The 43,503-nt window shown below is 59.1% G+C and carries 39 protein-coding genes and 1 pseudogene; 27 read left to right on the top strand and 13 right to left on the bottom strand.

The window, feature by feature from the left end; genetic code table 11:
* From GSM73_RS26660 to GSM73_RS01765, 5 genes are all read left to right on the top strand, one after another.
* On the top strand, positions 1–341 hold a 341-nt coding region (locus GSM73_RS26660), incomplete at its 5' end, for a LysR substrate-binding domain-containing protein (RefSeq protein ID WP_256676641.1).
* A 335-nt stretch (positions 342–676) separates the two neighbouring features.
* Positions 677–1,168 (top strand): 5-(carboxyamino)imidazole ribonucleotide mutase, encoded by a 492-nt coding sequence (gene purE, locus GSM73_RS01780; RefSeq protein WP_003196369.1) that lies wholly within the window; start codon positions 677–679, stop codon positions 1,166–1,168.
* 12 nt (positions 1,169–1,180) lie between these two features.
* Complete coding sequence (locus GSM73_RS01775) at positions 1,181–2,266, top strand: 5-(carboxyamino)imidazole ribonucleotide synthase (protein ID WP_047226717.1); 1,086 nt, start codon at positions 1,181–1,183, stop codon at positions 2,264–2,266.
* A gap of 103 nt (positions 2,267–2,369) precedes the next feature.
* Positions 2,370–2,615, top strand: a complete 246-nt coding sequence (locus GSM73_RS01770) for a GlsB/YeaQ/YmgE family stress response membrane protein (protein WP_039593587.1) — start codon at positions 2,370–2,372, stop codon at positions 2,613–2,615.
* 87 nt (positions 2,616–2,702) lie between these two features.
* The gene (locus GSM73_RS01765; protein WP_076383207.1) at positions 2,703–3,239 is read left to right on the top strand and encodes a DUF3299 domain-containing protein; all 537 of its coding nucleotides are present in this window, start codon (positions 2,703–2,705) and stop codon (positions 3,237–3,239) included.
* A gap of 134 nt (positions 3,240–3,373) precedes the next feature.
* On the opposite strand, the gene GSM73_RS01760 is transcribed toward GSM73_RS01765, so the two are convergent.
* Together GSM73_RS01760 and GSM73_RS01755 are read right to left on the bottom strand one after the other, a co-directional pair.
* On the bottom strand, positions 3,374–4,273 hold the full coding sequence (locus GSM73_RS01760; RefSeq protein ID WP_047226719.1) for a D-hexose-6-phosphate mutarotase: 900 nt from the start codon (positions 4,271–4,273) through the stop codon (positions 3,374–3,376).
* Positions 4,274–4,330: 57 nt separating this feature from the next.
* Positions 4,331–4,735, bottom strand: a complete 405-nt coding sequence (locus GSM73_RS01755; protein WP_003177184.1) for an acyl-CoA thioesterase — start codon at positions 4,733–4,735, stop codon at positions 4,331–4,333.
* 362 nt (positions 4,736–5,097) lie between these two features.
* Here GSM73_RS01755 and GSM73_RS01750 point away from each other — a divergent pair, with 362 nt between their 5' ends.
* From GSM73_RS01750 to GSM73_RS01715, 8 genes are all read left to right on the top strand, one after another.
* On the top strand, positions 5,098–6,396 hold the full coding sequence (locus tag GSM73_RS01750) for an MFS transporter (RefSeq protein ID WP_047226720.1): 1,299 nt from the start codon (positions 5,098–5,100) through the stop codon (positions 6,394–6,396).
* 230 nt (positions 6,397–6,626) lie between these two features.
* On the top strand, positions 6,627–7,625 hold the full coding sequence (locus GSM73_RS01745; protein ID WP_076383209.1) for a phosphate ABC transporter substrate-binding protein PstS family protein: 999 nt from the start codon (positions 6,627–6,629) through the stop codon (positions 7,623–7,625).
* Positions 7,626–8,091: 466 nt separating this feature from the next.
* Complete coding sequence (locus GSM73_RS01740; protein ID WP_172833810.1) at positions 8,092–10,125, top strand: ABC transporter permease subunit; 2,034 nt, start codon at positions 8,092–8,094, stop codon at positions 10,123–10,125.
* A gap of 15 nt (positions 10,126–10,140) precedes the next feature.
* On the top strand, positions 10,141–11,811 hold the full coding sequence (gene pstA / locus GSM73_RS01735) for a phosphate ABC transporter permease PstA (protein ID WP_047226723.1): 1,671 nt from the start codon (positions 10,141–10,143) through the stop codon (positions 11,809–11,811).
* Positions 11,812–11,950: 139 nt separating this feature from the next.
* Entirely contained in the window at positions 11,951–12,784 is an 834-nt protein-coding gene (pstB, locus tag GSM73_RS01730; protein ID WP_047226724.1) for a phosphate ABC transporter ATP-binding protein PstB, read from the top strand.
* Positions 12,785–12,905: 121 nt separating this feature from the next.
* Complete coding sequence (gene phoU, locus GSM73_RS01725; RefSeq protein WP_047226725.1) at positions 12,906–13,667, top strand: phosphate signaling complex protein PhoU; 762 nt, start codon at positions 12,906–12,908, stop codon at positions 13,665–13,667.
* Positions 13,668–13,836: 169 nt separating this feature from the next.
* Positions 13,837–14,799 carry a response regulator gene (locus GSM73_RS01720; protein WP_047226726.1) on the top strand — a complete coding sequence of 321 codons (963 nt, stop codon included), beginning with the start codon at positions 13,837–13,839 and terminating at the stop codon, positions 14,797–14,799.
* A 237-nt stretch (positions 14,800–15,036) separates the two neighbouring features.
* On the top strand, positions 15,037–15,933 hold the full coding sequence (locus GSM73_RS01715; RefSeq protein WP_047226727.1) for a M23 family metallopeptidase: 897 nt from the start codon (positions 15,037–15,039) through the stop codon (positions 15,931–15,933).
* A 181-nt stretch (positions 15,934–16,114) separates the two neighbouring features.
* On the opposite strand, the gene GSM73_RS01710 is transcribed toward GSM73_RS01715, so the two are convergent.
* From GSM73_RS01710 to phoB, 3 genes are all read right to left on the bottom strand, one after another.
* Positions 16,115–17,455 carry a hemolysin family protein gene (locus tag GSM73_RS01710; RefSeq protein ID WP_076383211.1) on the bottom strand — a complete coding sequence of 447 codons (1,341 nt, stop codon included), beginning with the start codon at positions 17,453–17,455 and terminating at the stop codon, positions 16,115–16,117.
* A gap of 123 nt (positions 17,456–17,578) precedes the next feature.
* Entirely contained in the window at positions 17,579–18,865 is a 1,287-nt protein-coding gene (gene phoR, locus GSM73_RS01705; protein WP_230682609.1) for a phosphate regulon sensor histidine kinase PhoR, read from the bottom strand.
* Between the two features lie 81 nt (positions 18,866–18,946).
* Complete coding sequence (gene phoB, locus GSM73_RS01700) at positions 18,947–19,636, bottom strand: phosphate regulon transcriptional regulator PhoB (protein ID WP_003177195.1); 690 nt, start codon at positions 19,634–19,636, stop codon at positions 18,947–18,949.
* Positions 19,637–19,788: 152 nt separating this feature from the next.
* On the opposite strand from phoB, the gene GSM73_RS01695 reads away from it, so the two are divergent.
* Complete coding sequence (locus GSM73_RS01695; RefSeq protein WP_047226730.1) at positions 19,789–20,175, top strand: hypothetical protein; 387 nt, start codon at positions 19,789–19,791, stop codon at positions 20,173–20,175.
* A gap of 92 nt (positions 20,176–20,267) precedes the next feature.
* Here GSM73_RS01695 and ubiA read toward each other — a convergent pair whose 3' ends face one another.
* Both ubiA and GSM73_RS01685 read right to left on the bottom strand, forming a co-directional pair.
* Entirely contained in the window at positions 20,268–21,158 is an 891-nt protein-coding gene (ubiA, locus tag GSM73_RS01690; protein WP_160891400.1) for a 4-hydroxybenzoate octaprenyltransferase, read from the bottom strand.
* Positions 21,158–21,721 carry a chorismate lyase gene (locus GSM73_RS01685; protein ID WP_047226791.1) on the bottom strand — a complete coding sequence of 188 codons (564 nt, stop codon included), beginning with the start codon at positions 21,719–21,721 and terminating at the stop codon, positions 21,158–21,160. Before GSM73_RS01685 ends, ubiA begins: the two co-directional genes overlap by 1 nt.
* A 197-nt stretch (positions 21,722–21,918) precedes the next feature.
* On the opposite strand from GSM73_RS01685, the gene GSM73_RS01680 reads away from it, so the two are divergent.
* The 3 genes from GSM73_RS01680 (at position 21,919) to GSM73_RS01670 (ending at position 23,735) form a co-directional block, all read left to right on the top strand.
* On the top strand, positions 21,919–22,083 hold the full coding sequence (locus GSM73_RS01680; protein WP_047226732.1) for a rubredoxin: 165 nt from the start codon (positions 21,919–21,921) through the stop codon (positions 22,081–22,083).
* A gap of 35 nt (positions 22,084–22,118) precedes the next feature.
* The gene (locus GSM73_RS01675; RefSeq protein WP_047226792.1) at positions 22,119–23,267 is read left to right on the top strand and encodes an NAD(P)/FAD-dependent oxidoreductase; all 1,149 of its coding nucleotides are present in this window, start codon (positions 22,119–22,121) and stop codon (positions 23,265–23,267) included.
* Positions 23,268–23,459: 192 nt separating this feature from the next.
* Positions 23,460–23,735 carry an HU family DNA-binding protein gene (locus tag GSM73_RS01670; protein WP_047226733.1) on the top strand — a complete coding sequence of 92 codons (276 nt, stop codon included), beginning with the start codon at positions 23,460–23,462 and terminating at the stop codon, positions 23,733–23,735.
* Positions 23,736–23,929: 194 nt separating this feature from the next.
* On the opposite strand, the gene GSM73_RS01665 is transcribed toward GSM73_RS01670, so the two are convergent.
* The 6 genes from GSM73_RS01665 to GSM73_RS01640 all read right to left on the bottom strand — a co-directional run bounded on the left by GSM73_RS01665 (position 23,930) and on the right by GSM73_RS01640 (position 31,583).
* The gene (locus GSM73_RS01665) at positions 23,930–24,838 is read right to left on the bottom strand and encodes a hypothetical protein (RefSeq protein ID WP_160891398.1); all 909 of its coding nucleotides are present in this window, start codon (positions 24,836–24,838) and stop codon (positions 23,930–23,932) included.
* The gene (locus GSM73_RS01660; RefSeq protein WP_047226735.1) at positions 24,835–25,533 is read right to left on the bottom strand and encodes a hypothetical protein; all 699 of its coding nucleotides are present in this window, start codon (positions 25,531–25,533) and stop codon (positions 24,835–24,837) included. Before GSM73_RS01660 ends, GSM73_RS01665 begins: the two co-directional genes overlap by 4 nt.
* A gap of 169 nt (positions 25,534–25,702) precedes the next feature.
* Positions 25,703–27,883, bottom strand: a complete 2,181-nt coding sequence (locus tag GSM73_RS01655; protein ID WP_047226736.1) for a lipase — start codon at positions 27,881–27,883, stop codon at positions 25,703–25,705.
* Between the two features lie 12 nt (positions 27,884–27,895).
* Entirely contained in the window at positions 27,896–28,669 is a 774-nt protein-coding gene (locus GSM73_RS01650; RefSeq protein ID WP_047226737.1) for a hypothetical protein, read from the bottom strand.
* Positions 28,666–29,517, bottom strand: coding sequence for a DUF4123 domain-containing protein (locus GSM73_RS01645; RefSeq protein WP_047226738.1), 852 nt, complete (start codon positions 29,515–29,517; stop codon positions 28,666–28,668). The genes GSM73_RS01650 and GSM73_RS01645 overlap by 4 nt, the downstream gene beginning before the upstream one ends.
* Positions 29,514–31,583, bottom strand: a complete 2,070-nt coding sequence (locus GSM73_RS01640) for a type VI secretion system tip protein VgrG (RefSeq protein WP_160891396.1) — start codon at positions 31,581–31,583, stop codon at positions 29,514–29,516. The genes GSM73_RS01645 and GSM73_RS01640 overlap by 4 nt, the downstream gene beginning before the upstream one ends.
* Before the next feature lie 447 nt (positions 31,584–32,030).
* Between GSM73_RS01640 and tssA the strand changes: the two genes are divergently transcribed.
* From tssA to tagH, 10 genes and pseudogenes are all read left to right on the top strand, one after another.
* Positions 32,031–33,587, top strand: coding sequence for a type VI secretion system protein TssA (gene tssA / locus GSM73_RS01635; protein ID WP_160891394.1), 1,557 nt, complete (start codon positions 32,031–32,033; stop codon positions 33,585–33,587).
* Between the two features lie 31 nt (positions 33,588–33,618).
* Positions 33,619–34,107: a type VI secretion system contractile sheath small subunit gene (tssB, locus tag GSM73_RS01630; protein WP_047226741.1), complete on the top strand. Its 489-nt coding sequence runs from the start codon at positions 33,619–33,621 to the stop codon at positions 34,105–34,107.
* A 43-nt stretch (positions 34,108–34,150) separates the two neighbouring features.
* Entirely contained in the window at positions 34,151–35,626 is a 1,476-nt protein-coding gene (gene tssC / locus GSM73_RS01625; RefSeq protein WP_047226742.1) for a type VI secretion system contractile sheath large subunit, read from the top strand.
* Positions 35,627–35,639: 13 nt separating this feature from the next.
* Complete coding sequence (gene tssE / locus GSM73_RS01620; RefSeq protein ID WP_047226743.1) at positions 35,640–36,053, top strand: type VI secretion system baseplate subunit TssE; 414 nt, start codon at positions 35,640–35,642, stop codon at positions 36,051–36,053.
* Between the two features lie 6 nt (positions 36,054–36,059).
* The gene (gene tssF, locus GSM73_RS01615) at positions 36,060–37,847 is read left to right on the top strand and encodes a type VI secretion system baseplate subunit TssF (protein WP_160891392.1); all 1,788 of its coding nucleotides are present in this window, start codon (positions 36,060–36,062) and stop codon (positions 37,845–37,847) included.
* Positions 37,811–38,833 (top strand): type VI secretion system baseplate subunit TssG, encoded by a 1,023-nt coding sequence (tssG, locus tag GSM73_RS01610; protein ID WP_047226745.1) that lies wholly within the window; start codon positions 37,811–37,813, stop codon positions 38,831–38,833. Before tssF ends, tssG begins: the two co-directional genes overlap by 37 nt.
* Entirely contained in the window at positions 38,830–41,415 is a 2,586-nt protein-coding gene (tssH, locus tag GSM73_RS01605) for a type VI secretion system ATPase TssH (RefSeq protein WP_160891391.1), read from the top strand. Before tssG ends, tssH begins: the two co-directional genes overlap by 4 nt.
* A gap of 8 nt (positions 41,416–41,423) precedes the next feature.
* Positions 41,424–42,932, top strand: a complete 1,509-nt coding sequence (locus tag GSM73_RS01600; RefSeq protein WP_160891390.1) for a sigma-54-dependent Fis family transcriptional regulator — start codon at positions 41,424–41,426, stop codon at positions 42,930–42,932.
* A gap of 64 nt (positions 42,933–42,996) precedes the next feature.
* Positions 42,997–43,137, top strand: a complete 141-nt coding sequence (locus GSM73_RS01595) for a hypothetical protein (protein ID WP_047226747.1) — start codon at positions 42,997–42,999, stop codon at positions 43,135–43,137.
* Positions 43,138–43,154: 17 nt separating this feature from the next.
* Positions 43,155–43,503 (top strand): annotated as a pseudogene (gene tagH / locus GSM73_RS26655) (type VI secretion system-associated FHA domain protein TagH); the annotation flags it as partial.

The following is a 43,503-nucleotide window of genomic DNA, read 5'->3' as shown; positions in this document are numbered from 1 at the left end:
CCAGCGTGCCCTTGCTGGCCTACAGCGCCGGTGCATTTCTCGGACGCTCGGTGAACCAGTTGCTGCGCCAGCGGGCCCTGCGTTTCACCACGGTTTACGAAACGGCCATGGCCGACAGCCTCAAAAGCATGGCGCTGGAGGGCCTGGGTATCGCCTGGGTGCCACAACTGAGCGTGCGTGCCGAACTGGCCCGAGGCGAACTGGTGGTCTGCGGCGGCGCGCAATGGCACGTGCCCCTGGAAATCCGCCTGTATCGCTGCGCGCTGGTGCGCAAGGCCAACGTGCGCTTGTTGTGGCGCAAGCTCGAGGGCGGCGCGGCGCAAGGCGTGACTGGCACCTGATACCACGAAGATCCTCTGTCGGAGCGAGCCTGCTCGCGATAGCGGTGTGTCAGGCAACGATGATGTTAAATGTCAGTCCGCTATCGCGAGCAAGCCCGTTCCCACAGGGGAATTGTGGTGCTTTTTCGCTGACCTGAGAGTCAATAAAACCGCCGTTTAACCACAAATGACAGATGGTCGCGACAGGGGCTGTTTATCTATTTCATTGAGGTATACTGCGCGGCCTTCGGCCGGTCCAGATCGGCCATAATTCGTACAACAAGCCACGCCGGTTTCCTGCGTGGCTTGTTGTTTTTTGACGCGCCTGCGGGCGCCCAGAGAGAAGAGGCACGACGATGAGTGCACTGGTTGGCGTGATCATGGGCTCCAAGTCCGATTGGTCCACCCTTAGCCACACCGCCGATATGCTGGAAAAGCTCGGCATCCCTTACGAGGTGAAAGTGGTCTCCGCCCACCGCACCCCGGACCTGCTGTTCCAGTACGCCGAAGAGGCTGAGGCGCGTGGCATCGAGGTGATCATCGCTGGTGCCGGTGGCGCGGCCCACCTGCCAGGCATGTGTGCGGCCAAGACTCACCTGCCGGTGCTGGGCGTGCCGGTGCAGTCGTCGATGCTCTCGGGCGTCGATTCGCTGCTGTCGATCGTGCAGATGCCGGCCGGCATTCCGGTCGCGACCCTGGCCATCGGCAAGGCCGGTGCGATCAACGCGGCCCTGCTGTCGGCGAGCATCCTGGGCGCCAAGCACCCACAATTTCATACCGTGCTGAAAAAATTCCGTGCTGAGCAGACAGACAGCGTCCTGGACAATCCAGACCCACGCATTGCCTGAGGTGGTTGACGAATGAAGATCGGTGTAATCGGTGGCGGCCAGTTGGGTCGCATGTTGGCCCTGGCGGGAACGCCGCTGGGAATGAACTTCGCTTTCCTCGATCCGGCGCCGGACGCCTGCGCCAGCGCGCTGGGTGAACACCTGCGGGCCGACTACGGTGATCAGGACCATTTGCGCCAACTGGCCGATGAAGTCGATCTGGTGACCTTCGAGTTCGAGAGCGTCCCGGCCGAAACCGTTGCCTTCCTGTCCCAGTTCGTCCCGGTCTACCCGAGTGCCGAAGCCTTGCGCATCGCCCGCGACCGCTGGTTCGAAAAGAACATGTTCAAGGACCTGGGCATCCCTACACCCGCGTTCGCCGACATCCAGTCCCAGGCCGACCTGGAAGCCGCCGTTGCTTCCATCGGCCTGCCGGCCGTCCTCAAGACTCGCACCCTGGGCTACGACGGCAAGGGCCAGAAAGTCCTGCGCAATCCTGAGGATGTGGCCGGCACGTTCGCCGAGCTGGGCAGCGTGGCCTGCCTGCTGGAAGGTTTTGTACCGTTCACCGGGGAAGTCTCGTTGATCGCCGTGCGGGCTCGCGACGGGGAAATCCGTTTCTATCCGCTGGTGCACAACACCCACAAGGACGGCATTCTCAAGCTGTCCGTTGCCAGCACCGATCATCCGCTGCAGGCCCTGGCCGAGGACTACTCCAGCCGTGTGCTCAAGCAACTGGACTATGTCGGCGTGATGGCGTTCGAGTTCTTTGAAGTGGACGGCGGCCTCAAGGCCAATGAAATCGCCCCGCGCGTGCACAACTCCGGGCACTGGACCACCGAAGGCGCCGAGTGCAGCCAGTTTGAAAACCACCTGCGGGCGGTGGCCGGGCTGCCGCTGGGCTCGACCGCCAAAGTCGGCGAAAGCGCGATGCTCAATTTCATCGGCAAGGTGCCGGACAGCGAGAAAGTCCTGGCGATTGCCGATTGCCACCTGCATCACTATGGCAAGGCGTTCAAGGCCGGGCGCAAGGTCGGTCACGCCAACCTGCGCTGCGCTGACCGGGCCACGCTGGCCCAGCAGATCATCAAGGTCGAGACACTGATCGCCGAACAATAGTCTTCAGTGTCGGTGGAACCATTGGTCGGCTAACTTCTCTGATGGCTAGGTGCCAAAGCCCGAACGGGCTTTGGTCTAGCGACTTACCTCAGAGGGAAATGCCATGGGAATCATTGGAACCATCTTTATCGGCTTGATCGTGGGCCTGCTGGCGCGCTTCCTGAAGCCGGGCGATGACAGCATGGGCTGGATCATGACCATCCTGCTCGGTATCGGCGGTTCGTTGGCAGCCACTTACGGCGGCCAGGCCCTGGGCATCTACCAGGCTGGCGAAGGCGCCGGTTTCATCGGTGCCCTGGTGGGCGCGGTGGTGTTGCTGGTGATCTACGGTCTGATCAAAAGAAACTGATTCTGTGACAAAGCCCCCTCTGCGTTGGCGCGCAGGGAGGGCTAGAATGCCCGGCGTCGTACTTCCTACTTATTGCCGAGCTCATTCATGCGCCGTTTAGTCTTGACCCTCCTTCTGCTGGGCAGCGGCCTGGCCCACGCCGCCGAACTGCCGGAAACCGACTGGCTCGAACTGATGCCCAAGTCGGATCAGAAAGCCCTCGAGGCCATGCCCGAGATTGACCACAACACCCCCGAAGCCAGCGGCACCTTCACCGAAAAAGGTGGCTTGAAACAAAGCAAGGGCTTACCGGCGGTCATGTATTCGAGCAAGACCGTGGCGTCGATGAACGACCGGCATATCCGCCTGGGCGGCTACCCGGTGCCGCTGGAGTCCGACGCCAAGGGCCGCAGCACGCTGTTCTTCCTGGTGCCTTACCCTGGCGCCTGCATCCACGTCCCGCCACCTCCGCCCAATCAACTGGTGCTGGTGCGCTATCCCAAGGGTTTGAAGCTGGACGACATCTACACACCGCTCTGGGTGACCGGCACGCTGAAGATCGAAAAGGTCGACAACGACCTGGCCAGCGCAGCGTACGCGCTGGAAGCGGAAAAGGTGAGGGTGGTGCAGGAGGCGGATCTGTAACGGCCGGCTGGCCTGATACAAATCCCAATGTGGGAGCGAGCCTGCTCGCGAAGCGGTGGGTCAGCCATCAACGATATTGACGGTCAGTCCGCTATCGCGAGCAGGCTCGCTCCCACAAAGTTTTGTGGTGCGGCTTAGAGCGGCTTGCTACCGATGCTCACCCCGAGGGTATGACTGGCCTGCGGCAACAGCGTTACCACATCGTCCATCACATTCGCCGTCTCGATACACAGCATGCGCTGCCAGCCATCGTCGGCCATGTCGCTGAAGGCCTTGGCGCGTTCGGTCCAGGGGTTCCAGATCACCGCCGAGCGTGAACCGCTGCTGGTCAGTTCGATGCGTCGTTCCCAGTGCGGGTCAACGATGCTCAGCTTCGCTGGGGTATCGAGATAGATGCGATCAGTCTCGCCGGCAAAGTGCAGATCGCCGGCCTGGGTCACGGTATTCCAGTCGTCCAGTGTTTCGATATAACGCAAGCCATCCACGCCTTCGACATGCACGTTGCGCACGTCACTGACAGCGAAGTAACTGTGCAGCGCCTGGCTCAGGCTGACGGTTTCGCTGCCGCGGTTATGGCTGGTGAGGTGGATGTGCAACTGCTCGTCCATCACGATAGTCAGCGTCAGGTCCACCTGATGGGGCCAGCCCGAGAGGCCGTTTTCGGGGTAGGGCAGCACGAATTCCACTTTCAGGCTCTCGCCCTGGGCTTCGATGCCCTTGAGCTCCCAATCCATGGCCCGCACCAGGCCGTGAGCGGTGGCCGGATCGTTGCTCACGCGCATGGCCTGCACGCTGTCGGGGTTGCGCGTCAGGTTGCCGAACCACGGCCAGCACACCGGCACCCCGGCACGGATGCTCTTGCCCGCCTTGAACGTTGCCTGGTCGTTGAGCCAGATCAGCGGCGGCTGGCCGTCGACCTGATAGCTGAGGATGTGCGCGCCTTGCTGGGCCACCAGCAACTCGGCCTGACCGTGGCGGATGCGCCAGCCGTTCAGTTCATCCAGTTTGACGGCTTCGACATGGGGCGTAGGCATACTGCAAGTCTCGCTCAGGAACATGAACTGCAATGGACCGCAAAACGGCCCCCGTGTTTAACGGGCGCGCGGCGGAACCGAGCGGGTACGGCCACTGCCATCGATGGCGACGAACACAAACACCGCCTCGGTGACCTTGCGCCATTCGCTGGACAGCGGATCGTCACTCCAGACCTCGACCATCATCTGGATCGAACTGCGGCCGATCTCCAGCGCCTGGGTATAAAAAGACAGCTGGGCACCCACGGCCACCGGCACCAGAAATGCCATGCGGTCGATCGCCACGGTGGCCACGCGTCCACCGGCCACTTTGCTGGCCATGGCCGTGCCGGCCAAGTCCATCTGGGAAACCAGCCAGCCGCCGAAAATATCGCCAAAGCCGTTGGTTTCGCGGGGAAGCGCGGTGATTTGCAGGGCCAGGTCGCCTTGCGGGATTGGATCTTCCTGTTCGAGCTCTATCATGCCGGGGGTGCCTCTGACCCGTAACTCTGTCTTATGTATCAGGTGAATAGCCGTCTTTGAAAAAAACGATTCAGCCCGAACATGCGTTCGTCACGTTTTTCGTAAAGGCGTGCCAAAGGGAAACTCTGCGAAACCGGCTGGCAGGTTACTACGCCACCAACGACGTTTTCGCACAGCAACCCCTTACAGAGTGTTGCAAGGTTGCGAGTATATCGAGCGATAGACGTCGAGACGACCACCCGGTTCCGATTTTGACTGTCAATTACGCACCTCTATGTGCTTTTTTGAACAATTTGCTATCGTGCCGAGCCTGCCCACCGTTGTCCGGGGTTGCAGAACTGACTATAAGAGAAGCCCTTGCCATGACCACTGCGCCTTCGAGCACGGCGACACCCGTTCAATCGGCTCGTCCGTTGACCCGTAACGATTACAAGACCCTGTCGCTTTCTGCCTTGGGCGGTGCGCTGGAGTTCTACGATTTCATCATTTTCGTGTTCTTCGCCACCGTGGTTGGCAAATTGTTCTTCCCCGCCGAAATGCCTGAGTGGCTGCGCTTGATGCAGACGTTCGGCATTTTTGCCGCCGGTTATCTGGCCCGGCCGCTGGGCGGGATCATCATGGCTCACTTCGGTGACCTGCTGGGACGCAAGAAAATGTTCACCTTGAGCATTTTCATGATGGCCGTGCCGACCCTCATCATGGGATTGCTGCCGACCTATGCCCAGATCGGCATGTGGGCGCCGATTCTGCTGTTGCTGATGCGCGTGATCCAGGGCGCGGCCATTGGTGGTGAGGTGCCGGGAGCCTGGGTGTTCGTTTCCGAGCACGTTCCGGCGCGCCACATCGGCTACGCCTGCGGCACGCTGACGTGTGGCCTGACCGTGGGGATTTTGCTGGGTTCGTTGGTGGCCACGGCCATCAACAGCATCTATACGCCGGTGGAGGTCGCGGATTACGCCTGGCGGATTCCGTTCCTGATGGGGGGTGTGTTCGGCCTGTTCTCGGTGTACCTGCGCCGTTGGCTGCACGAAACCCCGATATTCGCCGAGCTGCAACTGCGCAAGGCCCTGGCTGCGGAAGTACCGTTGCGAGCGGTGCTGCGTGATCATCGTGGCGCCATTGCCCTTTCGATGTTGCTGACCTGGCTGCTGTCGGCCGGCATCATCGTGATCATCCTGATGACCCCGACCGTGCTGCAAACGGTGTATCACTTCAGCCCGACCACCGCGTTGCAGGCCAACAGCCTGGCGATCGTATTCCTGAGCTTTGGCTGCATCGGCTCGGGCGTGCTGGCCGACCGCTTCGGTGCCGGGCGAGTGTTCGTGTTCGGCAGCGCGTTGCTGTTGATCACCTCCTGGACCTTCTACCACAGCCTGTTCAACCACCCCGACTGGCTCTTTCCGCTCTATGCCCTGAGCGGGCTGCTGGTGGGCACCATCGGCGCGGTGCCCTATGTCATGGTCAAGGCGTTTCCGGCCGTGGTGCGCTTCAGCGGCCTGTCGTTCTCCTACAACCTGGCCTATGCAATCTTCGGCGGCCTGACTCCGATGATCGTCACTTTGCTGCTCAAGGAAAGCCCGATGGGGCCGGCCTATTACGTGGCGGTTATCTGCGGTATCGGGATTGCGGTGGGGGCGTATCTCTGGAAGGAAGGTCGTTAAGCAGTTATTGACTGTATTGACTTCATCGCGAGCAGGCTCGCTCCCACACCGGATCTGCGTTCACCGCACATCCCCTGTGGGAGCGAGCCTGCTCGCGATTGGGCCTGCGCGATCGTCTTTTAAATCTCAATAATGGCCTTTCATCCAATTGTCATATTTCAGCCATAGAGTGTTCACACGGCTTACCGATACTTGGCCGACTTAACACACCTATCTGCTAGGAGTAAGGCATGAAACTGAAGCGTTTGATGACGGCAATGACCTTTGTCGCCGCTGGCGTTGCGACCGCCCACGCGGTTGCCGCTGTCGACCCAGCCATCCCGAGCTACACCAAGACCACCGGTGTGTCGGGCAACCTGTCCAGCGTCGGCTCCGATACTCTGGCCAACCTGATGACCCTGTGGGCCGAGAACTACAAGAAAGAATACCCGAACGTAAATATCCAGATTCAGGCCGCCGGTTCTTCCACTGCGCCACCTGCTCTGACTGAAGGCACCTCCAACCTGGGCCCGATGAGCCGCAAGATGAAGGACAACGAGCTGCAGGCCTTCGAAACCAAATACGGTTACAAGCCTACTGCTGTTCCAGTGGCCGTGGACGCCCTGGCGGTGTTCGTACACAAGGACAACCCGATCAAAGGCCTGACCATGGCTCAGGTCGATGCAATTTTCTCGTCGACTCGCCTGTGCGGCGCCAAGGCTGACGTCAAGACCTGGGGTGACCTGGGCGTGACCGGTGACCTGGCCAACAAGCCAATCCAGCTGTTCGGTCGTAACTCGGTATCCGGCACCTACGGCTACTTCAAAGAAGAAGCCCTGTGCAAAGGCGACTACAAGTCCAACGTCAATGAACAGCCTGGTTCGGCGTCGGTTGTACAGTCCATCAGCAGCTCGCTCAACGGCGTTGGCTACTCGGGCATCGGCTACAAAACCGCCAGCGTGAAAACCGTTGCTCTTGCCAAGAAAGAAGGCGGCGAGTTCATCGAAGACACCGAAGAAAACACCCTGAACGGCAAGTACCCACTGTCGCGTTTCCTCTACGTTTACATCAACAAGGCTCCGAACAAGCCTCTGGCCCCGCTGGAAGCTGAGTTCCTGAAGCTGGTTCTGTCCAAGCAAGGTCAGGAAGTTGTGGTCAAGGACGGCTACATCCCGCTGCCAGCCAAGGTTGCCGCCAAGGCCCTGGCTGACCTGGGTCTGTCCGAAGGCGGCAACGTCGCCAAGAAGTAACACCTGAGCCCGGGCCACACCCGGGCTTTTGTGGGGGCGAGCTAGCTCGCGATAGCGGTAGGTCAGTCAACATTGAGGTTTGAATGTGATGACCCCATCCCGAGCAAGCCCCCCACACCCCAATTTCTGTCCGCTGCCGGTATTCACGGGCGGCGGATTTGTTGCGTCACTGCATTGTCATCTTTCTGTCATACAGGATCGCTAGGGTGTGCGCATGAATGATCTGGCCAATTCCACAATGACTACGACTTCCCCTCCCAAGCGCATTGACTTCAATACGCCTGAACTGCAACGCAAGCGCCGTATCCGCGCGCTCAAGGATCGCCTGACCCGCTGGTACGTTCTGGTCGGCGGGCTCGCCGTGCTGGCGGCCATTACCTTGATTTTCTTCTTCCTGGCGTATGTGGTCCTCCCGCTGTTCCAGGGCGCGGACCTGACCTCCAAGGACTCGATTACTCCTGCCTGGATGCAGGACGCCGGCAAACCGCTGATGATCGCCATCGAAGAGCAGAACCAGGTGGCGATGCGGATCTCCGACAAGGGTCAGGCGCTGTTCTTCGATATCGATACCGGAGCAGAGCTGCGTCGTGTCGACCTGCCGGTGCCGGCGGGTGCCAGCGTGACCTCCATCGGCGAAGACCAACCCGGCAGCCCGCTGGTGGTGATCGGTCTGTCCAACGGCCAGGCACTGGTGGTGCGTCATACCTATAAAGTCAGCTATCCGGACGGCAAGAAAACCATTTCGCCGGCCATCGAGTACCCGTACGGCGAAACGCCGATTGTGCTCAACGAGCAGGGCGCGCCGCTGGAGCACGTATCGCTCAACGCCACTGATTCGACCCTGTTGCTCGCCGGTTCCACGGGCGCGCAACTGCAGGTGCTGTCGATCACCAGCGAAGAAAACATGATGACCGGTGAAGTCACCAGCGAGCAGACGCGTATCGATCTGCCGCAGATGACCGAGCCGGTCAAAAACATCTTCGTCGACCCGCGTCAGCAATGGCTGTATGTGGTCAACGGGCGTGCCCAGGCCGATGTGTTCAGCCTGCGGGAAAAGAGCCTCAACGGTCGCTACAAGCTGCTTGAGAACGGCGACGCCCAGGTCACCGCCAGCACCCAATTGGTAGGCGGGATTTCCCTGATCATTGGTGACTCCACAGGTGGCCTGGCTCAGTGGTTCATGGCCCGCGATGCGGACGGTGAGCAACGCCTGAAACAGATTCGTACGTTCCAGATGGGCACTGCGCCGATCGTTGAGATCACCGCCGAGGAACGGCGTAAAGGTTTCGTGGCCTTGGACGCTTCCGGCAAACTCGGCGTGTTCCACAGTACCGCTCACCGCACCTTGCTGGTGGACCAGGTGGTCGACGGCCAGGGCCTGTTCGGCATGTCGCCCCGGGCCAACCGTCTGATCGTGGAGCAAGGCGGCAAGTTGCAACCGTTGCTGCTGGATAACCCACACCCGGAAGTCTCGTGGAGCGCGTTGTGGGGCAAGGTCTGGTACGAAAACTACGACGAGCCTAAATACGTCTGGCAATCGACCGCGGCCAACACCGATTTCGAACCCAAGATGAGCCTTTCGCCGCTGACCTTCGGCACCCTGAAAGCGGCGTTCTACGCGATGCTGCTGGCTGCGCCGCTGGCGATTGCTGCCGCGATCTACACCGCGTACTTCATGGCCCCGGGCATGCGCCGCAAGGTCAAGCCGGTGATCGAACTGATGGAAGCGATGCCGACGGTGATCCTCGGTTTCTTCGCCGGCCTGTTCCTGGCGCCCTACGTCGAAGGGCACCTGCCAGGTATCTTCAGCCTGCTGATGTTGTTGCCCGTTGGCATCCTGGTGGCCGGTTTCGTCTTCAGCCGCTTGCCTGAGTCCGTGCGCCTGAAGGTGCCAGAGGGCTGGGAAAGCGCGATGCTGATCCCGGTGATCCTGTTCGTGGGCTGGCTCTCGCTGTACATGAGCCCGTACATGGAAGCCTGGTTCTTCGGTGGCGACATGCGCATGTGGATCTCCCATGATCTGGGCATCACCTACGACCAGCGCAACGCCCTGGTAGTCGGCCTGGCGATGGGTTTCGCGGTCATCCCGAACATCTACTCCATCGCTGAAGACGCCGTGTTCAGTGTGCCGCGTGGCCTGACCCTGGGCTCGCTGGCCCTCGGTGCCACGCCGTGGCAGACCATGACCCGCGTGGTGATTCTCACCGCCAGCCCCGGCATCTTCTCGGCGCTGATGATCGGCATGGGCCGTGCGGTCGGTGAAACCATGATCGTGCTGATGGCCACCGGTAACACGCCGGTCATGGAAATGAACCTGTTCGAAGGTCTGCGCACCCTGGCGGCCAACGTGGCGGTGGAAATGCCTGAGTCGGAAGTCGGCGGCAGCCATTACCGCGTGCTGTTCCTGTCGGCGCTGGTGCTGCTGCTGTTCACCTTCATCATGAACACCCTCGCCGAGCTGATCCGTCAGCGTCTGCGCAAGAAATATTCGTCGCTTTAAGAAAGGTAGAAGTCTGTGAAACAGAACTCCCTGAAAGGATGGTTCAAGAGCGGCGCCCCCGGCGTCTGGATCAGCGGTGGTGCGGTGTCCATCGCGGTCATCATGACCATTGGCCTGCTGGCAGTGATTGCCGTGCGCGGTCTGGGCCATTTCTGGCCGGCGGACCTGATCCACGCCAGCTACAACGTGCCGGGCATGCCCGCGCATCTGGTTGTAGGCGAAGTGGTGCAGAAGGAATCAGTGCCCCGCGAGCGTCTGAAAAGCGCTGGCCTGCCGGTGCCGGACGAAGGCCCCGAGTTCATGACCCGCGAGTTGATCAAGGTCGGCAACCGGGACCTCAACGGCACGGATTTCACCTGGATCGTCGGTGACTGGCTGACCAACCAGACCACGCCGCCGGAGCTGATGGCCATCGAGCGTCGTGAGTGGGGTAATTTCTACGGCTACCTGGTCAACGTCAAAGAGAACGGCAAGGTCATCGCCGAAGGCGAAGCGGCCTGGCCGGAACTGCAAGCTCGCGTGGCCCGGGTCAACAAACTCGCGGCTGAGCTCAAGACCCTGGAAAAATCCGACATCGGCGCAATCAACGCAGGGCTTGAGCGCATTCGTCTCAAAGGCCGCAAGCTGGAGCTGGAAGGCAAGCTGGACGCTGCTGCACAAGCGGACCTGGACGCTGACCGCGCCGAGCTCGATGCCCGCTACAAAGACATCGAAGCGCGTCTGGGCGACCTGCATTCGCAGTTCAACCGCGACAGCCTGACCGCCCGCGATGCCAATGGCAAAGAACTGGAAATCGAGATCGGCAAAGTGGTGCATGCCTACCAGCCGAACGGCATGGGGACGTTCACCAAGATCGGTTTCTATTTCAGCAAGGTCTGGGAATTCCTCAGCGACGATCCTCGTGAAGCCAACACCGAAGGCGGGATCTTCCCGGCGATTTTCGGCACCGTCATGATGACCCTGATCATGGCGATGGTGGTGACGCCATTCGGTGTGCTGGCAGCGGTGTACCTGCGCGAATACGCTCGCCAGGGACCGATGACCCGCCTGATCCGCATCGCGGTGAACAACCTGGCGGGCGTACCGGCCATCGTCTACGGTGTGTTCGGCCTGGGCTTCTTCGTTTATGTGTTAGGTGGTTCGGTTGACCGGTTGTTCTTCCCCGAAGCCCTGCCGGCACCGACATTCGGTACCCCGGGCCTGCTCTGGGCGTCCCTGACCCTGGCGCTGCTGGCGGTGCCGGTGGTGATCGTCGCCACCGAAGAAGGCCTGGCGCGTATCCCCCGTACCGTGCGCGAAGGCTCCCTGGCCCTGGGCGCGACCAAGGCTGAGACACTGTGGAAAATCGTGCTGCCCATGGCGAGCCCGGCGATGATGACCGGCATGATCCTCGCGGTGGCTCGCGCCGCGGGTGAAGTGGCGCCATTGATGCTGGTAGGCGTGGTGAAACTGGCCCCGTCGCTGCCGCTGGACGGCAACTACCCGTACCTGCACTTGGACCAGAAGATCATGCACCTGGGCTTTCACATCTATGACGTAGGCTTCCAGAGCCCGAACGTCGAAGCGGCGCGACCGCTGGTATACGCCACGGCGCTGTTGCTGGTGCTGGTGATTGCCACGCTCAACCTGTCGGCGGTGTGGATCCGTAACCACCTGCGCGAGAAGTACAAAGCACTCGATAGCTGATTTCACACTGATCTTTTGTGGGAGCGAGCCTGCTCGCGATGGCATCACCTCGGTTTTAAAGCCAAACCGAGTTGCCTGAATCGCGAGCAGGCTCGCTCCCAGACAACCGAACCGAATTTGTTAGCACAGGGAGCCTCCCATGCAACACGAGACACAAGCACGCGGCATCAACATGTCGGCCCTGGGCCGCGACAAGCAGAGCCTGGACCTGGCTCAGGAAACCGTCGCCATCGAAGTGCCCGGCCTGAACCTGTTCTACGGTCAGAAGCAGGCGCTGTACGACGTCAGCCTGAACATTCCGAAACAGCGCGTCACCGCGTTCATCGGCCCGTCGGGCTGCGGCAAGTCAACCTTGCTGCGCACCTTCAACCGTATGAACGACTTGGTGGACGGCTGCCGCGTCGAGGGCGAAATCAACCTCTACGGCAACGACATCTACCGCAAGGGCGAAGATGTGGCCGAGCTGCGTCGTCGTGTGGGCATGGTGTTCCAGAAGCCTAACCCGTTCCCCAAAACCATCTACGAGAACGTGGTCTACGGCCTGCGCATCCAGGGTATCAACAAAAAGCGCATTCTTGACGAAGCCGTGGAATGGGCGCTCAAGGGCGCGGCGCTGTGGGACGAGGTCAAGGATCGTCTGCACGAATCGGCACTGGGCCTGTCCGGTGGTCAACAACAACGTCTGGTGATTGCCCGTACCATCGCCGTTGAGCCGGAAGTCTTGTTGCTCGACGAACCTTGCTCGGCCCTGGACCCGATCTCGACCCTGAAAGTCGAAGAGCTGATCTACGAGCTCAAATCCAAATTCACCATCGTCATCGTGACCCACAACATGCAACAGGCGGCGCGGGTTTCCGACTACACCGCCTTCATGTACATGGGCAAACTGGTGGAATTCGGCGACACCGACACCCTGTTTACCAACCCGGCCAAGAAGCAGACCGAAGACTACATCACCGGTCGCTATGGCTAGTCGAGGCCGCTGTAAGCCGCACGTTTGACGCGGCGATACAGAAGCGGTGCGGTATCAGGATCAACATTCAACTGCTTGAAGCTTGCAGCTTGAAGCTTGCAACTTTCGCGGAGCGCACAAGATGATTTCGAAGGAAGGCCTTACTCACCACATTTCCGCACAGTTCAATGCCGAGCTCGAGGAGGTGCGCAGTCACCTGCTGGCCATGGGCGGGCTGGTGGAAAAGCAGGTCAACGACGCGGTGACCGCGCTGATCGAGGCCGACTCCGGCCTGGCCCAGCAAGTGCGCGAGATCGACGACCAGATCAACCAGATGGAGCGCAACATCGACGAAGAGTGCCTGCGCATCCTGGCCCGTCGTCAACCGGCCGCTTCCGACCTTCGCCTGATCATCAGCATCTCCAAGTCGGTGATCGATCTGGAACGAATCGGCGACGAAAGCACCAAGATCGCCCGTCGCGCCATTCAGCTGTGCGAAGAAGGCGAGGCGCCGCGCGGTTACGTCGAAGTTCGTCACATTGGCGACCAGGTGCGCAACATGGTGCGCGACGCACTGGATGCCTTCGCCCGTTTCGACGCCGACCTGGCACTGTCGGTGGCCCAGTACGACAAGATCATCGACCGCGAATACAAGACCGCGCTGCGTGAGCTGGCGACCTACATGATGGAAGACCCGCGCTCCATCTCCCGGGTGCTGAGCATCATCTGGGTGCTGCGTTCTTTGGAGCGTATCGGCGATCATGCGCGCAACATCTCGGAACTTGTGATCTACCTGGTGCGCGGCACCGACGTGCGGCACTTGGGGCTCAAGCGCATGAAGGCCGAAGTGGAGGGCACCTCGTCCGAAACCGCTAATGTTCCGGGCGAAACTGACGATAAGTAAGATTGCCCAAGAAAAGCGCCCGGCCTTCTGGTCGGGCTTTTTTTTGCGGCTTTTTTAATCGAAAGCAGCACCCCGCGAACGAAGAGTCCCGGCGTGACTGAAGGTTTTTTGGCAATATGCCATCAGTAAAAGCGGTATGCTTGCCGGGATTTTTTAGAGGTGTATCTGGATGAGTAAGGTCAGTGTGTTGGTCGTGGACGACGCTTCGTTCATTCGTGACCTGGTGAAGAAGTGCCTGCGCAACTACTTCCCGGGCATCCGCATCGAAGATGCGGTGAACGGTAAGAAAGCCCAATCCCTGCTGGCCCGTGAGGCGTTCGACCTGGTGCTGTGCGATTGGGAAATGCCGGAAATGTCGGGCCTGGAACTGCTGACCTGGTGCCGCCAGCAGGACAATCTCAAGGGCATGCCGTTTGTGATGGTCACCAGCCGCGGCGACAAGGAAAACGTGGTCCAGGCGATCCAGGCCGGCGTTTCCGGCTACGTCAGCAAGCCGTTCACTAACGAGCAACTGCTGACCAAGGTCAAGCAGGCCCTGCACAAGGTTGGCAAGCTCGACACCCTGATGAACAGCGCTCCGACCAAGATGAACTCGGCGTTCGGCAATGATTCGCTCAGCGCGCTTACCGGCGGCAAGGCGGCTCCGGTTGCGGCGGCGGCTCCGGCGGTCAATCCATTTGCCAAGCCTGCTGTCGTTGCAGCTGCCGCGCCCGCCGCTGTTGCTGCTCCAGCCCGCGGCATGCTCAACAGCCCGCCGGTCAAGGCGCCTTCAGCCTCCACCGCCCCGGCTGGCGCCAACCGTGGTCAGGGCCAGTTGCGCCTCTCCAGCGGCACCCAGCAATGCGTGATCAAGGCCCTGAGCCTCAAGGAAGCGCTGCTGCTGGTCAAACGCACCGACACCCTGCCACAGGTGCTGGAAAGCGCCGTGCTGGACATGGAGCAGGGCGACAACGCCGAAACCGCTCGCCTCAACGGTTACTTGCACGCCATCGTTGCTCACGAGCAGACCCCCGACAGCGAATGGCTGCAACTGACCTTCCGTTTTGTCGATAAAGACCCACAGAAGCTCGACTACATCTCCCGCCTGATTGCCCGCGGTACAGCGCAGAAGCACTTCGTACCTGGCGCCTGATTCGGCGGCGTCCTTCAGTCAGTCATCGCGAGCAGGCTCGCTCCCACAGTGATCTCTGTTGTTCACAAAATTTGTGTCCACAGCAGATCCAGTGTGGGAGCGAGCCTGCTCGCGATGGGGTCACCAGCGGCAATAGCGCCCTATCGGCCAACCCATTTTGAAACATCCGTCGACTACGCTGGTCCATCCAGCTGCTAGGCTGCTGTACAGGCCTTCATTTCGACAGAATTCTTGCCCATGTTTTTGCCCCTGCTGTTTGCCTGTGGTCTTGTCCTGGCCTCCACCTCGGCCGTGGCCATGACGATATACAAATCCACCGATGCCAATGGCGTGGTGTCCTACAGCGACCGCCCCAGCAAGGGCGCGCAGGTGTTCGTGTTCCGTGATCGCATGGTCGAACGTCTCGAGCGCCAGGTGTTTCTCGATATCAAGAAACAGAAGGGCGCGGACGCGGTGTTCGTGCGCAACGACTTGTACGCGCCGGTGGAGATCGAATTGAGTTTTGCCGGGCTACGCAACGTCAGCGGGGCACCGAGCCGGCCGATCCGGCGGGTGCTGCCGGCGCGCAGTAACCTGCGTCTGGCGCTGCTCACGGCCACGCGCCCCGGAAAGCCTTTGGTGTATACCCCGCGGTTCGAATACTCCCTGGGCGACCCTGCAGGCACGGCGCAGGCTTATCGCTACCCGCTGCCGTGGCGTGGTGGTCCGTTTCGGCTGAGCCAGGGGGCCAACGGTCAATACAGCCACTATGGCCCCAAAAACCGTTATGCCATGGACATCGCCATGCCCGAGGGCACGCCGATCATCGCGGCGCGCGGCGGCGTGGTGGTCAAGACGGAAAATCACCAGACCGGCCGTGGCACCGACCCGTCGGGCAACTTCGTGCGGGTGCTGCACGATGACGGGACCATGGGCGTGTACCTGCACCTGCAAAAAGGCTCGGTGAGCGTGCGGGAAGGGCAACGGGTGATGGTGGGAACGCCGCTGGCGCTGTCGGGCAATACCGGCAACAGTTCAGGTCCGCACCTGCATTTCGTGGTGCAGCGCAATACCGGGTTGGGGCTGGTGTCGATTCCCTACCAGTTCAATCAACCGGTGGGCGACTTGCCCAACTTTGCGTTGGGCAAGCAGTAAGTCCTGAATAGGCAGGGGGCTCTTGTGGCGAGGGGATTTATCCCCGCTGGGGCGCGAAGCGAGCCTCAGCACTGCTAACTCAATTGACCCGTCACCCTGGAATGTCAGCTTTTGGGGCTGCTTCGCAGCCCAGCGGGGATAAATCCCCTCGCCACAGGGGTGTTCAATATCAGGTTGACGCTCAATCGAGCATCAACACTTTCGCCAGGATGATCTTGGGCCCCTTCATCTTCTTGATGATTATCCGCAGGCCTTCGACTTCCAGCACTTCTTCCTCTTCCGGCACGCGCTTGAGGGTTTCATAGACCAGCCCGGCGAGGGTCTCGGCCTCGATGTGGTCCAGGTCGATGCCCAGCAGGCGCTCGACCTTGAACAACGGCGTGTCACCGCGCACCAGCAGCTTGCCCGGCTGATAGGCCAGGATGCCGCGCTCGGCCTTGCGGTGTTCGTCCTGGATGTCGCCCACCAGCACTTCGAGCACGTCTTCCATGGTCAGATAACCGATGATGTTGCCGTCGGCTTCTTCAACCAGGGCGAAGTGCGAGCCGCCCTTGCGGAACTGCTCCAGCAGCTGCGAGAGCGGCATGTGCCGCGACACGCGCTCCAGTGGGCGGGTGAGTTCGGCCAGGTTGAACGACTCGGGAATGTGATCCAGGGCCGCCAGTTCCAGCAGCAGATCCTTGATGTGCAGCAGGCCGACGAACTCCTGGCGATCGCTGTCGTACACCGGATAGCGGCTGAACTTGTGGCGACGGAACATCGCCAGGATCTCCTTGAGCGGCGCATTGAACTCCAGCGTCACCAGGTCTTCCCGGGAGTTGGCCCAGTCCACCACTTCCAGCTCGCCCATTTCCACAGCCGAGGCCAGCACACGCATGCCCTGGTCGCTTGGGTCCTGGCCACGGCTGGAGTGCAGGATCAGTTTCAGTTCTTCACGGCTGTAATGGTGCTCGTGATGCGGGCCGGGTTCGCCTTGGCCGGCGATACGCAGGATGGCGTTGGCGCTGGCATTGAGCAGGTAGATCGCCGGGTACATGGCCCAGTAGAACAGGTACAGCGGCACGGCGGTCCACAGCGACAGCAGCTCGGGCTTGCGGATCGCCCAGGATTTGGGTGCCAGCTCACCGACCACGATGTGCAGGTACGAAATGATGAAGAACGCGGTGAAGAACGACACGCCCTTGATCACTTCCGGCGACTCAACGCCGACCGCGCCCAGCAGCGGCTCCAGAACGTGGGCGAACGCCGGCTCACCGACCCAGCCCAGGCCCAGGGAGGCCAGGGTGATACCCAGTTGACAGGCCGACAGGTAAGCATCGAGCTGGCTGTGAACGGTACGCAGGATATGCCCGCGCCAGCCGTTTTTCTCAGCGATGGCCTCGACCCGGGTCGAGCGCAGTTTGACCATGGCAAATTCGGCCGCAACGAAAAAGCCGTTGAGCAGAACCAGGATCAGAGCAAAAAGAATCATGCCGAATTCGGCGAAGAGTGTTGCCAGGGACAAGCCAGGGGAAGGGTCCATGATGGAGTTTTGCGGGTTCCGTATATTCGAAAGGATTGGAAATGAGTGCCTGAAAAGGCAGGCACAAGTCAGCCAATGTAGCGGCTGACTGGGCCGTTGCCTAGTGGCGAGTGCTGGCCGGTCTCAATCGGCGGCGCGGGTGAGGCGCGCGCGAACCGTCTGTGCCGGGGCAAAATGGCAGGTAAACGTACTGCCGTGGCCGGGCACGCTGCTGATTTCCATGCGCCCGCGATGCCGCAGTAACACGTGCTTGACGATCGCCAGGCCCAGCCCGGTGCCGCCGGTATTGGAGTTGCGGCTGGAATCGACGCGGTAGAAACGTTCGGTCAGGCGCGGCAGGTGTTTGCTGTCGATGCCGATGCCCGAATCCTGCACGCTCAGGTGTGCGCCTTGGCCGTCGCCCCACCAGCGAACGTGAATCCGGCCTTGTTCCGGCGTGTACTTGACGGCATTGAACACCAGATTGGAGAAGGCACTGCGCAGTTCGGCCTCGCTGCCCTTGAGCTGCACGTTCGGGTCGGCTTCAAGGGTGATGGTCTGCTGCTTGGGCCCGGAGAGTTCCTGGGCATCCTCAACAATGATTTGCAGCAAGTCGTCGACAGGCACCGGCTGGTTGTCCGAGGGGTAATCGGTGGCTTCAAGTTTGGCCAGCAGCAGCAGGTCATTGAGCAGGGTCTGCATACGCCCGCTTTGCTGGTGCATCTGCTGCAACGCGCGGCTCCAGCGTGGGTTCACTTCCTCGACATTGTCCAGCAGGGTTTCCAGATACCCGCAGATCACGGTCAACGGCGTGCGCAACTCATGGGAGACGTTGGCGACGAAGTCTTTGCGCATCTGTTCCAACTGATGGATGCGCGTCACGTCACGCACCAGCATCAAGTGCTCGTTGTTGCCGTAGCGCGTGAGGTACAGCTGAATGCGCACCCGGTCATTGGTGGGCGAAGGAATCTCCAGCGGCTCGGCGTAGTTTTCCTGTTCGAAGTATTCCTTGAAGCGAGGGTGGCGCACCAGGTTGGTCACCGGCTGGCCGCTGTCCTGGGGGGTCTTGAGGCCCAGCAGGGTTTCGGCGGCGCGGTTCCACCATTCCAGGTTGCCATCGCTGTCGAGCATGATCACCGCGTCCTTGAGCGCCGCAGTGGACTCCTGGACCCGGTCGATCACCGCTTGCAGGCGGCCACGCACGCGCTGGTCGCGCCGTTGCAGGTGATAGATGCTGTCGAATACCTCACCCCACAGGCCATAGCCGTCAGGCGGGGCCTCGTCGGGTTTATGCAGGCGCAGCCACTCATGCATGCGCAGCAATTGCTTGAGCGTCCAGGCCAGGTACAGCGCCAGGCCCGCAGCCAGACTCCAGCCGTAGAAGCCGGTGATCAGGCCCACGACCAGACAGCCGGTCACTAGCAACAACATGTGGCGAATCAGGGTGCCATGCCAGTTTTGATTCAATTGAACGCGCGTCCTTGTCAGCTTGTCGGGCGGTAAGGGCTCGGGTCAGGCCTTGGTCGAAAAACGGTAACCGGTGCCGCGCACAGTTTGTACCAGATTCTCATAGGCATCGCCGAGGGCTTTGCGCAGGCGACGAATGTGCACGTCCACGGTGCGCTCTTCGACATAAACATTACCGCCCCAGACCTGGTCCAGCAGTTGCCCACGGGTATAGGCGCGCTCCTGGTGAGTCATGAAAAATTGCAGCAGGCGGTATTCGGTCGGGCCCATCTCGGCGGGTTTGCCGTCGATGGTCACGCGGTGGCTGATGGGGTCCAGCAGCAGGCCGCCGACTTCAATCGGTGCCTCGCCATCGGTCGGACCGGCGCGCCGCAACACGGCCTTCAGGCGTGCCACCAGCTCCCGAGGGGAAAACGGCTTGGTGATGTAGTCGTCGGCGCCAACTTCCAGGCCCTGGATCTTGTTGTCTTCTTCGCCCTTGGCGGTGAGCATGATGATCGGGATATCACCGGTCAGCTCATCGCGCTTGAGGCGTCGCGCCAGTTCAATGCCAGACGTACCGGGAAGCATCCAGTCCAGCAGAATCAAGTCGGGCTTGCGGTCGACGATGATGGCGTGGGCCTGTTGGGAGTTTTCTGCTTCCATGCAGTCATAGCCGGCCATCTCCAACGCAACGGCGATCATCTCGCGGATGGGCGCTTCGTCGTCGACGATCAGAATGCTCCTGCCAACCATGGGGTAATCCTCTTGTCATTTAACTGTCTTGCGCCGCATTAGATAACGGAATTATTGCAGTCGTGTGACACTTGTTTCGGCACCCGGCAGTGTAGAGGATCCTGGACTAAGCTTTTGAGTCCGATTCCTGACAACTGCAAAAGAAGGTTTCCATGACTTACCTTACCCAATCCATCAAGGCTCTGGGCCTGGCGGTTGCCTTGGTGCTGCCGGCGCTGGCGTACGCGGCTGACGAACCGGCGATGATCAAAGATGGCATGCTGACCGACCACAAGGGCATGACGTTGTATACCTTTGAAAAAGACCAAGGCGGCAAGTCAGCGTGCATTGCCAAATGCGCCGAGAACTGGCCACCGCTCAAGGCTGAAAGCGCTGCCATGCCCATGGGTAAATGGACCGTGATTACGCGCGACGACGGGTCGTCGCAGTGGGCCTACGACGGCAAGCCGCTGTACACCTTCGTGAAGGACAAGAAAGCCGGAGACAAGACCGGTGACGGCGTGATGGGCGGTGCCTGGAAGGTTGCCAAGCCCAAGTAGCTGATCGGTGCTAAAACGCTTTTGTGGCCGGGGAGCAAGCTCCCCCGCCACAAAGATTTCATGACCGTGGGTTCAGCGCTGGGTCAGCGGTCTCACCGCAACGCGTAATCCAGCACAATCCCCACGAAAATCGCCAACCCGGCCCAATGGTTGTGCAGAAACGCCTTGAAGCAGCGCATCCGGTCCCTGCTGCGGGTGTACCAGAATTCCCAGGCAAAACACCCGGCAGCGGCCACAAGCCCCAAGTGGAACCAGCCGCCCAACTGGAATTTCGACCCGGCCAGCAGCAGGCAACCCAAGGCCAGGCCCTGCAGCGTCAGGATGATCACCCGGTCGGCATCGCCAAACAGAATGGCCGTGGACTTGACGCCGATCCGCAAGTCATCGTCCCGGTCAGTCATCGCGTAATAGGTGTCGTAGCCCACCGTCCACAGCAGGTTGGCGATGTACAGCAGCCAGGCCGCCGCCGGCAAATTCCCGGTTTCGGCAGTGAACGCCATCGGCATGCCCCAGGAGAACGCTGCCCCCAGCACCACTTGCGGATAGTAGGTGTAGCGCTTCATGAACGGGTAACTGAACGCCAGCGCCAGCCCGCCGAGGGACAGCAAGATGGTCGGTGCATTGGTGCACAGCACCAGCAGGAAGCTCACGCCCATCAGCACCGCGAAGAACACCAGCGCCTCTTTCGAACTGATCTTGCCGCTCACCAGCGGGCGCTGTTCGGTGCGTTTGACGTGGCCGTCCACCTTGCGGTCGGCCCAGTCGTTGATCACACAACCACCGGCGCGAGTCAGAACCACGCCAAGCACGAAAATCACGATGTTGGCCAGGGACGGCGAACCTTCCCCGGCAATCCACAAAGCCCACAACGTCGGCCATAACAGCAGATAGATGCCGATGGGCTTGTCCAGGCGCGTCAGTTGCACGAAGTCCCACGCCCGCGGGTTCAGGCGGTTCAAGGATTTGAGCAGTTGCACGTACATCAGCAGTTCTCCGAATAGGCGCGGGCGACGGTCCACAGGCGCGGCAGGAAAATTTCCGCCACCAGCACACTCAACGTTCCGCGATCAAAACGCGAACGGCGGCCCCACAGTTCACGAGCGCGCACCTCAGCCGGCAACCATTGTTCGGGGTAATGGCAAACCTCGATGGCCCGGCGCTGGAACGCCTGGTCGCAAAACAGCAACTCGCCCAGAGAGCGACTGCCCAGCTCGTCCATCTGCAAACCGTCGCCCTGCAACGCGCTACGCGCCGCCACACTGCGGGCAAACACCCAGGCCTCGCCATGGCCGCGCAGATACACCTCGCGTACCCAGCCTTCGCTGCCCTCGGCCAGATCCAGCGCGGCACATTCATCGGCACGCAAGGGTTGCCAACCTTCGAACAGCGGCGTCACGCTGAAACGCTCATCCGACAGCCGCGTCAGGCGCCGGGTCAGGGACCCTTCGTCGAATAGCCAGTCGAGCACACAGGCGTCAGGGCGAGGCGACAGCAGGGGCTGGGGCAACCATTGGAGTGTAGGAAATATCGAATTTGTATGCGGCACAGAGGTCTTGAATGGCAGCAAATGAGGCCGCGAGCTTACCATGTCGGTTGGCGAATTTGATTCAGCGGGGCGGTCTTAGCGTCGATCATGCTTGCATCTCTCGCGACCGATCAGTACAAAACGCCCTGAGCCGGAAGGGGCAGCTTTACATCGACCCAACCATACCGGCAAATGCCGACACCTGAGGAAGTACCTGAATGAAAAAGTGGCAATGTATTGTCTGCGGCCTGATCTACGATGAAGCCCTTGGCTGGCCGGATGACGGCATCGCGCCCGGCACTGCCTGGCAAGACGTACCCGAAGACTGGCTCTGCCCGGACTGCGGCGTGGGTAAATCGGATTTCGAAATGATCGCTATCTGATCGTTTCCTGCATGGAGAGCTACATGGAGAGCAACATGAGTGCACCTGTCGTCATCGTCGGTACGGGCCTTGCCGGTTACAACCTGGCCCGGGAGTTTCGCAAACTCGACAGCGAAACTCCGCTGCTGCTGATCAGCGCCGATGACGGTCGCTCCTACTCCAAGCCCATGCTCTCCACAGGCTTTGGCAAAAACAAAGACGCCGACGGCCTGAGCATGGCCGAGCCGGGCGCCATGGCCGAGCAACTGAACGCCGAAGTGCGCACCCACACCCGCATCAGCGGCATCGATCCGGGCCACAAACGCTTGTGGATCGGCGAAGAAACGGTGAACTACCGCGACCTGATCCTGGCCTGGGGCGCAGAAACCGTGCGCGTGCCGGTGCAGGGTGATGCCTCGGACCTGATCTTCCCCATCAACGATCTGGAAGACTACGCACGCTTTCGCGCAGCTGCTGCCGGCAAGCGCCGGGTACTCTTGCTCGGTGCCGGGCTGATTGGCTGCGAATTCGCCAACGACCTGATCCTGGGCGGTTACGAAGTGCAACTGGTCGCGCCGTGCGAGCAAGTCATGCCGACCCTGCTGCACCCTGCGGCCGCTGCGGCGGTACAGGCCGGGCTGGAAAGCCTCGGCGCGCGTTTCCACCTGGGGCCGGTGCTCAATCGCCTGCAACGGGTGGCCGACGGGCTGGAGGCGCACCTGTCCGACGGCCAGGTGATCGCCTGCGACCTGGTGGTCTCGGCCATCGGCCTGCGCCCCCGCATCGACCTGGCCGCCGCTGCCGGCTTGGTGGTCAATCGCGGCGTGGTGGTCGACCGCCACCTGAAAACCTCCCACGCCAACATCTACGCCCTGGGCGACTGCGCCGAGGTCGACGGCCTGAACCTGCTGTACGTCATGCCGCTGATGAGCTGCGCCCGCGCCCTGGCCCAAACCCTGGCCGGCAACCCGACCGCCGTGCGCTACGGTGCCATGCCAATTACCGTGAAAACCCCGGTGTGCCCACTCGTGGTTTCGCCACCACCGCGGGGCAGCGAAGGCGTGTGGAGCGTCGAAGGGCAGGGCAGTGACATCAAGGCCCTGTGCCGCGACGCCAACGGCAACCTGCTGGGTTACGCCCTGACCGGCGCGGCGGTGATGGAAAAACTGGCACTGAACAAAGAGCTTCCAGCGCTGCTGGCGTAAATGCCGGTCCTTCTGTCGTAAATACCCTGCTTTCGGCGCGACAAAGGCCGCCCTGACACTGGCGCCGCCTGCGGCCCCGTGCCATCCTCACTCCCGTCTGCCGCAGAGTAGAGCCTGCGGCGCCTTAGGGGCTGTTTCCATGAGTACAGCCCAGACATAACAACAAAAAAACCGTCAAAAGGGGCTTCATTCATGCGTAAACCAGAACTCGCCGCCGCCATCGCGGAAAAGGCTGACCTCACTAAAGAGCAAGCCAACCGCGTCCTCAACGCCGTTCTCGAAGAAATCACCGGCGCCCTGCACCGCAAGGACAGCGTCACCCTGGTAGGCTTCGGCACCTTCCTGCAGCGCCACCGCGGCGCGCGTACCGGCAAAAACCCACAGACCGGTGAGCCGGTGAAGATCAAGGCCAGCAACACCGTCGCCTTCAAGCCGGGCAAAATGTTGAAGGCCAGCGTCAATCCATAATCGCCGCGGGTTCCCCGGTTAGGGGGCAAGCGGTAGAAAAAAAGGGCATGCCGATTGAGTCGGATGCCCTTTTTTTATGGCTTTTTCCCGAACGTCGAAGGCCCCAAACCGCCAATGTGGGAGCGAGCCTGCTCGCGATGGCCGCCTGTTGGTTGGGCGAGGGGATTTATCCCCGCTCGGCGGCGCAACCCAGATTAACGCCCGTATACCTTCTGCAACTGCGCCTCTGTCAGCGCATCCTCGAACGGCACCGGCACTGATTTCACCGCGCCGTAGAGGTTGCGATAACGCCAGTAACTGCCGTTGTGGGCCAGTTGATAACCGCGCTCGACCACGCGCTGACCATCGAGCACATAACGCAAGGTTTCCTGGGCGGCTGGCGGTGGGGTCGGCAGCATCAGGTCGGTGGTCAGCACGCGCATCGATTCGTCGATGCACTCGTCCAGCACCGCCGTGACTTGCGTCAGATCCAGGCTGCCATCATCAATGCAGCGGCTGCCGCAACGCCGAATCGGCTGGCTGGTGACTTCGATGCGCATGCGGTACAGCGCCGAACCGGCAATATCCTGGACCTGCACCTGATTGATCAGCACGAAACTGCCGCGATCGGGGGTGAGCATCAGTTTAGGTTCGACCAGTAGGCGCGCGGTCACGGGCCCCATTCCCTGCTTGAGGCCGGCCGCCAGCGAAGCCTGCTGGAAACGCTGTTGCAGACGTTCCTGCAACGGCACGCCCGCCAACAGATCGGCCAGCGGGCGCGACTCCTTGGCGGCAGCGTTTTCCGCATCCCGCTGCAAGCTGCCGCTGCCCATCTGGGTATTGATCAGGCTGGCGACCAGCAAACCGGCAAGCCCGGCGGTGTTGCCGGAACTGGCGATCAGATTATGGCTCGACGACGCGGCCTGCTGCGCGGCCTTGGCGTCGACCACAGTGCTGGCCCCCACGAACGCCGGCGGCAGTTGTACATCCACCTTGACCCCATGGGCCTGGACGTAAGTCACCGCCTCTTGCGACTTGAAACCGGCCGGCGGCGCAGGCTTCTGCGCGCAACCGGCCAGCACCAGCAGGGCCAGCGTGGCGGCCGCTAACAGCGCCCGTTTCATTGTTGTTCGAACGGGGTGATCATTTGCTGGCGGCTGGTATCCATCGCCTGATAGAACGCGTTGGTCAGATTGGCGTAGTTGGGCTCGTCCCACTCACCCTGAGCGGCCTGCACGACGGCAAAAGGTTTGAACCACAGCAGCTTGTTGTCGGCCAGATCAACCACCATGCCTTGCCCGCCCACCTGCGCCATCGGCACGCTGGTCGGCACGACGCTGTAATAGCTGCGAGTGGCGCCGGTAGCCAGAATGTTGACCAACAACAGGCGATCCACCCCGTAAGTCGCCTTGAGCGGCGTCAGGTCGCGGACCGTGTAGCCTTCGCGGAAACTGACTTCCTTATAGACCTTTAGATCCACCGGCTCGTCGATTCGTTTGGCCTTGTAACCCTTGGCCTGCAACTTGGCGACGATGGCGTCCGGCAGCGTGTTGAGGTCCTTGACTTGCCATTTCTCGACATTGTCGCTGAGCGTGCTGTTAACGCCCTTGTTGATAGCTAAATCCAGAAGGCCCTGGTTACCGGTCAGCGCCAGCACAGGCTCCGGCACCACAGTAATCGCCACGCCGATAGTCGGCTCCTTGGCGTCCCAGAATTGATGATCCAGCGGTACTGGCGGTTGAACGTGGGCACAGCCGGTGAGGGTGAGGCAGGCGAGTAACGTCAGTGCAGCGAGGGTGCGGAAGGTGTGAAAAGACATGCATCAAGTCCTTATGATTTAAAAACGATGCTGCCTGTGTCGGCAGCATCGGGCGGAACAATAGTGGCAGATTGATATATTTTTTCAGCTGGGCTACAGCTAGGAGTGGGAAGTGACTTCGTCACCCTGCGGAAATTCAGAGTCTGCAGCGCCAGCCAGAGTTCTTGAGTCAAATGATCGAATCAACATCCAGTGTGTAATGTTTACCGACGGAGTACCCGTGCGCACCGCTTATTAATTCGATATCAACCTCCTCAGTCGGCTCCATTGCCAGTTGCTCGGCGACCCTGTTCTGCGGATGTTCGTGCCAGCGGGCTAAACTTTGCGCCAATCGTTCGGGATGCTCGGACAAACTTCCATAAACGTCTTTTTCGTTGACTGACGCCGTACGCAGTGTGGCTAGACGAGCGCGGGTGGTTTGGATCTTGTCTATCTCGCGGGCGAGTGCAATGTTAACGGGCCTTTCGCTACGCCTATTTGGTGCCGAGCGTCTCGTCTGGTGACGGTTTTCGTCGCGTAACTGCTGGGTAATCCGTTCCAGCGCACTACCTATCCATTCATATTCGAGCTTTGTCACTAGGCTGTCTCCAGTAGCCTGCGCTTGCTGCCAGCGGCGCAAGGTCGCCCAACAAGCGGGGATATAGCTGGGGATCATGAAATGGTTTCTAACGTCGAAGAGTTGAGATAGGAATGAAGGACGATCCGGCAAGCCGCGCTTATGGTGAAGGGCTATTTCGCAGGCGGCGTGTTGAGTAATGGTGTCGCAACTGGGTGTCCAGAGAATCGAGGACTTCTCCCCGCGACCGAGTTCAACCGGCAAGAAATGTCGCAAGATACCGTGGTGTTCGTAGGCCTCGCCCGTCCAGTTCGTGATGCCTGCCACGAACATTGAAAGGCCGAGCGGCACGTTGGCGAACATCAGTGCCGTGCCGACGCCATACACACCTGTTCTGGTGTTCATCCAACTGCCGGGTAAGCTGGGTACCGGGTCGTTGTGGTTGACCATGCGATAGTGCAACAGGGGGCCGGCGTTTTTAATGAACGTGGAATCGGCGGCGCGGGGTGCGCCGTAGGTGTAGAGCTGGATGCTGTAGCTTTCATGTCTGCAACGCAGCATCTCGGAAAGTAATAACGCCACTGCGCCTCCCAGGCTGTGGCCGCAGATCAGCAGTTTTTGCCCTGCGTAGAATCGGTCCAGATAACTCGTCACGAAGGTCGCGGCATGTTTAGCGGCCCGATAGAAACCTCGATGCACATGGCCCGCACCTTCTTCAAAAGGTACTTGGAGTGCATCGGCGTCGCGCAGGCCGTCGGCGAATTGCTGGGTTCCACGCACTGCGATCAGGATCAATTCGTCGTTGTGGGTGATGAAGGCTTGGGTGTCCGTGCTGTCTTGCTCGTCGGTGTCGTCGAAAAAATGAATGTTGGCGGGATGTTCCTGATGTACGCCTGACTCTGGATCGTTGGCCGCGTAAAGAGTTGGGTCGAACGGGACGATCTCCAGGCGCTTGGAGTAGGGCACGTCCTCGTACAGAGGGTAGAAGTAAGGTTCTGTTTGCTCTGGGTTGAGCTTCCAGATCTCTTCAAATTTGGCCAAAGCATCCGCGAACCAATGACCCACGCTTGGCTGTTGGTTGAAACTTACCGGTGTTTCTATCGGCGATTTGTCAGGTGTCTGGCCGAAGGGGCAATAGGTCAGGGTCGACATGAGCGCCAGTTGGTATAAGTTGAGCGCGCAGAACTCGGGTGCGGTGGACAGCATGGGCCGCAAGGCCCGCAGTGGGCGTACCTCCAGCACGGTGTGCCTTTGGGGCATCAAGGCCACCCCGAACTTGCCATGTTCTCCCATGAGTCTCGCAGGCCCCGTGCCGGGTGGGTAGTGACGGTTCACCTCTGGTGGCAGATGCGTGGAATGTTGGACCAAGTGGCGCACTTCCACTTGGAAAAATTCATCAGCGCAGGTTTGCGCGGGTTTTTCTCGGGGGCGGGAGGTGTTGCTGTTCAGGCAGCGTGTTTGTTCGGCGCGAACTTGCAGTTCGGTAATTTTGAGGGGGTAATGCTTCCTGCTAATCAGTTCGTTGTACCCTGCATCGTTGCCTTGATAGAGTTCAGTGAACGCAAGGGCAATAGGCCCCGCACAATGGTTGGCCACTTTCCCTACCCCGTCAGTGTCTAGCTGGCCGTGATATTCAAGCCCTTCTGCATCAGTCGCGGTATAGGCCAACCCGGCATACGGTTCGCCTGAACCGAACTCGTCAGTGAGTTGAAAAGTGGTCCACTTGCCTTGTCGAGGGCAAGAAACCATTCGTCCATTTAAAGAAGACATTATTTCCTTATTTGAAACTGCCATTGAGTCCTTTCCTTATTCGATGCATCCGGGATAGACGGAGCAGATACGGCCGTCAATCATTTGAAATGTGCTGAAGTCTTTAAAGTTTCCGAGACAGAAAGCGTGTTGATCTTCAAAGCCCTTGCCCATACAGCGTTTATATCCATTTTTGAACTTCACCCATTTACCGGTGAAGTAGGGTTCCTCCTCCGGCGCCAGGGAAATTTTCATCTTCACGGTCTTGCCTGGTAGCTGTTCGAGGGCGTACGCAGTGAAGGGACGCCCGTGTCCAGGTTCGCCGAGTGGGTTGGTTTTTTTACAATCGAGGATTTTTCTGAGAATGCGAGGCTTTCCTGAGGTACGAAATAACCATTGGCATTGACCATAAAAGCGGCTTTCTCCCGCTTCGTTGAAAGTCCCCTTATATGTGTTTTCCAACTCATCACGAATAACGACGTTGGCCGTGTCATGACTGACATCGCTCCAGTCTTGGCCGTAGGCGGAGTTGATTTTGAGTTTGATGCGGTTGATCACCAGCGGACATCCCTTACGGGTGGTTCGAATAGTGATCCGGGAGTCAGGTGTATATTCCTTTCGCCACTCTCTGTTAAACACGAGGGCTTTGTTGTCCCTTTTCTCGACGGTGCAGCTCTCACCCCTGGCGGGGGAGTAGTACACCGCCGCAACGTAGGCAAAGTCGGGCGGCAAGTCAGCGGTAAAGATGAAGGTATTCACCTGTTCCTGGGCGCAACCCGTCGTTATCGCCAGGCATAAGCCAAGGTTCATCATCCGCAGGTGATTGTTCATTGCGGCGCGTCCCCTTGCCAAACCTGCGCCGCCAAGCGCACTCGTTCAAAGTGTTCGTCGGGGGTTTCGCCAGGACGCGCATGCCAGTGTTGCGCCAGCTTCTGGGTGAAGGCTTGCAGGCTTTGGGTGAGCAAAAACTCCAGGGGGGCGGGCGCCAGCCAATTCCATGCCTCGGCCTGATCAAGCGTGGCGCGCAACCATATCTGCGGATCCTGTTGTTCGGCGAGCTGAGCGTAGGCCTGAAGATGCTCGGCCAACAAAAAACGGTGGGCGTTGATCAGGCGAGTTTTCATCGCTTGCTGTTGAGCAACTGGTAGCTGTAGCCAAAGAGGAAAGTCTGGCACCGCAATAGTGCCTGGCGCCGGGTTATCCGTGCATTCCCAACAGGCGCCCTGCCAATAGCACACGCTGATCGCCGGCCCGAGGTAGCCCGGATAGGCCTCAACGGGCAGATGCCTGAGAGCCTTGGCCAATACTCGATTGTCCTGAAAGCGATACAGCGCCTGATGCGGGCGATCTCCGATGATCAACCGTTTGCGCCAGTGTTCCACAAACATGGGCATGTGCCCTTTGGGAACGCTGGCAAACCACCCCCAGTCACTGTCCGGGCGCATGAGCAACTCGTTGATATTTTTGTCGCCGGGATCGACGGTGAAGACAAACGGCCCGGCATCACAGAGGTCTGCGACCACCGTTTGCCCATAGACACTGAGGTACTGGTGAGGGCGGCTGTTCTTCAGCAATGTCTGGCGTATCTGGCGCTCATTTTCGGAGTCCAGAACGAGACACAAGGTGTGGCCGAGACTCTGGTGTGTGAGTAACCATTGATAAGGGCGTGAATGAGTCATGCAGCGGCTTCCATTGGGCAGATACCCTCCCGGCAGGCCTCGCAGATAGGGCAAAAGTCGGACCCTAAGGCTTTACTGGCCGCCATCAGGGCGCGTTGAGTAGGCGCAAACAGCGGGAGCTGATCCGGTAACGTTGCCAGGGGAGGCGCTAATCCGGGCTTGAATGACGGGGCGGTTGCACCGGACAGTGGTGATCCACCGATCTGGATTTCACTGCTGCTATGGATACCGCTGTGGTCGATCACCAGTTGTTGGCCCCCGGCATTCAAACTGAGGGTTGCGCCTGCCTGGAGAACCACATGGGCGCCTGCCTTGATATGTACTTGCTGTCCGGCCTCAACGACCAGTGTCTGTTCAACGCTCGTGTGACGGTTGGCGACACGCAGATAGTCGTTGCCTCCAATCTGGGTTACGCGATCGGCAGCCGTGGTTCGATACTCACCGGCTTGCAGTACAGTGGTGCTGTTGCCCTTGATAATCTCTCGTCGTTCGTTGCCAACCTCCAGACGACTGTCGTTCTCAACCTTCTGCTCCATGTCACGCTGGGCATGCAGGTAGACCAGCTCCTGACCCACGCGGTCTTCCAGATGCAACTCATTGAAGCCCTTGTTGCCTGGCGAGCTGCGAGAGCGAAACACCGTGCGGGTCTTGTGTGCAGGGAGCGGGTAGGGCAAAGGGTTGACGCTGTTGGTCAGGCATCCACTGATCAAGGGTTTGTCGGGGTCGCCCTCCATAAAGGTCACCAGCACCTCCATGCCCACCCTTGGAATCGTGACACTTCCGTAGCCGTTGCCGGCCCAACTGGACGCAACTCGTAACCAACAACTGCTACGGTCATTGAGATGACCCGCGCGATCCCAGAAAAACCTGACCTTGACGCGACCATAGGGGTCGCAATGGATGTCTTCGCCTTCAGGACCAGTGACTATGGCGGTCTGGCTGCCCGATATGTGTGGTTTCTGATGAACCCGCTGCGAACGGTAGGTTGCATCCCAAGGTGTGGCAATGAAACGATTGCGGTAGCTCTGATAGAAGTCGCCTTCATTCGCGGAGGGGGTGTAGGTGAGGTTTTCTTCCAGCACTTGCGGTTGCCTGCCTTGATGATGCACTTCGGTCAGCAGCCAAAGATCATTCCATTCCTGGCGAGGGTGCCCACTCAATGCCAGGAAGTGTCCCGTCGCCAGCTCCGGTTGATTACTTTTGCCTTCAGCCTGGCGGTAGTCGGCACGATGCCGTTCCAAGGCTCGTTGACTGAGTAACCTGCCGCGTTTGTCCTGAGCAAAATCGGCGGGGTAATCGTAGTCTTCCAAGTCTGGCCAGATGCTGTCGCTGTCTGGCTGACAGCCGTTCTCCAAAGGAAATGCCGCCTTCCTGAAATCGTAATTACGACGAGTGACCCTGCTGGGTCGTATCTCCAATCGCAGATCAAAACGCTGGATAACCGGTTCGTCGTTAACCAAGTCCCTTTCGTGCCTATAAACAATGGACCGTTTCAGTCGGCGAAACACCGTTTGATCATCGCCAAATACCAAGCGATGGTCCGATGCACTGTGTTGGAAGTGATAATGCAAGCCTTCTTCGTGACACAGACGCTCAATGAAATTTAAGTCAGACTCGTGGTACTGCACGCAGTAATCACGTGGCGGATAGTTGGAGTTTAATTGAAAGCGATGAGCGTCGGCGAGAATGCCATGTTCTTTTAAGATTAATGAGATGATTTGCGGGACATTGATGTGTTGGAAAATTCGTTGATTAGTACGGTGCTGCAAATAAGCCAGTCGTGGAGCCAACCTGATCGTGTAATGAGCCAGACGCTCACCGAACTCACGTTGTACAACGCGATAAATTAGTCCATGTACACCGCGGCCCTGTTTGTTTAATACAAGAAATGCCCGTTTATTTAATAAGCTTTCAAGGTCCATGTTCTTTCGTTCGCTGACGAGGTCAATATCGAAAGAATAAGCCGTACTAATGGCTTCATAACCATTGAAGGCCAAGACCTGTAGATCATGGTCGAGGTCAGGAATCGAGAGGTGAAAATTGGGTAACTCAATAGTGGAGTGCATCAGTTCATCCTTGGGTAATGGCTTCGGCTCCTTATTCCATTGAAGCAGCCCCCGATGCCCGACAAGGTCTGAAGCTTAAAAAAAGAAAAGGATGTAGGAATTTTCTCCGAGATAAATGCATCGGCGTCCAGAAATTATTTGAAGTAACTTAAAATTGACTGGATGGCGTATTTCAGTAGGCAGATGCGGCAGTGGAGGGAAAAATTCTGATCATTCGATTTGTTATTATTCTCTTGCGAAAGGAGAAAAATCCTACTTTTTTATGTTCCGTATTTTGGCATTCTTGGCGGCATCCGAGTGATTGGAGAGCGATGTAATATTTTGTGTTGAAGGGGCTCGATTGTATGGGGTGAAAACCCTACGAGTGACATCGAATGCTGACCTTAAATAATCATGCTGTCCTAACTACTTTGCCTCCCTAACTGAATTCCCTGAATCGAGAAGTGAATGCCGTATTCCGGAAAACTGCCCGCCCATTATCTGGCTCTCGCCGAGTCTCCTGTGTCTGCAGAGAGTTTCGCCGGTGCGGACGTGCGTTTTTCTAATGAATACGAAGCGTTGGAAAGCGAGCTGGGTAAATCCCAGTCGATGCATCAGGGCGGTCAGGTCGATTGGCTGAAAGTACTTGAACAAAGTGAAGCCCTGTTGCGAACCCAGTCGAAGGATCTGCGCGTAGCCGTCTGGCTGACATGGGCGTTGTATCAGCGTGAGTCTCTACAGGGGTTGCTTGCCGGCCTTTGTGTCCTGCAATACCTGTGTAAAAACCATTGGTCCGAGATCTACCCGGCCAAGGCCCGAACCCGCGCCGCGAGCATCAATTGGCTGGTGCCTCGCCTGGAGCAGGCGATAGGGGATGACATCGCGATTAGGGACCAACTGGCGTTGTTCCGACATCTGGTGGAGCAACTGGAAGGCCTTGACGCCGCTTGCACCGCTCACTTGGGCGAGGAAGCGCCGTTGTTGTTGCCGCTGTGCCGGCGACTCAGAAATATGATCCGGCGCGTTTCTGAAAATCGACCGCAATCCGGCGTGGTTGGGGATGTAGCGGTTCAGGTGGAGCAGGCAGCAACACAGTTGCTCGCAGTCGGTGTCGTGATAGAGAACGAAAAAGAGGCCCAAAAGGCCCTGCGAGTACAGCAGGACGGCGCTCGTATGTTGTGCACCTGGTGGCTCAAACAGAAAGCGACCGACGTTCGCGCTCTTCGCCTGAATCGCACGCTAATTTGGCTGCCCATCGACGCTTTACCCGAGCGCAACGCTGAGCAGATTACGTCGCTGCGCGGGCTGCCTACGGACAAACTCAAAAGTTATCAGGACAATCTCCAACAAGGCCATTTTGCGGATTTGTTGTTGGAGATCGAAGGTAGCCTGGCGAAGTCCCCGTTTTGGCTCGACGGCCAGCGACTCGCGTGGGAGTGCCTGCAAGGCCTGAACGCTGAGCAGGCCATGCGTGAAGTGGAAGTCCAATTCGCATTGTTCATTCAACGGCTAGCGGGGATTATCGATCTTCGTTGGCATGACGGCGCGCCGTTCGCCGATCCGGCTACCCGAGCCTGGATTGCTGCCCAGGTCATGCCTCATCTACAAAACCACACCCCGCAGCCCAAAGCTGATGTCACCGGCAATCAGATGCTTTGGGAGCTGGCTCTGGAAGAGGCTCAGTTGGTCCAGCGTCAGGGGGGCCTGAAATCCGCCATCCAGATGCTCAAACAAGGTATGCAAAACGCTTACGGTGCGCGCGAGCGGTTCTGCTGGCGTTTTGCGATGGCTCGTTTGTGCTTCTCGGCCAGGAAATACGAACTTGCCAAGGTCCAGCTTGAAGCCCTCGATCAGACGCTACAGAACGCGGACTTGAATGCCTGGGAGCCCGATCTCGTGTTGCAGGTGCTGCATCTGTTGCACAACTGCTGTGAGCTGCTGCCCCAAAACCATGCAGTGCGCGAGCGCAAGGAAGAGACCTACCGCAGGTTGTGTCACCTCGACCTCGAACGGGTCATTGAATAGGCCTCCAGGCCTCAATCGTTAGGAGAAAGTCATGGCCAAAGAAGGCTCGGTCGCCCCAAAGGAACGCATCAACGTCACCTTCAAACCCGCTACCGGCGGAGCTCAGGAAGAGATCGAGTTGCCGCTGAAGTTGTTGGCAATCGGTGATTACACCCACCGCAAGGACGAACGCAAAGTCGAGGATCGCAAACCGATCAGTATCGACAAGATGACCTTCGACGAGGTGCTGGCCAAACAAGAGTTGAACCTGACGCTGAGCGTGCCAAATCGTTTGCAGACCGAGAGTGGGACAGAAGAGCTGTCCATGCATTTGCGCGTCAATTCGATGAAGGACTTCAACCCGGCCAACCTGGTCGATCAAGTGCCTGAGCTGCGGAGGCTGATGGAGTTGCGCGACGCGCTGATGGCCCTCAAAGGCCCCTTGGGCAACGCACCTGCGTTCCGCAAAGCCATTGAAGGCGTACTCGCCGACGACGAATCGCGTGCACGTGTACTGGGTGAGCTGGGCCTGAGCGCCTAAGCCCAGCAAGCCTGAGTCCCTATCAGTCAAGGAAACCTCCACTATGAGCACCCGAGCAGCGCAGCAAAAGAACAGTGAATACGGCGGATACAGCATTCTCGACAGTATCATCGCCGAAACCCGCCTGACCCCGGATGACGAAGCCTACGACATCGCCAAGCGTGGTGTGTCGGCGTTCATCGAAGAACTGCTCAAGCCGCAAAACAGTGGTGAGCCGGTCAAGAAAGTCATGGTTGACCGCATGATCGCCGAGATCGATGCCAAGTTAAGCCAGCAGATGGACGAGATTCTTCATCACCCGGCGTTCCAGGCGCTGGAGTCGGCGTGGCGCGGTTTGCAGTTGCTGGTCGAGCGCACCAACTTCCGTGAGAACATCAAAATCGAGATCCTCAACGTTTCCAAGAATGATCTGTTGGACGATTTCGAAGATTCGCCGGAGGTGATGCAGTCGGGGTTGTACAAGCACATCTATACCGCGGAGTACGGCCAGTTCGGTGGCCAGCCGGTGGGCGCAATCATCGCCAACTACTACATGTCCCCGAGCTCACCAGACGTGAAGTTGATGCAGCACGTGTCCAGCGTCGCTAGCATGTCCCATGCGCCGTTCATTGCTGCCGCCGGCCCAAGGTTCTTCGGTCTGGAAAGCTTCTCCGGCTTGCCGGACCTGAAGGATCTGAAAGACCACTTTGAAGGTCCGCAATTCGCTAAGTGGCAGAGCTTCCGTCAGTCGGAAGACGCTCGCTACATCGGCCTGACCGTGCCGCGCTTCCTGCTGCGCAACCCATACGACCCGGAAGAAAACCCGGTCAAGTCATTTGTGTACAAGGAGACCGTAGCCAATAGCCACGAGCACTACCTGTGGGGTAACACTGCGTACGCATTCGGCACTCGCCTGACCGACAGTTTTGCCAAGTTCCGCTGGTGCCCGAACATCGTGGGCCCTCAAAGTGGAGGGGCGGTCGAGGATCTGCCGCTGCACCACTTCGAAAGCATGGGAGAAATTGAAACCAAGATTCCCACCGAGGTGCTGGTTTCCGACCGCCGCGAATACGAGTTGGCGGAGGAGGGCTTCATTTCCCTGACCATGCGCAAAGGGAGCGATAACGCCGCATTCTTCTCCGCCAGCTCCGTGCAGAAGCCCAAGTACTTCGGGATCAGCGCCGAGGACAAGCATGCAGAACTCAACTACAAGCTCGGCACCCAACTACCGTACATGATGATCGTCAACCGCTTGGCTCACTACTTGAAAGTGTTGCAGCGCGAGCAACTCGGCTCGTGGAAAGAGCGCACCGATCTTGAGCTGGAACTGAACAAGTGGATCCGCCAGTACGTCGCCGACCAGGAAAACCCAAGCGCCGAGGTTCGTGGTCGTCGTCCACTGCGTGCTGCCCAGATCACTGTCAGCGATGTGGACGGCGAGCCGGGCTGGTATCGCGTCAGCTTGAATGTGCGCCCGCACTTTAAATACATGGGGGCCGATTTCACCCTCTCGTTGGTTGGCAAATTGGATAAGGCATAAGCGGGCGTCGTCTATGGCTGGGTACGGCAGTCTTTTCGAGCGCTTGAACGGCGATGTCGAAAAACGTTCAGGTTTGAGTCGCGATGTCTGCGTCATGGCTTCTGTGGCTGCACATCTGGCCAAGATGCTCAGCACCCGTGCGGGTAGCGTGCAGACGTCTCCCGATTATGGATTGCCGGATCTCAATAACATGCGCTTGAGCCCGCACGATGCCCGGAGCCAAGCCCGCAAGGCGATCAAGGCGCTCATCGAGTCCTACGAGCCACGTCTCAGTAGTGTTTGTGTCGCGTCAGTGCCAAGTAGCGCTGATCAGCTCCGGCTGTCCTTCAATATCGACGCTTTGTTGGTTATGGACGGTGACAAGCAGCAAGTGAGTTTTACCGCGTGCCTGGACGGTCGCGGCCAAATCAAGGTCAGCCAAGGATAGCTATCGATGTCGTTCAACCATTACTACCAGAGCGAGCTGACCGCACTTCGCCAACTGGGTAGGCGTTTTGCAGAGCGAAACCCGGCATTGGCGCCATTCCTGGGGCACGCCGGGCGTGACCCGGACGTGGAGCGGTTGTTGGAAGGGTTCGCCTTTCTGACAGGGCGCTTGCGCCAGAAACTCGATGACGAACTGCCTGAACTGAGCCATTCGCTGATGCACCTGTTGTGGCCAAACTACATGCGGCCCTTACCGGGGTTCAGCATAGTGCAGTTCGATCCGCTCCAGCGATCCGGCCCTGCCATTCGGGTGGCGCGTGACACGTCGGTCGAGAGCAAGCCGGTCCAGGAGGTACGCTGCCGTTTTCGTACCTGTTACCCGACCGAAGTGCTGCCGCTAGACCTTACCGGGTTGAGTTACTCGATGCAGGGCGATGGTTCGCTATTGAGCCTGCGTCTGGAGATGGGGTGCGAGGGGCATTTGGGTGAGTTGCAACTGAGCAGTCTGCGTCTGCACCTCGCCGGCGAGCGTTATATCAGCCAGATGCTTTACCTCAACCTGTTGCGCAACCTCAAAAGCATCGAGCTGATCCCGCTGAATGGCGCTGGCATGCCTTTGACCATTGCAGATGGCTCGCCCCTAACCTTCAGGATCGGTGCCGACCGTGTCCAGCCAGTAGGGTTTGCCGAAGAAGAGGCCCTGATTCCCTATCCGCTTAATACCTTTCGCGGCTATCGTTACCTGCAGGAATATTTTGCCTTCCAGGACAAGTTCCTGTTCGTCGATGTCCACGGGCTGGACGTTCTCAGCGCGTTACCGCAAGAGACCCTCAAGCAGATGCGCGGCCTGGATCTGCGCTTCGATATTGGCAAGTGCGGTGTCCAGCAGCTGCGTCCGACGCTGGATAACGTGAGGCTTTATTGCACACCTATCGTCAATCTGTTCACCCATGATGCGCAGCCGATCCGTCTGGATGGCAAACAGGACGAGTACCTGCTTCTGCCAGCCAATTATGACCGGGAGCACTGCGGTGTGTTTTCTGTCGAAAGTGTCATCGGCTGGAACCCCGGCGGTTTGGGTTATCAGCCCTATGTGCCGTTCGAGTCGTTTGAACACGACTCAAGCTTCGAAGCGCCCCATCACCGCCCCTATTACAGTGTCCGCCAGCGTCTGTCCTTACTGCACGGCGGCCTAGACACCTGCCTGGGCTTTGATGTTCGGCACGCTCAGCCCCATGAGACCCTGTCGATCGAGCTGATGTGCACCAACCGGAATCTGCCGCAGCAACTGCGTGTGGGTGACATCGACCAACCCGGTGAAGGCAGCCCTGAATCGTTGAGCTTTCGCAACATCAGCCCGGTGACTCCGAGTTTCGCCCCCCCGCTCAACCGCGACTTCCTCTGGAAGTTGGTCAGCAACATGTCACTCAACTATCTGTCGCTGGCGGACGTGAACGCCCTCAAGGTGATTCTCGAAACCTACGATTTCCCGCGTTATTACGACGAGCAGACAGAGAAGGTCAGTAGGCGTCTGCTGGACGGACTCAAGTCAATCAGGCATCAGCACGTCGATCGCCTGCACCGGGGGTTGCCGGTTCGTGGCTTGCGCACCGAACTGACCATCGACCCGCAAGGGTATATCGGCGAAGGCGACTTGTTCGTTTTTGCCTCGGTCCTTAACGAGTTTTTCTCGCTATACGCCAGCCTCAATTCGTACCACGAACTGCGGGTGAGCAGCACTCAGGGAGAGGTGTATCAATGGACACCCCGCATGGGCCAGCAGCCGCTTCTATAAGCGCGCTGACGCAAGGGATACGTGAGTACTCGCTGTTTCAGGCCGTGCTGCTGGTCATTGATCGGCTGCGTGAGGTCTGCCCGTTCTTGAACGATGAGGAACTCTATGAGCGTCTGGAGTTTCAGGCGAATCCAAGCCTGGGATTCCCTGCGAGTGACATCGATCGTGTGGAGTTTTTTGAGGAGCATGGGCAGGTACGGGCTCGTTTGTGTCTGAATCTGATCGGCTTGGTGGGTACAGGCTCGCCGCTACCGGCGTTCTATGGTGAGCAGGCCCTCGGAGAGGACGGGAACGGTAATCCGACTCGCCAGTTCCTTGATCTGTTTCATCATCGACTTCATCGGCTGATGCTGCCGATCTGGCGTAAATACCGCTATTGCGCCAGTTTTCAGAGCGGTGCCGACGATCCATTTTCCGAGCAATTGTTTGCGTTGATCGGCTTGGGCGGCGAAGAAATCCGCAAGTCCACTCAATTGAACTGGAACCGTTTGTTGCCGTATCTGGGCCTGCTGAGTCTGCGGGTTCATTCGGCGGCGTTGATTGAAGCCGTACTGCGTTACTACTTCAAGCACGCCGAGATGAACATCGAGCAGTGTGTTGAACGCTGTGTGGACATCCCGGATGAGCAACGCAATCGTCTTGGAAGTTCCAATAGCCTGCTGAGCGCAGACCTGGTCCTGGGGGAGCAGGTTCGTGATCGCAGCGGCAAGTTCCGGATCCATATCCACGAACTGGATTGGCAACGTTTCCATGAATTTCTGCCCATCGGAGTCGGTTATCAGCCGTTGTGCTCGCTGGTGCGTTTCACCCTGCGTGCCCCCCTTGAATATGACATTCGCCTGGTCCTGCACCAGCGAGAGATACGTGAACTGCGTATCGGTGAAGGGAATACCTGTCGCCTCGGCTGGACCAGCTGGATGGGGCAAGAACACGCCGATGGTGTAGTGACCCTGGGCAGTAAAATTCATTTGGAATGGATGACATGATCAACGTAGATCTACAGCAACTTATTCAGGCGTTGGACGCCGATACGCGCAGAGACTTGGAGCGTTCTGCCGAGCGCTGCGCGTCTCGTGGTGCCAATAAAGTCCTGGTGGAAGATTTGTTGCTGGGCTTGTTGGAGCACCCGCAGGGTCTGCTCGCGCATGCCTTGCTGGATGCCCGGATAAGCGCCAGCGAACTGAGCGCCGCCCTGCAACCGCGGATTGAACACGGCGCTTCCCATAACCCGGTATTCGCACCTGAGTTGGTGCAATGGCTACAAGATGCATTGCGAGTGGCCGATCTCGAACTGGGGCAAAGCCAGGTCGGGCAAGCCGCTTTGATCCTGGCAATGCTGCGTAATCTGGATCGTTACGCAGACAGCCCTTATCAGGCATTGCTCGCTCGGATGAACGCCGGGCGCTTAAAGGCGCTGGTCTTGTCGCGAGGAGCCCAACCGGGTACGAATCAATTGATCGCACCAGACGATTCCCTACTGCAGCGCTTCACTCAAAACCTGACCCAGCAGGCACGCGACGGCCATCTCGACCCTGTGCTTTGCCGGGATGACGAGATCAGGCAAATGATCGATATCCTGGTTCGTCGCCGCAAGAACAATCCGATCGTGGTCGGCGAAGCGGGAGTGGGCAAAACTGCCATTGTCGAAGGACTGGCCTTGCGCATTGCCGGCGGGGAAGTGCCGTCTGTACTCGAAGCCGTTGAAGTGCTGTCGCTGGATATGGGGTTGCTGCAGGCCGGAGCCAGCATCAAGGGCGAATTTGAGCGACGCCTCAAAGGTGTGATCGACGGGATCAAAACTTCACCTAAGCCTATCATCCTGTTCATCGACGAGGCTCATACGCTGATCGGCGCGGGCGGTAACGCTGGCGGCTCCGATGCGGCCAACCTGCTCAAGCCAGCCCTGGCTCGAGGTGAGCTTTGCACCATAGCGGCTACCACCTGGACTGAATACAAGAAATATTTTGAGAAAGATCCGGCTCTGGCCCGGCGTTTCCAGCCCGTGCGAGTGAACGAACCTACCGTCGGTGACGCAGTGACGATTTTGCGGGGGCTGGCTAGGGTTTATGAGGCCAGTCACGGTATTTACCTGCGAGATGATGCGGTGGTCGCTGCAGCACACTTGTCGGCCCGCTACCTGGCCGGCCGTCAACTGCCGGACAAGGCTGTCGATGTGTTGGACACTGCCTGCGCCCGAGTGCGCATCAGCTTGGCTACTGCGCCGCAAAGCCTTGAACGATTGCGGGGTGAATTGGCCGAAGGCGAGCGGCAGCGCCAGGCGTTGCGACGTGACGCAGAGGCTGGCCTGTCGATTGATATCCCACAACTGGCGGCCCTGGAGGCACGTCTGGTTGCTGTTCAAGACGAGTGTCAGGTGCTGGAAACTCGCTGGACGGAGCAACGAACACTGGCCGAACACCTCCTGTCGTTGCGTCAACAATTGGCCAGTACGCGCTCAGCGGCAATGGATCCAGCACTGAGTGTCGAAACCCTGGAAGTGTCGTTGCACGAGACCCACAGCGCGTTGATGGCTGCGCAGGTTCACGAGCGCCTGATCAGTTTCGAGGTTTGCCCGCGACTGGTAGCCGAGGTAATCAGCTCCTGGACGGGTATTCCGTTGGCGCAACTGGCAAGGGAGCACAATGCAAGAGTCGCCAGTTTCTCTGCGGACTTGCGCGCTCGCATTCGCGGTCAGGAGCAGGCAGTGCAGGCACTTGATCGCGCAATGCGCGCTGCCGCTGCTGGCCTGAACAAACCCGACGCCCCGGTGGGCGTATTTCTGCTGGTGGGACCGAGCGGGGTCGGAAAGACTGAAACGGCGCTGGCCATGGCCGACCTGCTGTACGGGGGCAGTCGCTTCATTACCACGCTCAATATGGCCGAGTTCCAGGACAAACATACCGTCTCGCGGCTGATCGGCGCGCCACCGGGTTATGTCGGTTTTGGCGAGGGCGGCATGCTTACGGAGGCAGTGCGGCAAAAGCCCTATTCAGTGCTGCTGCTTGATGAGGTCGAAAAAGCTGACCCGGATGTGCTGAACCTGTTCTACCAGATATTCGACAAAGGTCTGGCAAATGACGGGGAAGGGCGAGAGATTGATTTTCGTAACACCCTGATTCTGCTGACGTCGAACCTGGCCAGCGAACTCATCAGTGATCTGTGCGAAAACGGCGTGCAACCGAGTGTCGAACACCTCGAAACAACCATTCGCCCGATACTCAGTAAACATTTCAAACCGGCACTGCTTTCGCGCATGTGTGTGGTGCCGTACTACCCGGTAAGCGGGCCGGTACTGCGCGAGCTGGTGGAGATCAAATTGGATCGCTTGGGAGAGAGGCTGCTTCGTCGGCAGTTGGGGTTCAGTTATTGCGGGCGCCTCGTTGATCAATTCGTCGAGCGCTGTACCCGCAGCGACAGTGGCGCGCGGCTGATTGACCATTTGCTTGACCGACAACTAATGCCGCTGGTTGCCGACCGCTTGCTCGCGGCCATGGCGGGTGGTGAACAACTGCGACACGTACACGCCACGCTCACCGGTGAAGCAAGCGTAACTTGCGAGTTCACTTGATGGGCACGATGTTCAAGCAGGTTGCGCAACAGCTGGCCTGCGCTGAAGCCCTTCTGGCGCAGTTTTCCCGCCTGTCGCGGGCGGTGGATGATGCTGCATTGTCGGCCGATTTCATCCTGGGTGTGGCGAGTCTCAGTGGCTGCGAATTGGCGCAGTTGTACGTGTTTGACGCTACTCACTCTCGCCTGGAAATGCACACCGAATGCCTGGAAGGCCAGTTGCAGTTTCGTGAGCGCAGCAGCGTCCCTTCCGATTACAGCAGTGAGCAACTGTTGCAGTTCGCCTTGGATCAGAATCGCGTGGTGTGTCTTGGCACATTGAGTGGCAGCCTGCACAAAATAAGTTTTCTGCCGACGCGGGCAGCACCGTGGCAGTCGCTGCTCTGCGTGCCTCTCGTCAATCAGCAGGAAACCGTAGAAGGTCTGTTGTTATGCGCTAGCGATCGGCATATGGACCTGCATGGGTTTGCCGAGCCTCTGGGGGACCTTGGGGCGTTCGCCCTCAACCGGATGCATCAGTTACAGCGTGTGCCTCGTCCAACCCGGCCCGTCCCCACAAGCTTGCCCAGCGTAGATGGCTCTGGCCTGGTCGGCAACAGCGCGGCAATGCGCCAGACCTGGTCATTGATCAGCAAAGTCCTGCACAGCCCTTACACCGTCCTGCTGTGTGGTGAGACCGGCACAGGCAAGGAAGTGGTGGCTCGGGCGATCCACGATTGCGGTGGACGGCGTTCCAAGGCGTTCATCGTCCAGAACTGCGCGGCAGTTCCCGAACATTTGCTGGAGAGCGAGCTGTTCGGCTATCGCAAGGGGGCTTTCACCGGGGCTGATCGGGACCGCCCAGGGCTGTTCGATGCGGCCAACGGAGGCACTCTGCTGCTCGATGAAATTGGCGACATGCCGTTGTCCCTTCAGGCCAAGCTGCTGCGGGTGTTGCAGGAGGGAGAGGTCCGTCCGCTGGGGTCCAACGACACCCACACAATCGATGTGCGCATCATTGCCGCTACGCATCGCAACCTGAAGCAGTTGATGGAGGAGGGAAAGTTCCGCGAGGACCTGTATTACCGCCTTGCTCAGTTTCCGATCCAGTTGCCGGCGTTGCGTCAGCGCGACGGAGACATCCTTGAGCTGGCGCGGCATTTCGCCGACAAGGCTTGCACGTTCTTGCGACGAGATCCGGTGCGCTGGTCCGACGCGGCGCTGGGCCACTTGGCTGCGTATGGTTTTCCCGGAAATATCCGGGAACTCAAGGCCATGGTGGAAAGAGCCGTGCTGCTGTGTGAGGGCGCAGAACTATTGGTCGAACATTTTGCTTTGCACATCGAAACTCCTCCAGACCAAGACCACTTAAGTCTGCGTGAGCGGATGAGGCAGATCGAACGTAAGTTGCTGATCGATTGCCTTCGCAAAAACGCCGGTAACCAGACGCTTTCCGCCCGCGAACTCGGCTTGCCGCTGCGCACACTGCTGTATCGCCTTGGGCGCCTGAAGATCTGTCGCAGGGACTTCGATGAATGACCCTCGCTCTTGTTCACTCATACCTATCCCTGTCTGCTCCTTTCACTTCTGGAGACTTTTTTCCATGTCTGTCTATTCCCGGCAAACCGTCCTGCTGACCCTGGCGGTGTTACTTGGCCTCGGCGGTTGCAGCGGCAATTACAAATTCAATGACAGCAGTTATCGCCCACTGGGCGATCCGCAGGCGGCCAATCGCGGCAAATAACCGCAAGGAGCTCATCAATGGAACTTGTTTTCGAAATATTGAACGCCAGGCAGTTTGTCGCGGTGCAGTCGTGTCAGAAGACTTTCGGACCGGCCGGCGGCGTGATCGGGCGGGGCGAGAGCTGCGACTGGGTTATTCCCGACCGTCAGCGATTCCTGTCCAAGCGTCATGCACAGATCAGTTTCCATGAAGGTGTGTTTTTTCTCACCGACATCAGTGGCAACGGCGTGACCGACAGTGAAAGTGGTGTGCGCCTGCCCAAGGACGAGCCGGTACGTATCAAGGACGGTAAAGCCTACCTTCTGGGCGATTTCGAAATTCGAGCCCGGTTGATATCCGGCCCTGCGAGCAGCCGTGCTGAACCCC

This window comes from Pseudomonas sp. PICF6 (assembly GCF_009831705.1).
GTDB lineage: Bacteria > Pseudomonadota > Gammaproteobacteria > Pseudomonadales > Pseudomonadaceae > Aquipseudomonas > Aquipseudomonas rhizophila.
Note: the sequence above shows the minus strand (reverse complement) of the source record. Positions and strands in the feature narration are given on the sequence as shown.

Coding starts and splice junctions, on each gene's coding strand:
- tssE (WP_047226743.1), top strand. CDS start 35,640: ATGGCTGGGTACGGCAGTCTTTTCGAGCGCTTGAACGGCGATGTCGAA.
- GSM73_RS01775 (WP_047226717.1), top strand. CDS start 1,181: ATGAAGATCGGTGTAATCGGTGGCGGCCAGTTGGGTCGCATGTTGGCC.
- GSM73_RS01680 (WP_047226732.1), top strand. CDS start 21,919: ATGAAAAAGTGGCAATGTATTGTCTGCGGCCTGATCTACGATGAAGCC.
- tssH (WP_160891391.1), top strand. CDS start 38,830: ATGATCAACGTAGATCTACAGCAACTTATTCAGGCGTTGGACGCCGAT.
- GSM73_RS01650 (WP_047226737.1), bottom strand. CDS start 28,669: ATGAACAATCACCTGCGGATGATGAACCTTGGCTTATGCCTGGCGATA.
- phoB (WP_003177195.1), bottom strand. CDS start 19,636: ATGGTTGGCAGGAGCATTCTGATCGTCGACGACGAAGCGCCCATCCGC.
- GSM73_RS01745 (WP_076383209.1), top strand. CDS start 6,627: ATGAAACTGAAGCGTTTGATGACGGCAATGACCTTTGTCGCCGCTGGC.
- GSM73_RS01645 (WP_047226738.1), bottom strand. CDS start 29,517: ATGACTCATTCACGCCCTTATCAATGGTTACTCACACACCAGAGTCTC.
- tssG (WP_047226745.1), top strand. CDS start 37,811: ATGGACACCCCGCATGGGCCAGCAGCCGCTTCTATAAGCGCGCTGACG.
- GSM73_RS01660 (WP_047226735.1), bottom strand. CDS start 25,533: ATGTCTTTTCACACCTTCCGCACCCTCGCTGCACTGACGTTACTCGCC.
- GSM73_RS01665 (WP_160891398.1), bottom strand. CDS start 24,838: ATGAAACGGGCGCTGTTAGCGGCCGCCACGCTGGCCCTGCTGGTGCTG.
- GSM73_RS01750 (WP_047226720.1), top strand. CDS start 5,098: ATGACCACTGCGCCTTCGAGCACGGCGACACCCGTTCAATCGGCTCGT.
- purE (WP_003196369.1), top strand. CDS start 677: ATGAGTGCACTGGTTGGCGTGATCATGGGCTCCAAGTCCGATTGGTCC.
- GSM73_RS01675 (WP_047226792.1), top strand. CDS start 22,119: ATGAGTGCACCTGTCGTCATCGTCGGTACGGGCCTTGCCGGTTACAAC.
- tssB (WP_047226741.1), top strand. CDS start 33,619: ATGGCCAAAGAAGGCTCGGTCGCCCCAAAGGAACGCATCAACGTCACC.
- pstB (WP_047226724.1), top strand. CDS start 11,951: ATGCAACACGAGACACAAGCACGCGGCATCAACATGTCGGCCCTGGGC.
- GSM73_RS01740 (WP_172833810.1), top strand. CDS start 8,092: ATGCAGGACGCCGGCAAACCGCTGATGATCGCCATCGAAGAGCAGAAC.
- GSM73_RS01760 (WP_047226719.1), bottom strand. CDS start 4,273: ATGCCTACGCCCCATGTCGAAGCCGTCAAACTGGATGAACTGAACGGC.
- GSM73_RS01640 (WP_160891396.1), bottom strand. CDS start 31,583: ATGCACTCCACTATTGAGTTACCCAATTTTCACCTCTCGATTCCTGAC.
- GSM73_RS01710 (WP_076383211.1), bottom strand. CDS start 17,455: ATGGACCCTTCCCCTGGCTTGTCCCTGGCAACACTCTTCGCCGAATTC.
- GSM73_RS01770 (WP_039593587.1), top strand. CDS start 2,370: ATGGGAATCATTGGAACCATCTTTATCGGCTTGATCGTGGGCCTGCTG.
- phoU (WP_047226725.1), top strand. CDS start 12,906: ATGATTTCGAAGGAAGGCCTTACTCACCACATTTCCGCACAGTTCAAT.
- tssC (WP_047226742.1), top strand. CDS start 34,151: ATGAGCACCCGAGCAGCGCAGCAAAAGAACAGTGAATACGGCGGATAC.
- ubiA (WP_160891400.1), bottom strand. CDS start 21,158: ATGTACGTGCAACTGCTCAAATCCTTGAACCGCCTGAACCCGCGGGCG.
- tssF (WP_160891392.1), top strand. CDS start 36,060: ATGTCGTTCAACCATTACTACCAGAGCGAGCTGACCGCACTTCGCCAA.
- GSM73_RS01600 (WP_160891390.1), top strand. CDS start 41,424: ATGTTCAAGCAGGTTGCGCAACAGCTGGCCTGCGCTGAAGCCCTTCTG.
- tssA (WP_160891394.1), top strand. CDS start 32,031: ATGCCGTATTCCGGAAAACTGCCCGCCCATTATCTGGCTCTCGCCGAG.
- GSM73_RS01715 (WP_047226727.1), top strand. CDS start 15,037: ATGTTTTTGCCCCTGCTGTTTGCCTGTGGTCTTGTCCTGGCCTCCACC.
- GSM73_RS01670 (WP_047226733.1), top strand. CDS start 23,460: ATGCGTAAACCAGAACTCGCCGCCGCCATCGCGGAAAAGGCTGACCTC.
- GSM73_RS01720 (WP_047226726.1), top strand. CDS start 13,837: ATGAGTAAGGTCAGTGTGTTGGTCGTGGACGACGCTTCGTTCATTCGT.
- phoR (WP_230682609.1), bottom strand. CDS start 18,865: ATGTTGTTGCTAGTGACCGGCTGTCTGGTCGTGGGCCTGATCACCGGC.
- GSM73_RS01755 (WP_003177184.1), bottom strand. CDS start 4,735: ATGATAGAGCTCGAACAGGAAGATCCAATCCCGCAAGGCGACCTGGCC.
- GSM73_RS01595 (WP_047226747.1), top strand. CDS start 42,997: ATGTCTGTCTATTCCCGGCAAACCGTCCTGCTGACCCTGGCGGTGTTA.
- GSM73_RS01765 (WP_076383207.1), top strand. CDS start 2,703: ATGCGCCGTTTAGTCTTGACCCTCCTTCTGCTGGGCAGCGGCCTGGCC.
- GSM73_RS01655 (WP_047226736.1), bottom strand. CDS start 27,883: ATGGCAGTTTCAAATAAGGAAATAATGTCTTCTTTAAATGGACGAATG.
- GSM73_RS01695 (WP_047226730.1), top strand. CDS start 19,789: ATGACTTACCTTACCCAATCCATCAAGGCTCTGGGCCTGGCGGTTGCC.